Origin of the sequence: Haloferula luteola, from assembly GCF_014201715.1 — a bacterium.
GTDB classification, from domain to species: domain Bacteria; phylum Verrucomicrobiota; class Verrucomicrobiia; order Verrucomicrobiales; family Akkermansiaceae; genus Haloferula; species Haloferula luteola.
Genome location: NZ_JACHFD010000024.1, coordinates 1 through 57,671, shown reverse-complemented (window position 1 = coordinate 57,671; position 57,671 = coordinate 1). Strand labels below are relative to the sequence as shown.

The 57,671-nt window shown below is 58.1% G+C and carries 42 protein-coding genes (1 of these 42 running past the window's edge); 28 read left to right on the top strand and 14 right to left on the bottom strand.

The window, feature by feature from the left end; genetic code table 11:
* The 5 genes from HNR46_RS17425 to HNR46_RS17405 form a co-directional block, all read right to left on the bottom strand.
* Positions 1 to 1,184, bottom strand: partial view of an NAD(P)/FAD-dependent oxidoreductase gene (locus tag HNR46_RS17425; RefSeq protein ID WP_184021157.1) — the 5' portion only. It extends 403 nt beyond the left edge of the window; 1,184 of the gene's 1,587 nt are visible here — the first part of the coding sequence; the start codon lies at positions 1,182 to 1,184; its stop codon lies off the left edge, out of view.
* Between the two features lie 134 nt (positions 1,185 to 1,318).
* Entirely contained in the window at positions 1,319 to 2,608 is a 1,290-nt protein-coding gene (locus HNR46_RS17420) for a DUF4340 domain-containing protein (RefSeq protein ID WP_184021155.1), read from the bottom strand.
* Positions 2,609 to 2,640: 32 nt separating this feature from the next.
* On the bottom strand, positions 2,641 to 4,566 hold the full coding sequence (locus HNR46_RS17415; protein ID WP_184021153.1) for a GldG family protein: 1,926 nt from the start codon (positions 4,564 to 4,566) through the stop codon (positions 2,641 to 2,643).
* Between the two features lie 43 nt (positions 4,567 to 4,609).
* The gene (locus HNR46_RS17410) at positions 4,610 to 5,344 is read right to left on the bottom strand and encodes an ABC transporter permease (protein ID WP_184021151.1); all 735 of its coding nucleotides are present in this window, start codon (positions 5,342 to 5,344) and stop codon (positions 4,610 to 4,612) included.
* A 20-nt stretch (positions 5,345 to 5,364) separates the two neighbouring features.
* Entirely contained in the window at positions 5,365 to 6,096 is a 732-nt protein-coding gene (locus HNR46_RS17405) for an ABC transporter ATP-binding protein (protein WP_184021149.1), read from the bottom strand.
* A gap of 523 nt (positions 6,097 to 6,619) precedes the next feature.
* Between HNR46_RS17405 and HNR46_RS17400 the strand changes: the two genes are divergently transcribed.
* Positions 6,620 to 11,824: an autotransporter-associated beta strand repeat-containing protein gene (locus HNR46_RS17400; RefSeq protein WP_221285247.1), complete on the top strand. Its 5,205-nt coding sequence runs from the start codon at positions 6,620 to 6,622 to the stop codon at positions 11,822 to 11,824.
* Between the two features lie 69 nt (positions 11,825 to 11,893).
* Here HNR46_RS17400 and HNR46_RS17395 read toward each other — a convergent pair whose 3' ends face one another.
* Positions 11,894 to 12,514, bottom strand: coding sequence for an HAD family hydrolase (locus HNR46_RS17395; RefSeq protein ID WP_184021145.1), 621 nt, complete (start codon positions 12,512 to 12,514; stop codon positions 11,894 to 11,896).
* An 87-nt stretch (positions 12,515 to 12,601) separates the two neighbouring features.
* On the opposite strand from HNR46_RS17395, the gene HNR46_RS17390 reads away from it, so the two are divergent.
* The 3 genes from HNR46_RS17390 (at position 12,602) to rpiB (ending at position 17,025) form a co-directional block, all read left to right on the top strand.
* Positions 12,602 to 14,713, top strand: coding sequence for a RecQ family ATP-dependent DNA helicase (locus HNR46_RS17390; RefSeq protein WP_184021142.1), 2,112 nt, complete (start codon positions 12,602 to 12,604; stop codon positions 14,711 to 14,713).
* A gap of 68 nt (positions 14,714 to 14,781) precedes the next feature.
* The gene (locus HNR46_RS21045) at positions 14,782 to 15,255 is read left to right on the top strand and encodes a low molecular weight protein arginine phosphatase (RefSeq protein ID WP_246418177.1); all 474 of its coding nucleotides are present in this window, start codon (positions 14,782 to 14,784) and stop codon (positions 15,253 to 15,255) included.
* Between the two features lie 111 nt (positions 15,256 to 15,366).
* A complete protein-coding gene (gene rpiB, locus HNR46_RS21035; RefSeq protein ID WP_281375607.1) occupies positions 15,367 to 17,025 on the top strand; it encodes a ribose 5-phosphate isomerase B in 1,659 nt (552 codons plus the stop codon).
* A gap of 92 nt (positions 17,026 to 17,117) precedes the next feature.
* On the opposite strand, the gene HNR46_RS17380 is transcribed toward rpiB, so the two are convergent.
* The 3 genes from HNR46_RS17380 to priA form a co-directional block, all read right to left on the bottom strand.
* Positions 17,118 to 18,503, bottom strand: a complete 1,386-nt coding sequence (locus HNR46_RS17380; protein WP_184021140.1) for an apolipoprotein N-acyltransferase — start codon at positions 18,501 to 18,503, stop codon at positions 17,118 to 17,120.
* Between the two features lie 6 nt (positions 18,504 to 18,509).
* The gene (locus HNR46_RS17375) at positions 18,510 to 20,534 is read right to left on the bottom strand and encodes a hypothetical protein (protein ID WP_184021139.1); all 2,025 of its coding nucleotides are present in this window, start codon (positions 20,532 to 20,534) and stop codon (positions 18,510 to 18,512) included.
* Positions 20,535 to 20,784: 250 nt separating this feature from the next.
* Positions 20,785 to 23,037: a replication restart helicase PriA gene (gene priA, locus HNR46_RS17370; RefSeq protein ID WP_184021138.1), complete on the bottom strand. Its 2,253-nt coding sequence runs from the start codon at positions 23,035 to 23,037 to the stop codon at positions 20,785 to 20,787.
* Between the two features lie 106 nt (positions 23,038 to 23,143).
* Here priA and uvrA point away from each other — a divergent pair, with 106 nt between their 5' ends.
* The 4 genes from uvrA to HNR46_RS17350 all read left to right on the top strand — a co-directional run bounded on the left by uvrA (position 23,144) and on the right by HNR46_RS17350 (position 28,422).
* Complete coding sequence (uvrA, locus tag HNR46_RS17365) at positions 23,144 to 26,005, top strand: excinuclease ABC subunit UvrA (protein WP_221285250.1); 2,862 nt, start codon at positions 23,144 to 23,146, stop codon at positions 26,003 to 26,005.
* Between the two features lie 30 nt (positions 26,006 to 26,035).
* Complete coding sequence (locus HNR46_RS17360; RefSeq protein WP_184021135.1) at positions 26,036 to 26,635, top strand: RNA polymerase sigma factor; 600 nt, start codon at positions 26,036 to 26,038, stop codon at positions 26,633 to 26,635.
* Between the two features lie 7 nt (positions 26,636 to 26,642).
* Positions 26,643 to 27,296 (top strand): hypothetical protein, encoded by a 654-nt coding sequence (locus HNR46_RS17355; RefSeq protein WP_184021134.1) that lies wholly within the window; start codon positions 26,643 to 26,645, stop codon positions 27,294 to 27,296.
* A gap of 61 nt (positions 27,297 to 27,357) precedes the next feature.
* Positions 27,358 to 28,422 carry a S1C family serine protease gene (locus tag HNR46_RS17350; RefSeq protein ID WP_184021133.1) on the top strand — a complete coding sequence of 355 codons (1,065 nt, stop codon included), beginning with the start codon at positions 27,358 to 27,360 and terminating at the stop codon, positions 28,420 to 28,422.
* Between the two features lie 291 nt (positions 28,423 to 28,713).
* Here HNR46_RS17350 and HNR46_RS17345 read toward each other — a convergent pair whose 3' ends face one another.
* Entirely contained in the window at positions 28,714 to 30,222 is a 1,509-nt protein-coding gene (locus tag HNR46_RS17345) for an arylsulfatase (RefSeq protein WP_184021132.1), read from the bottom strand.
* Between the two features lie 441 nt (positions 30,223 to 30,663).
* On the opposite strand from HNR46_RS17345, the gene cimA reads away from it, so the two are divergent.
* The 6 genes from cimA (at position 30,664) to HNR46_RS17315 (ending at position 36,406) form a co-directional block, all read left to right on the top strand.
* On the top strand, positions 30,664 to 32,244 hold the full coding sequence (cimA, locus tag HNR46_RS17340) for a citramalate synthase (protein WP_184021130.1): 1,581 nt from the start codon (positions 30,664 to 30,666) through the stop codon (positions 32,242 to 32,244).
* Between the two features lie 32 nt (positions 32,245 to 32,276).
* Positions 32,277 to 32,852: a 3-keto-disaccharide hydrolase gene (locus tag HNR46_RS17335; RefSeq protein WP_184021128.1), complete on the top strand. Its 576-nt coding sequence runs from the start codon at positions 32,277 to 32,279 to the stop codon at positions 32,850 to 32,852.
* Positions 32,853 to 32,911: 59 nt separating this feature from the next.
* Complete coding sequence (locus tag HNR46_RS17330; protein ID WP_184021126.1) at positions 32,912 to 33,136, top strand: hypothetical protein; 225 nt, start codon at positions 32,912 to 32,914, stop codon at positions 33,134 to 33,136.
* A gap of 110 nt (positions 33,137 to 33,246) precedes the next feature.
* Positions 33,247 to 34,209, top strand: coding sequence for a c-type cytochrome domain-containing protein (locus tag HNR46_RS17325; RefSeq protein ID WP_184021123.1), 963 nt, complete (start codon positions 33,247 to 33,249; stop codon positions 34,207 to 34,209).
* A 63-nt stretch (positions 34,210 to 34,272) separates the two neighbouring features.
* On the top strand, positions 34,273 to 35,892 hold the full coding sequence (locus HNR46_RS17320) for a peptide chain release factor 3 (protein WP_184021121.1): 1,620 nt from the start codon (positions 34,273 to 34,275) through the stop codon (positions 35,890 to 35,892).
* 202 nt (positions 35,893 to 36,094) lie between these two features.
* The gene (locus tag HNR46_RS17315) at positions 36,095 to 36,406 is read left to right on the top strand and encodes a DUF3820 family protein (RefSeq protein WP_184021119.1); all 312 of its coding nucleotides are present in this window, start codon (positions 36,095 to 36,097) and stop codon (positions 36,404 to 36,406) included.
* 24 nt (positions 36,407 to 36,430) lie between these two features.
* On the opposite strand, the gene metG is transcribed toward HNR46_RS17315, so the two are convergent.
* The 3 genes from metG to HNR46_RS17300 are packed head-to-tail and all read right to left on the bottom strand — an operon-like array spanning position 36,431 to position 40,028.
* A complete protein-coding gene (gene metG, locus HNR46_RS17310; RefSeq protein ID WP_184021117.1) occupies positions 36,431 to 38,002 on the bottom strand; it encodes a methionine--tRNA ligase in 1,572 nt (523 codons plus the stop codon).
* A 35-nt stretch (positions 38,003 to 38,037) separates the two neighbouring features.
* A complete protein-coding gene (locus HNR46_RS17305; protein ID WP_184021115.1) occupies positions 38,038 to 38,376 on the bottom strand; it encodes a tetratricopeptide repeat protein in 339 nt (112 codons plus the stop codon).
* A gap of 2 nt (positions 38,377 to 38,378) precedes the next feature.
* On the bottom strand, positions 38,379 to 40,028 hold the full coding sequence (locus HNR46_RS17300) for a SurA N-terminal domain-containing protein (RefSeq protein WP_184021112.1): 1,650 nt from the start codon (positions 40,026 to 40,028) through the stop codon (positions 38,379 to 38,381).
* 368 nt (positions 40,029 to 40,396) lie between these two features.
* On the opposite strand from HNR46_RS17300, the gene rsmA reads away from it, so the two are divergent.
* From rsmA to HNR46_RS17255, 9 genes are all read left to right on the top strand, one after another.
* Positions 40,397 to 41,731, top strand: coding sequence for a 16S rRNA (adenine(1518)-N(6)/adenine(1519)-N(6))-dimethyltransferase RsmA (gene rsmA / locus HNR46_RS17295; protein ID WP_184021110.1), 1,335 nt, complete (start codon positions 40,397 to 40,399; stop codon positions 41,729 to 41,731).
* A gap of 75 nt (positions 41,732 to 41,806) precedes the next feature.
* Positions 41,807 to 42,919 carry a hypothetical protein gene (locus HNR46_RS17290; RefSeq protein WP_184021109.1) on the top strand — a complete coding sequence of 371 codons (1,113 nt, stop codon included), beginning with the start codon at positions 41,807 to 41,809 and terminating at the stop codon, positions 42,917 to 42,919.
* Between the two features lie 12 nt (positions 42,920 to 42,931).
* Positions 42,932 to 43,615 (top strand): MotA/TolQ/ExbB proton channel family protein, encoded by a 684-nt coding sequence (locus HNR46_RS17285; protein ID WP_184021106.1) that lies wholly within the window; start codon positions 42,932 to 42,934, stop codon positions 43,613 to 43,615.
* A 6-nt stretch (positions 43,616 to 43,621) separates the two neighbouring features.
* Positions 43,622 to 44,053 carry an ExbD/TolR family protein gene (locus tag HNR46_RS17280; protein ID WP_184021103.1) on the top strand — a complete coding sequence of 144 codons (432 nt, stop codon included), beginning with the start codon at positions 43,622 to 43,624 and terminating at the stop codon, positions 44,051 to 44,053.
* Positions 44,050 to 44,592, top strand: a complete 543-nt coding sequence (gene def / locus HNR46_RS17275) for a peptide deformylase (RefSeq protein WP_184021101.1) — start codon at positions 44,050 to 44,052, stop codon at positions 44,590 to 44,592. The genes HNR46_RS17280 and def overlap by 4 nt, the downstream gene beginning before the upstream one ends.
* A gap of 545 nt (positions 44,593 to 45,137) precedes the next feature.
* A complete protein-coding gene (locus HNR46_RS17270; protein ID WP_184021098.1) occupies positions 45,138 to 45,521 on the top strand; it encodes a hypothetical protein in 384 nt (127 codons plus the stop codon).
* An 11-nt stretch (positions 45,522 to 45,532) separates the two neighbouring features.
* Positions 45,533 to 46,078: a hypothetical protein gene (locus tag HNR46_RS17265; protein ID WP_184021095.1), complete on the top strand. Its 546-nt coding sequence runs from the start codon at positions 45,533 to 45,535 to the stop codon at positions 46,076 to 46,078.
* A 391-nt stretch (positions 46,079 to 46,469) separates the two neighbouring features.
* Positions 46,470 to 47,243, top strand: coding sequence for a hypothetical protein (locus tag HNR46_RS17260; protein ID WP_184021092.1), 774 nt, complete (start codon positions 46,470 to 46,472; stop codon positions 47,241 to 47,243).
* A 345-nt stretch (positions 47,244 to 47,588) separates the two neighbouring features.
* A complete protein-coding gene (locus HNR46_RS17255; RefSeq protein ID WP_184021090.1) occupies positions 47,589 to 48,005 on the top strand; it encodes a hypothetical protein in 417 nt (138 codons plus the stop codon).
* A gap of 997 nt (positions 48,006 to 49,002) precedes the next feature.
* Here the strand turns inward: HNR46_RS17255 and HNR46_RS17250 are convergent.
* On the bottom strand, positions 49,003 to 49,380 hold the full coding sequence (locus tag HNR46_RS17250) for a hypothetical protein (RefSeq protein ID WP_184021087.1): 378 nt from the start codon (positions 49,378 to 49,380) through the stop codon (positions 49,003 to 49,005).
* 75 nt (positions 49,381 to 49,455) lie between these two features.
* On the opposite strand from HNR46_RS17250, the gene HNR46_RS17245 reads away from it, so the two are divergent.
* The 5 genes from HNR46_RS17245 to HNR46_RS17225 all read left to right on the top strand — a co-directional run.
* Complete coding sequence (locus HNR46_RS17245; protein WP_184021084.1) at positions 49,456 to 49,962, top strand: hypothetical protein; 507 nt, start codon at positions 49,456 to 49,458, stop codon at positions 49,960 to 49,962.
* A gap of 42 nt (positions 49,963 to 50,004) precedes the next feature.
* A complete protein-coding gene (locus tag HNR46_RS17240) occupies positions 50,005 to 50,544 on the top strand; it encodes a hypothetical protein (protein ID WP_184021080.1) in 540 nt (179 codons plus the stop codon).
* 64 nt (positions 50,545 to 50,608) lie between these two features.
* Entirely contained in the window at positions 50,609 to 51,412 is an 804-nt protein-coding gene (locus HNR46_RS17235; protein WP_184021077.1) for a thrombospondin type 3 repeat-containing protein, read from the top strand.
* A gap of 29 nt (positions 51,413 to 51,441) precedes the next feature.
* A complete protein-coding gene (locus HNR46_RS17230) occupies positions 51,442 to 53,208 on the top strand; it encodes an alpha-L-fucosidase (protein WP_281375605.1) in 1,767 nt (588 codons plus the stop codon).
* Between the two features lie 1,066 nt (positions 53,209 to 54,274).
* A partial coding sequence (locus HNR46_RS17225) for an RHS repeat domain-containing protein (protein ID WP_184021071.1) occupies positions 54,275 to 57,671 on the top strand: 3,397 nt, incomplete at its 3' end.

Genomic DNA, 57,671 nt, shown 5'->3' with positions numbered 1-57,671 from the left:
AGACGGGCGTCGCCGAGGTATTGGTATTTGTCGAGGTAGAGGGCTCGAAACCACCGGAAGTAAGATTCCTGGTATTGGGCGTAGTGGCTGGCGATGCGGTTTTGCACGCATTGGCCGTCGAGGGAGTCGTGGATCAGCCGGTGGGCAATGGAGATGCTGTGGGCGCAGAAGTCGAGGCCGTGGGAATAGAGGGGATCCATGAAGCCGGCGGCGTCCCCAATGGCAATCCAACCGTCGCCACAGACTTCGGTGGAGCGATAGGGAAGGTGCTTGTAGATGCGGGCGTCGTTTTCCACGGGGATCGCATTCTCGAACATCAGGCGACCGATGGGATGGGTGAGAAGGTGTTGTTTGACGCGCTGGCCGACGGGTCCCTCGGAGGGAGGGGTGCAAAGGCGTTCGTCCCAGGTGACGCCAGCGGAGAATTCGCCGTTGGCGAGGGGGATGATCCACGACCACCAGCCGCGGCCCATCAGGTGATTGGTGGCGGAGCCGCGAGAGACGACGGGTTTGATACTCGTTTTGAGCGGACCAGCATGAGATTCGTGGCAATCGAGGTCGCGGACGTTTTGGAACCGCACCCACATCGAGTGGACGGGGTGCTCGGGAAGGGGGACGAGGGTTCCTCGTTGGCGGGCAATGAGTGCGGCTTTGCCGGAGGCATCGACGACCCACGCTGCAGTGACGGAGTGGGTTTCGCCGTTGGTCTTGTAGGTGACGGTGGAGGGGCCGGGAGTTTGGAGGTCGAAAGATTTGACGGTGGCAGGGCGAACGATGTCGCAGCCAAGTCGCCGTGCTTCCTCAAGAAGGTGGGGATCGAGCTTCGCGCGGTTGAGTTGATAGGTGGGGAAGCGGGCTTGGGAGAAGGGGCCGATCTCGGAGCAGTGGCTGGGGCAGGAGTTTTCGGGGGTCGTGAACCACATGCGTAGCCCGTGCTTTTGGAAGTGATCGCGGGCGAGGTAGTTGGAGAGGCCGAGAACCCGGGTGAGGAAACAGCCTGCGACTTCCGAGGTGGATTCGCCAATTTTGCGGTCAAACTCGGTCGATTTCTCCAGGATGAGAATGCGGGTCTGGGGGCGTTCGCGTTTGAGAAGGATGCCGAGAGCACTGCCGGAGAAGGCACCACCGAGGATGACGACATCGTAGGCGGACGTGGCGGGTAGGGGGTCGGCGGCGGAAACCATGGCGGCAGCATGCTGGACGCGATTCGCGGTGGGGGCAAGCGGACTCGGTGGCGGAGGCAGGGCACGAAAAAAGCCCGCCTTGGATCAGGCGGGCTTGGAGGATTCGGGTGATGAACGGCAGGCGATGCTGTCGATCACTCGCCATTTGCCGGAGGCATGGGCGGGATCTGAATGGGTGGGGTGACCGCCTGAACAGGGCGTCCGGGGCGGCTGAGGTTCGGTGCGCCCGCGGGGGCGGTACCACCTGCGGGGGGCGCGGTTTTGATGAAGGCGGTGCGATCCTTGAGGAGAGGATCGACGGTGTATTTGCTGACCTTGTAGACACGGCCTTCCAAGGTGCGGGCGGTGGCAAGATTCTCTTCGAGGGTCTTTTTGCGCTCGGCGAAAGCTTCGTCGGCCTGTTTGGCGGCGTCTTCGGTCTCGCCTTCCGCCTTTTTGCGTTCTTGAGCGATGTCCCCGGTGACGGTGACGGACATGCCATAGCTAGCGGGTGGAGGCGTGCCGGCTTCGGTTTCCTGGGGTTCTTCGATCAGGGGACCGAAGGTGATGTGGTAGGTGAGTCCCTCGAAGGTTTCGATCACAGCGGTTTGGCGCTGATCTTTATGCCAGGAGGATTCGGCTTTGTTGGCAGGCAACACGTCCTCGAAGCGGGCGTAGGAGAAGAGGTTCTTGAGGGGGTTGAAGGCGGTTTCGTCGAGTTGATCGTTCTCCTGTTTCCCGATGAGGCTGAAGTTGGCGTTTTCCGCATCGCGTGAGACTTTCCATGCGGTGACGTTTTCTTCGCCGGGTTTGCTGACTTCCACTGAGCGGATTTTCTCGATTTTGAGGAAGCTGTCGTCGAGCCAGCGCTCGACCATGACGGTGATGGTCGGGAAAACCTCGCTGGTCACGTAGACGCCGGATTCATCGGCATGATTGAGGACAAAGCGCCCCGAGGAGCCCCCGCCGAAGGGGTTGGAGGGGTCGCTGGCGGCCTCCAGGGTTTTGCCGAAGGTGAGGTGAGCAACTTCTTTGCCTGAGGCATCGGAGAGGAGGAGGTCGGTGCCTTTTTCTTCATCATCATCTGCCTGCGGATCCATTCCGAAGCGGGGAGCGAAGGAGGGATCGGCTTCGATGCCTTGGGTGACTTTGACTTCAGCAAGGGTGCGGAGGAGGTCGTTGATGTTGGTGGTGTTGGCGGGGTAGGCATCGCGCTCGGCGACGGACCAGGTGCCATCTTTTTTCTCGAGGGTGACTTTCTCCTCACCGCGGGTGATGAGGATTTTAGCGACGTTTTCTGCCGGGAAGCTTTCGAGGAGGGTGTCTCCACGGTCGCGGGCGGTGGCGCTTTCGAAGGACTCCTTGTGGGCGGATTTCACCGCCACCAGGGAGACGACGAGAACGGCCGCGAGGATCCAGAGGATGAGGACTTGCTTCTTGCTCATGGTCGATGGGGAAGAGGTTAAGAATGGTGGGTTCAGCGGGCGCGAGTGGCGGTGCGGCGGAAGATCAGGAGGGCGCCGCCCAAGAGGACGATCACGGCGGGAACGCCAGCGATGTTCCAGGCGATGATGCTACCAGCGATGCGATCTTTTTCGCGTCGGAGGTCTTTCTGCAGCTCTCGAACTTGCTTACGGGCATCGACCTCCTGTTGGCGGAGGTTGCGGATTTCCTTCTCCTGTTCGGGAGTGAGGTAGAGCTCACTGCCTTTGGATTTTTGGGATTGGAGTTCGTTGAGGCGTTGTTGGGCCTCTTCCGCTTGGGCTTCGAATTCGGCAATTTTCTCACCGACGCGTTGGTTGGCCTTGGCTTCGAGTTCGCTGAAGACGGTGAAGGGCCGGCTGGTGGCGGAACGGCTGCGAGAGCCGATCAGGTGAGTCGACGAGGCCGCCTGGTCGATGAGGTTGAAGAGGAGGGAAGAGTTGCCGTTGATGGGTTGAGCGATCTGCATGGTTCCGAGACGCTGCACGGCGTAGGAGAATTGGTCGTAGAAGGCATCGACATCGGAGATGAGAAAGACGTTGCCATCGGCCTCTGCCTGGGTGAGGGCGGTCGAGGTTTCGTTCTCCGGGGTTTCTTCCGGTTTTTCTTCGTCTTCTGGCGTTGCGTTTTTGGCCGCGGCCTTGGCTGGGTCTCCCTCCGGGAAGGCAGACTTGAATTTCCCGTGGAGGTGAAGCACGAGGTCGTAGGATTTCCCATCGGGCCGGAATTGGGTGGCCAGTCGGGGGTCGAGCTGAGAAGCGGGCATGTTGTCGACAAGTCCGGCTTCTTTCGATGAATGGATGAGGGTGTCGATGGCAACGCCTGAGCCGCCGGTTGGAGTCATGCCGCCTGCGAGGAAGAAGACGACGCTGTTGAGGTCCTTGGTGACGATGCTGTCTTTTTGCGGCATGCCGTCCTGAGGAACGGAGAGCACAGCGAGGCCGGTGCGATCGCCGCTCATCTTGGTTTTGTAGCTGGCGTCACCCACGGATTGGGTGGTGGTCATGTCGACTCCCCAGGCTTTCATGAGGGTAGGGAGGGTGGAGGTGGTGGGAGCTCCCGGTTGACCCATCATGGGATTGCCACCGCCGATCATTTGGGCGGTGACGGAGTAGGGGTCGACGCAAGCGATGACGGTTCCGCCCTTGAGGACGTATTGGTCGATGGCGAATTCGGCCTCCGGGGTGATTTCGGCCGGGTGCATCATGAGGACGACGCTGTATTTTTCAGGGTCGATCTCGCCGGGTGTCATGGTCAGGTCCTCGATGTTGTAGGACTGGCTGAGTTGATTGTAGATGACCCAGGGTTGTTCGGCTTGTTGGCCGGGCATGGTCGGGGCACCGCCGGCGATGGGCAGTGCGGACATGAAGCCGATGGTGGGTTTGCGAGTGGCACTTACTTCTGCGATGGCGCGGGAGATATTGTACTCCAGCATGGTTTCATCGCGCGGGTCGAGGAAGGGGATCGTGGTGGTGCGATCGAGGCAGGAAACGGCAATTCCGAAGTAGAGGTTGTCGTTGTTGATTTGTTGGCCGCTGATGCCGTCGAGGTTGGCGGCGTCCTCGGCATCGGTGTCGGGCTGAGGGTCGAGGTTTTCGATCTTCAGCTTCCCTTTGGCGAGGTTCTGGTATTCGGCGAGGAGGTCATCGACTCGTCGCATGTGGAGTTTGAGCTCCTCCGGCATGTAGTCGGTGCTACGGGTGGCGTAGTAACGGATGACGACCGGAGCGGCGAGATCGCCGAGGATGGCCTTGGTGCCGTCGGAGAGGGAGTGAATCTTATCCTCGGTGAGGTCGAGGGTTTTGTGCCCAAGGCCGAGGGTGCCGACGAGCATGTTGCCGGCGACGACGATGGTGGCGAGTGCGCCGATGGCGAGTCCTGCCAAGGCACCAGGGTGTAGAGTCTTAGTTTCCTTGCTCATGGGATGGAATGGTGAGCGGAGATGAAAAAGGGGTTGGGGAAGATCAGGCGCGTTTGGCCGAGAGGATGGCGGAAGTGCCGAACAGCGAAGCGAGGATGATCGAGGCGAACCAGACGAAGTCCTGCAGACGGAAGGCCCCTCGGGCGAGCGAGAGGTAGTGGTCCCAGACACCGAGTGAGGTGATAGCATCCTTCACATCGGGGGCGAGGGTCTTCGAATATTGCCGGACGAAGGGGTCGAAGGTGGCAAAGACGAGGCCAATACAAATGGCCGAAGAGACGATCAAGCAGATCACTTGGTCCCGGGTGAAAGCAGAGACGAGCAAGGTGATGGCGAGGAAGGTGCAGGCGAGTAAGGTGGCACCGATGTAACCGGAAAGGATGGCGAGGTTATCGGGCTCGCCTAGCCAATTGACGGTGATCCAGATGGGGAAGGTCAGGGCGATGGCGAGCAGCCAAACGGTCGCGGCGGCTTTGAATTTCCCGACGATGACGGCCCATAGGGAGATGGGGTAGGTGCCGACGAGTTCCAAGGTTCCGGAGCGGAGTTCTTCGCTGATGAGCCGCATGCCGACGGCGGGGACGAGCACCATCAGGATGAAGGGCAGGTAGAGGAAGAAGGAGTAGGTAAGGGAGGCGTCTCCAGCTTCGATAAAGTTCCCGAGGGTGAAGGTGAACACCATCGCGAGGAGCAGGAAGATCACGATGATGGCGTAGGCGATCGGCTGGCTGAAGTAGCTGGCAAGCTCGCGCTTGTAGATGGTCCAAACGTCTTTCATGGGAAAGGGAAGGTGGGGGGTTAGGCGGCGGAAGCGGTATCGCGGGTGGTGACTTGGCGGAACAAATCGGTCAGCGAGCCGGTGCCGGATTTGGCGATCAATTCCTGAGGGGTGCCGTCGACGACGATTTGGCCGCGATCGACGATGACTGCGCGAGAGCAGGCGGCTTCGACTTCTTCGAGAATGTGGGTGGAGAAGAGGATGGCCTTGGTTTTGCCGAGGCGGCGGATGAGTTGCCGGACTTCGTGTTTCTGGTTGGGGTCGAGGCCGTCGGTGGGTTCATCGAGGATCAGAACCTCAGGATCGTGAAGCAGTGCTTGGGCGAGGCAGGTGCGGTGGCGATAGCCTTTCGAAAGGGTATCGATGGATTGGCGTGCGACGTTCTGGAGGAAGCAGGTTTCGATGGCTCGTTCGACGGCCTCTTTTTTGGCGCTGCCGGAAAGGCCGCGGATGGCGGCGCCGAACTTGAGGAAACCGGTGACTGTCATGTCATTGTAGAGGGGCGCGGATTCGGGAAGGTAACCGATGTGCTTTTTGGCCTCCTTGGGATGGTCGATGACCGAAACGCCACAGATTCGGATGGCACCGGAGGTGGGGGGGATGAAGCCGGTGACCATGCGCATGGTGGTGGATTTTCCGGCGCCGTTGGGTCCGAGGAAACCCAGGACTTCGCCCTTTTGGACGGAGAAACTGAGGTGATTGACGGCGGTTTTGGAGCCGAACTGCTTGGTGAGGTTCTCAACTTCGATCATGGCAGAGAATGGATGAAATGTGGGTCCGGAGAAGGGGTCGAATGGGGTCCTCCGGCGTCCCATGTGTGCCACTAGCGGCACGGCCATGGGCGTGCGTCTGAAAAAAATCCGGAGGCTCGGAATGCAAGGGAAAAGGGAGGGATCGGTGGATTCAGTAGGGGAAAAACGTCCCCCCATCGGGGTATTTGGAGGGGGCTAGGAACGGCGGAATCGGGGGCTGGAAAAAATGAGAAATGGAGTGGTGGTGGTGTGTAAGTCGCAGATGGTGAGGGTTTTGATGGGTGGATTTTGGCTTTAAGGAAAGGATTCTTTGGGATGCTTCACGAAGCCCTTGACGGATCTAAGATACGTTTCCTAGAAGTTAAGGTAACGGACTCGGGAGTACCCAGAACTCCTCGTTCCGTTCGTTTCCCAACCCAGAATCGACGGCGAGTCGCCGGTTTCCGCCAACCCAGGAAATCGGCGTGCGGGTGCTTCCTATCCAGCAACCCCGAATCCAAATAAAAACCCTAGAAAACCCTGTATGATGAGTAGGACTTCCCTGCTGAATACGGCGTTCCTCGTTGGCCTCACGGCTGCCGCGACGGCGGCCAACATCGCCTGGGATGGCGGTGGCGACGGAACGACCTTTGACCTTGCGACCAACTGGGCTGGCGATGTGCTTCCCGATGGTACGATTCCCGACACGGCTGTCTTTGATGGGACGGCGGCGGGTGTTTTGAGCCTGATCTATACGGGCGCCAATCCGCTCGGAAATACTCTGGGTCTCGACCTGAGTGTGGCGGCCACCCAGACCAGTGGGATGAGCTTGGATAGCGGAGTGAATGTGACTTCGCTGCGATTGAACCAGCTATCGATTGCGAGCGGTGCCGGAGCCTTTCAGTTGGGGGACGGCGCAGATGCATTCAATATCACGTTGGGCAGCGCGGATGGGCAAATTCATGCCTGGACGAACGAGTCAGCAGCGACGGCCACGATCGCCTCGGATGTGGTCCTAGGGCTCGGTGGGGCCGGGAATCATGCTCTGAGCTTCGGAGGCTCGGGAAACTGGAATGTGGCGAGCCCCATGACGCCCTCGAATGGAGCGCAACTGAGCGTCCACAAGACAGGCACGGGTGAGTTGGAGCTTGCCAGTGGAGGGAGCCTCTCGGGAGGAGTGACCGCATACGGTGGTGCCTTTTGCGCGGTGTTGAAAGAGGGGGTCACCCGGCTCACGGGTGGCGAACTGGCCTGCAACAGCGGCGAACTGGTGGTTGGAGGACTGGACACCGGGACGGGAACGGACACGGAATTGATTGTCGACGGCGGGAGTTTGACGGGATTCAGCTGGCTTTCGGTGGGCCGCGGCAATGGTGCGGGCGGCGTTTCGTCCGATGTGGTGATCAACAATGGCATGTCGGTCAGTGGTGCGAATGCCTCGATCGGTTTCCATGCCGGCGACACGACACGGGCGGCGAAGGGCTCCATCACGCTTCATCAAGCTTCCACGCTGTCGTTGACGGGAACCCTCAATCTGGGCGAGTCAACGGGGGATGGGACGCTGACTTTGAATGATGGCAGTGTCCTCAATGCCAACTTCATCGACGTCGCCACTGGGCAAAACAATACTCAGGCGACTCAGGGAACGCTGAATGTGAACAGCGGTTCGATCGTCAATTGTGAAGGGGATTTCCGGACGGGATATGCCGGCAGTGCCTCGAATCAAGCTGTCGTGAACGTGAACGGAGGGACGGTCAATGTGGCGACCACGACCGAGCGGTGGATGATTGTTGCGCGATACGATTCGACGAATTCAACGATCAACATCGACAATGGCGGGACGCTGAATTTGAACGCGAACACCGATCTTAAGTTCGCTCAGAGCGGCAATGTGGGCACCAACGTGTTCAACTTGAACAGTGGCACGGTGACGGGGTTCAGCGATAACAAGACGACGCCGAACGGAAATTCGAATATCGACCTGCAATTGGCGGGAGGAACGGCCTCAGTCAATACCTTCAACCTGAATGGTGGGGTATTGACGATTCGGGAGATCTACACCTCTCAAAATACGGGGACGGCTTCGTTCAACTTCAACGGAGGCACGTTGAAGGCGAACGCGACCCATGCGGCGTTCCTGAATCTTGGAGGAGCGAACCAGCGGGCCAATGTGCGGGATGGCGGAGCGATCATTCACACGAATGGTTTCGATGTGACGATTCCCGAACCTTTGGTTCACAGTCCTATCGACGGCGATGCGGCGATCGACGGAGGACTCACGAAGTTGGGGACGGGGTCGCTGACTCTGAGTGGCGCGGAAACCTATACCGGTCCGACGTCGATTGAAGCCGGCACGATGACCATGGGGGGAACTCCGACGACCTCGCAGGTGAGCGTGGTGTCGGGGGCGAGCCTCGGGGTGGAGGATCCGATCGATACTCTGGGAGTGCTGGAAGTTCCGGCGCTGAATTTGGCCAGCGGTGCGACGCTACGATTGGAGACGAGTTCCGGGAATTTGAGTGAGGAAGTGGTGGTGACCGGGGCAGGTGGCCTGACCTTGGGAAGTGCTGCGGTTCAATTGACGCTCGACGATAGCACCAACGGAGCGGTGAGCGGCACCTACACGATTCTCGAGTACTCGGGGACGCTGAATGGTTCGGTCACGAATCTTTCGGTGGCCAATCCGCGGCCGGGTTATTCCTACGACTTTGCCGATACGGGAACGGCGGTGACGGTGACCGTGGTGGCATCGGATACCGATGGCGATGGGATGGACGACGATTGGGAAGATGCCAATGGGCTCAACAAGTTGGTGAACGATGCGGACGGCAATGCCGACGGGGACTTCTCGACCAATCTGGAAGAGTACCTGGCGGATACCGATCCTCAAGATGCGGCCGACGATCCCGGAAACCTCGACAACGATGGTTTGCCCGACGCATGGGAAGTCGACAATTTCGGCAGCACGGCAGTGCAAGCGGGGACGGACGATTTCGACGGAGATTACGACACGAATGCGTTCGAGTATGCCAATGGGACCGACCCGAATTTGGCCACGGACTACACCGATTCGGATTCGGATACGATGGGCGACGGCTGGGAGATCGCGCATTTTGGCGATATCACGACTTCGGACGGCACAGCGGACACGGACAGCGACCTGTTCACGGATCTACAGGAGTGGACCCGGCGAACGGATCCGACGGACGCCGCGTTCTCGCCTGCCTTTGCACGGCTTGATCACCGTTGGAATTTCAATGGTGACCTGTTGGATACGGGTACCGTGGGGGGCTCCGACGCCGTGATTCAACCGGGCGATACCGACAGCACCAACGTGGTGACTCAAACGGCAACCACCGTGGATTTCACCGGAGGTGCCAAGGCGAATTCCCAATGGGTGCAGCTCGGTAGCGATTTGTTGCCGGAGACCAATGAGCCGGTCACGTTGGAGTTCTGGGCGACTTACAATGCGGTTCAGAACTGGTCGCGAATCTTCTCGTTCTATGATCCAGCGGAGACGGTGGCGGAAGAGCTCTACATGTCGTGGAGTGTCGGCACGGGAGAGGGATCCGACCGCATCGAGTGGCTGGATAGCACGAAGAACGATGCGACGATGGATAACTCGATTTCGTATTTTACGGGGTCGGAGTACCACATCGTGATGGTGATTGAGCCCCTCGAAGGCAATCCAGAATCGTCGAAAGCGACATGGTATGCGGCGACTTCCGGTGATGCGGAGTTGGGCGTAGCCAAAGGGACATTTACCGTCGCGAACCGGATTGCCGATGTGAGCGATGCGGTGAATGCACTGGGTCGTTCGTGGTGGCCGGACAACGCGCCATCGGCCTCTTACAACGAGGTGCGGATGTTCCGTGGCAAGCTTGCCGAATGGGCTCTGGAGGCGATGCATGGGCAAGGCCCCGATGATCCTGCCCAGAAGGATGTTGATGGCGGTGCAGGTGCGGATGGTCTGCCTGATGCCTGGGAGGAATTTTACTTCTCCGGCGACTTCAGTTATGGTCCAAATGACGACCCGGACAACGACACGGCCACCAATCTGGAAGAGTTGTATGCGGGCAGTGATCCGTCGGACAACACGTCGTTCCCGGGGGACTCGGATGCGGATGGGTTGCCGGATCAGTGGGAACTCGACTATTTCGGATCGCTGGATGAGGACGAGTTTGGCGACCCGGACGGCGATTTCGCCTACAACATCGACGAGTATCTGGCAGGGACGGATCCCAATCAGTATTTCTCGTTCCCGGACAGCGACAACGATGGGATGTCGGATGGTTGGGAAGACTACTGGTTTGGAGATCTCTCGAATGATGGAACCACCGACACGGATGGAGACTCGTTCAATGAGTTGGCGGAGTTCGAGGGCCTTTCCGATCCGGAAGATCCACTGAGTCCCGGTGTGCCCAGTGGAGATGCCGATGGGGATGGTCTGCCGGATCGCTGGGAGGTGAATGCCCTGTTGGCAGTGAGTCTTGCCGATACGGATCCGAATGGTGACGATGACTCTGACACGTTTACGAACTTGGAGGAATACCAAGCGACTTCGGATCCGCTCGATGAACTCTCGACGCCTTCTGATGTGGACGGCGACGGTGAGGCCGATGTGGTGGCATTCTACGATCTGGAATCCACCGGCACGGGTCTCGTGGATATCGACGGTGAGGCCACTCTGTTCACCGATCGATTGGGGGGTTCAGGAACGGCGATTGCTACTCCGGATGATCGCCTTGATCTGGATACGGTCGCAGGGACGTTGACGTTGATCAGTTCGCCTTCGGACATCAATGGTCAGATCAACATGGAGCAGTTGGAAGCGATCGGGATTCGGTTGTCTGACTATGGCTTTACGGGAACCGAAGATTTCCGGATTCGTGCCCACTTTGTGGATCTGCCGGCGATGGATGGTTACGACCAGATTGGTGCTTATGTGGGCACCAGCACTCAGTCGGTGCTACGGGCTGGGACGATCGCTCCGGGGTATTCTGCTTTGGGGGTGAACACCAATGGAACCAACGATTCGGACGCGACGTTCGGGGCCGCCAATTCCGCTGGTGCGGTTGGAACGGACCTTTCGGTGTTGATCGAGCGAATCGGAGGAGTCTGGACGGTCTTCGTTAATGACAACGCCGCGAATCCGGGGGCGCAGCCCGCTTTCCTGGATGGCAATGGCGATTTGGAGGCCGGGGTGTTTGTGCTTCATCAGACGACGGCAAAGGCGGCGACCTTGGAGAGCTTCACGGTGGTGCGCTTTGGTCAGTCGAACCCCGATGGTGATGGCGACGGCATCGATGACGCCTGGGAAATCGCCTATTTCGGTAGCGTGGGCGTGATTGATGGCAGCGGTGACGCCGACGGAGACGGTGTGAGTGACCTCGAAGAGTATGCGTTCCACGGCGATCCCACGGATGGCAGTTCGTTGGGTGAAGGGTCGATCTCCACGGCAGATTCGAATGGCAACAGTCTGCCGGATTTGACCCTGACGATTGCGGTCCGGGCCGGAGCGACGTTTGGTCTGGGCTCCAATCAGGAGCAGACGGCCACGGTCAATGGGGTCGTTTACACGGTGCGAGGATCGCTTGATCTTTCGGACTGGACGGGTGGCGTCAGCCACGTCGGCACCAGTGCATCGACCAGCGAAGACTATGAGTTGCACACCTTCCGGCTGGATTCTTCGGATGGCCTGACTGGCCGAGGATTCCTCGATGCGGAGGTGGAAGGACCCAATCCCTGAAGGGAGAGAGGGGTCGACGAACTGACGGTTCGCGGATTCCTTGCTTCCTGGTTGACCGCGCTCGCTGTTTTAGCGGGCGCGGTTTTTTTGTGGAGGGACTTGGAGGTGTGAGGAAAGCCAGGTCTCGAAGGCGTCGTGCCGGTGGAGGTCGTAGAGGTGGGACTGGAAACCAGCGGCGATGCCGGATTCGATATTGGCTGGCAAGTCGTCGATGTAGAGGGTTTCCGCGGGGGTCAGTCCGTAGGTCTCGATGACATGGCGGTAGATCGCGGGTTCCGGTTTGATGAGCTTTGCGAGATAGGAGCAGGTGCCTCCCTCAAAGTGGCGGAAGACATCGTAATTCTCGAAGATCCACGGCGCGTGGATGGGGTTGATGTTGGAGAAATAGAGCAGGCGGTGGCCTTGGGCTTTGAGGTCTTCGACCACTTGCCACATGGGAACGTTCGGGGTGAAGATGTTACGCCAGGCTGCGATGAAGGTTTCGCGATCGGCGGCCGGGCCGAGTTCCCGTTCGGCTTGGGCGAGGTAGTCGTCGAGCGGGATGTCACCCCGTTCGAAAGCATCCTTGTCGCCCAGGATTTTGCGCAGGCGCTCATCGGGTTGGGGTTCGTCGTCGGGGATCAGCTTCCGCAGCGAGCTTTCAAAGTCGAAGTCGAGAAGCACCTTGCCGATATCAAAGAGGAGGGTCATGGACGCGGGGCGACCATAGGGAAGGTCGTCGTCCGGGCAAGCCAGCCTTGACCGCGGCGGTTGGATTTAATCATTTGAACAGGAGACATGGCCTTCCGCAAATCCCGTAAACTCCTCCTGAAGCCACTCGACGCCCTGAAGAAACACTTCGGTCACGGCGGATTCCTAGACGGCCAGGAAAGGGTGATTGAGCAGATCGTCTCGGGTCGTGACGGGTTGGTGGTGATGCCCACCGGTGGGGGAAAGTCGTTGTGCTATCAGCTCCCTGCGATGTGTTTCACGGGAGTGACGCTGGTGGTATCGCCTTTGATCGCGCTGATGAAGGATCAGGTGGACGCGTTGGTGGCCAAGGGAATTCCAGCGACTTTGATCAATTCGACGGTGCCTTGGGAGGAGCAAAAGCAGCGACTTCAAGGGATGCGAACGGGCCGCTGGAAACTGGTCTACGTGGCCCCGGAACGTTTCCGGGCGGAGTCATTCCTGCGAGCACTGGAGGGGGTGGAAGTGTCGCTTTTTGCGGTGGATGAGGCTCACTGCCTTAGCCAATGGGGACACGATTTTCGGCCCGACTACATGCGTTTGGGCAAGGCGCTGGAGAAGATCGGCCGCCCGCAGTGCGTGGCATTGACGGCGACGGCGACGCCCGTGGTGCGGGAGGATATTCTGCAGGTGTTGGGGTTGCGGGAGCCGTTCGAAGTGGTGAGCGGGTTCTCGCGGCCGAATCTTTCGCTGACCATCACGGCGGTGGACAAAAAGGCCCAGAAGTTGGATCGGGTGCGTGCGGTGGCGAGTGCGCATCGCACAGGGATCGTCTACTGCGCGACCCGCAAGAAGGTGGAGGAAGTCAGCGAAACTCTGGCGTCCTGGGGGATGCGGGTGATTGCCTACCACGGAGGGATGAGTGATGGAGAGCGCGAGAAGGCTCAGGAAATTTTTCTGTCTCGCAAGGCGGATGTGGCGGTGGCGACCAATGCATTCGGGATGGGGATTGATCGACCGGATGTGCGTTTCGTGGTGCACTACGAGATCCCTGGTAGTGTGGAGGCCTATTATCAGGAGGCTGGCCGAGCGGGACGTGATGGTGAGGCGGCGGTATGCGAGCTTTTGTTCAACTATGCGGACACGCGAACGCAGGAGTTTTTCATCGAGGGGGCGAATCCGGGGGGGCAGGCGATTCGGGATGTCTATCGTTACCTGATGCAGACCGCGGACGGGGAGCATGAGGTGCACAAGAGCATTGAGGACATCACGGATGGGGCGGGTTTGAAGAACTCCATGGCAGTGAGCAGTGCGTTGGCGACGCTGGCGCGGTCGGGATACATTGAGCGATTTGATGTGCCGGGGAAGCGAATGCGCGGGACCCGGCTGAGGCGTCCTGAGGTGTATCCGGCGGATTTGGCGATCGATGAGGACGCTCTCAGTGAAAAGGAGCGGCGGGATCGAGATAAGCTGAAGGCAATGGTGGAGATGGCTTACTCCCGGGTTTGTCGGCAGCAATGGATTCTCGAATACTTCGGGGAGGAAGAGGCTGATACTTGTGGCTGTTGCGATGTTTGCCTGGATGGCGGAGGAGAGGATCGTCCGCCGACCGAGGAGGAGCACATGGTGGTGCGCAAGGCCTTGTCCGGGGTAGCGCGGATGTCTCGGCAGACGGGGCAGGGATGGGAGGGGCGATTCGGGCGCGGCAAGATAGTTCTGATGCTCTTGGGCAGTCGATCGCAGGACATTGCCGCGGCGGGTTTGGATCAGCTGAGCACCTATGGATTGTTGGCGGAGAAAGGAAGCGGCTATCTGAACAGCTTGTTTCGAGCGATGACGGAGGGGGGATTGCTGCGGGTGGAGGTGGGAGAATACCCGTTGGTCACGTTGACCGAGCGGGGCGAGCGGGTGATGCGTGGGAGCAAAAGTTACCGGCTGGCTTGGCCATCGGCGAGTGAGGCGGCAGGGGTGGATTCGGCGGTATTGGACGATCACGGCTTCGACCCCGGGCTCTATGAGGAACTGCGAGCGTTGCGGGGAAAAATCGCCAAGGCCCAGCAGGTGCCTCCATACGTGGTGTTTAGTAACAAGACTTTGGAGGCCTTGTGCCGGTATCGCCCGAAATCGATCGATGAGGGTATGGCGGTTCCAGGGGTGGGTGAGATCAAGGCTCAGAAGTTCCTGCGGGGGTTTGTGGATCGGATCAAACGCTGGGGATGAGTTTGTAGGAAGCGGATGGAGGAAGGTCGGCTTGACCCGAGGCGGAGCTGCGCTCACTTTGTCCGCCGATGTCTGCCACCCATAAGGTTCTCTTTGTCTGCACGGGAAATACCTGCCGCAGTCCCATGGCTGAGGCTTTGTTTCGGGATGCTGTGGAGGACCGGGAGGAGTTCGAAGTCGCCTCGGCGGGAGTGGCTGCCTATCCAGGTTCGCCCATCAGTGGGGAGTCGGCGGCGATTTTGATGGAGCGTGGGATCGAATCGGGGGCCTTTCGCAGCCAGCCGGTGACGGAGGAGCTCTTGGATTGGGCCACCCATGTGTTTGCGATGACCGGCGGGCATTTGGCGGCATTGCTTGCGGAGTGGCCGGAGTATGAGGATAAATTTTATTTGATGTGCGAGTTTGTGGAGCTTCCCGGGCGTGGGATTGGCGCTGATGTGCCGGACCCGATCGGCATGGGCAAGCGGGCCTACGAGCAAGTCGCCGGGACCTTTGATCGGGCGATTCCGACGTTGATTGCGTTGATTGATCAAACTTCCTGAGCTTCTGAGGCGGCTTGAGTCCGTGACCTCTGGAGACGGGGGTTGCATTTCCGCGTCGGGTGGGCCATTTCCCTGCCGCCATCCATCCCGTTTCCCATGAGCGTGAAGACCATGAAAATTGCCGTTGGCGCCGATCACGGCGGAGTCGAACTGAAGGAAGCCCTCGTCGCCCACCTGCAAGCGCAAGGTTATGAGGTGACGGATTTTGGGACGCACGGTACCGAGTCGGTGGACTATTCCGATTTTGCCAATCTGGTGGGCCGTGCCGTTTCGGATTTCACCCACGATCGGGGGATTCTGTGCTGCACGTCGGGCGTCGGCGTGTGCATGACGGCGAATCGTTTCGAGCACGTGCAGGCTGCGAATGTTCGCACGGTGGAGGAGACGGTGATCACACGCCAGCACAACGACGCGAACGTGCTTTGCCTTGGTGGCAAGGTGGTGGACGCGGAGACGGGCAAGGCGATGGTGGATGCCTTCCTTTCGACGGAGTTCGAGGGAGGGCGCCATGAGCGTCGAGTTTGCAAGGCATCGGGTTCGCGGCTTGCGGAGAACGATCCGGATCTTTATGCGGCGATCGTGGCGGAGGAGAAGCGTCAGCGCTTCAATATCGAGTTGATTGCATCGGAGAACTTCGCATCGCCAGCGGTGATGGAAGCGCAGGGTTCGGTGCTGACGAACAAGTATGCGGAGGGTTATCCCGGCAAGCGCTGGTACGGCGGCTGCGAGAATGTGGACGTGGTGGAGAGTTTGGCGATTGAGCGGGCCAAGGAGTTGTTCGGTGCAGAGCACGCGAATGTGCAGGCTCACTCAGGTTCCCAAGCGAATACGGCGGTGTATTTCTCGGTGTTGAAGCCGGGCGATAAGATTTTGACGATGGACCTGGCCCACGGGGGCCACCTGACCCACGGGCACAAGGCGAACTTCTCGGGTCGCTTCTACGAGGTGACGCACTATGGGGTCAGCGAGCAAGATGAACGAATTGACTACGATCACTTGGCTGAGTTGGCACGCGAGGTGAAGCCGGCGCTGATCACTTGCGGAGCCTCGGCTTACTCGCGGGTGATTGATTTCGAGCGAATTTCGCAGATCGCTAGGGAGGTGGGCGCGTATTTGTTTGTGGATATGGCGCACATAGCGGGTTTGGTGGCGGCGGGGGTTCATCCGAATCCGGTGCCGCACGCGGATTTCGTGACGTCGACGACTCACAAGTCGCTGCGCGGCCCGCGGGGTGGGATCATTCTGTGCAAGGAGGAGTTCGCTAAGAAGATCGATGCTCAGGTGTTCCCGGGGATTCAGGGCGGCCCGTTGATGCATGTGATTGCGGCCAAGGCGGCATGCTTTGGCGAAGCGCTGAAGCCGGAATTCAAGAGCTACCAAGAGCAGGTGGTGAAGAATTCGCAGGCGATGGCGGCGCGGTTGACGGAGCACGGTTATCGGATTGTGTCCGGAGGATCGGACAACCACGTGATGATGGTGGACCTCAGAGCCAAGGGGCTGAACGGCGCCGAAGCATCGCATGCTCTGGATGAAGCCGGGATCACGGTGAACAAGAATTCGATTCCTTTCGACACGGGAACTCCGATGAAGCCGAGTGGAATTCGGGTAGGAACTCCTGCGGTGACTACTCGGGGAATGAAGGAGGCGGACATCGAGAAGGTGGCCGATTTCATCCACGAAGCGCTTCAAAATGTCGGTGACGAGTCGGCTCTGCATGCGTTGCGTGATCGGGTGCATGATTTCATGCGAGCTTTCCCGATGCCTTGGTAAGTGATTTGGATCCTCCGCCCGGTGGCAGCCATTGGTCTGCGACCGGGGGGTGAGGTTCTAGGAGAGTCCACTTGGAATCTCGGTGGGTCACATCATCCGGTGGGGCCTTCAGCAGGGGCGGTGGGGCTGGAGAGGTTGCGGCGCGATTGGTAGACGGCGAAGACCAAGGTTGCGGCGGTGAAAACGCAGCAGAGAGGGCCGATGAGCCAACCTCCGAGTTGATAGGGGGTGCGACGACGGGATGGCGCGATCTCGGCGACGAGATTGCCCGGTTCGAAAAGCGGGAGCGAGTCGACTCGTCGGCCCCAGGGATCGACGACTTGGGTGAGGCCGGAGGAGGCGGCGACGACCAACCAGCGTGCATTTTCCGCAGCGCGATGGCGGAACAATGCGGCGTGCTGGCGATGTTGACGGGCTGTCCAGCTCTCTGCGTCCATGCTGGGGATCAGAAGGAATTCCGCTCCGTTGGCGACGGCTCTACGCACAACGGCATCTCCGTCATTGTCGAAGCAAATGGGGGTGGCGATTTGGCCGAGAGGAGTGGAAATGGCAGGCGCTTGGGTGCCGGGCTGACCGTCGTCAAAGAAGTGGACGGGGCGGTTTTTGACGTGGGTGCCCAGGAGGGTGTCTCGCCCGAGGGTGAAGGCGGTGTTTTCCCAAGTGCCATTCTCGCGGTCAGCTCGGCCACCGAGCACGAGGACTTGAGCCGATTTCAGGTCGAGGAGTTTTTGGAGTTCGATGCGAAGAGCCGTGTTTTGTCGAAGGTCGGTGGTCGTGGCGTATTCCGGCCAGACGATGGCATCGACCGGGGGCAGGTCCTTGCTGCGATGGAGCAGAGCGAAGGTCGACATTTCCTCACTTTGGATGGCGGCAACTTTGAGGGTGGGGTTGGGAGTGGAGGGTTTGGGCAGCCAGGTGCAGAGCGCGATGGATCCGAGGAGGATCACGCCGAGCAGTCTCTGACGTGGGGAAAAGGCGATCGCTGCGCAGGCAGCGGCGATGAGAAATGTGATCCCATAGACCCCGAGGAGGGGGGTGAGATAGCCGGGTGGCAATCCGGTGCCGGGCGTGATCCAGGCAAAGCGCAGAGGGGACCATTCGCAGCGGTAGTATTCAAAGCCGGTCCAGAGAGTTGCGGCGATCCACGGTGCCCAGGCTCGATTTGGGAGCGCGAGGGTGGCCCAGAGGCCAGTGAACAGCATGGGGAAGAGAGTGAGGACGGCATGGAGAAACAGCGCGAAACCGCCAAAGATGGTGACCATCCAGTTGAGAGTGCCGAGGTAGAGGGAGAAGCCCATCAAGGCCCCGAGTCCGATGGATTGCTGGGGGGATGCGCCCCGAAGGGCGATCAGAAAGGGGAGAAGGAAGATCAGGCTGCAGGCGGACAGTCCGACCGGCGGGAATGAGAGGATCCCGAGCCCGGCGGAAATCGTCACCAGCATGAGACGTACTGGAAATGTCCAGCGGATGGGCTGCATGAGCGTTTAGGATTCGGGGTGGTGGAAGAGGTGGTTTTCGAGGGCCTTCTGAAAGATCCGTGCATCAGGGGTGGAGCCTCTGAGTTGCCTTTGGAACGGGGGAGAGGTGATGTCTTCGATGGAGCTCCTCATCATGTGGTGGCGCTCGATGAGCCCATCGACTCCCGCCCAGGCGGAGAAGATGCCCGCCAGGATGGCGAGATGGAGAATCAAGACCCGGAGAAGGGTCGCGGCGTGCAGTCGACGATGCCCGCTATAGAGCAAGAGCAGAGTCTCGGCGAAGTAGGCCATGAGAAGGAGTCCGAGGAGCCCAAAGAGGTGGAGGCGGAGAGATTTGTCGGGAACGAAAGGCAGGGGGAGACCGCTCAGGTGATCGAGCGCCATGGTGGCTGGCGCTATCAGCAGAGCCATCCATCCGGCCACTCCGTAGAGTCGGGGATGAAGACGGCGGAAGCCGATGGGAGAGGCACGACGAGCGAGGGAGATGGAGATTTCCCGCGTGGTGTGGAAGAGCACGCAGATGATAAGGCCCGAGAAGAGGAGTGTCACGGAAAGGGCATGGCGAGCGGTGTAGGTCGTCTCTCGAGAATAGAGAAATGGGTTTTCAAGGATGCTGGCAACCAAGACGGACGGGACCAAGGCTCCGAAGATCAAGATGCGAAGATGGTCGATGGGACGCAGCGCGTGAGCCAAGCGCCCGGGTAGGCCTAACAATCGGCTGGATGATGAAAGAGAAAGCAAAGACACCACGAGGACGAGAACGAGGCTGAAGGCGGCAGCAAAAATCAGGTCGAGTTTTTCGTAGTAGCGGTGTTCGGCAAGCCGAAGAGAGTCGGTGCCCAAGCTGGAGAACTGCGAGAATGACGAAACAGAGAAATCGTAGGTGGTGATCGAGGGTGGCAACTCGGGGCGAACTGCCGCCATTCCAAGGCGAAAATGATCTTCCCATGAGGTGAGTCTGAGGGAACGACAGGCCGCCTCCATGGCGGGTGCAGAATTCCATGCAAAGGCCACCATGGCTCCCGTGGGGTCCATGGCGGAGAGATGTTTGGCGATGCGAGTCCATTGCTCACAGAGTTGTCGAAGCCCCTCTGGATTTTGTTGAGCCACCATTTCCTCGGCAGAGGGGATGAAAAAGCAAGCGACGGAGTCGCCCGATGCGATGGAGCCAGACGGAAGTTGTCGTAAGTCGAAGTAGACCGCTCGGTTGAGGACGAATGCGCCGAAATCTTCGGCGGGTCGGCAGAGCGAGAGACGAGAGATGAGCCGTTCGTCGCGGCGATCGGCGATGAAATCAGCTGCAATGGCACGATCCAGGAATTTCTCGGCCCGCTGGAAGTTGGCGGGGTTGGAGATGCTGACCTGAGGATAGCCACTGGGTCTTCGACCGCTAGGAGCGGTCGATTCGGTGAGCAGTAGGCATGCGACCGCGAGATCGTAATAGCCATTGCCCGGGTCGAGAGCTTTCAGTTCTGCAACTTTTTCGGGTAGAATGGAGCCATCATCAGTGAGGTCGATGCGGAGGGTCTCGGCTGCGGTGGCAGGGGAGTTGGGTCGAGTTTGCCAAGAGGTTTGCCAGCGATCGATCAACGAAAGTTCGCTGGGATCGCCGAGGACATAGGGACGATGCGATGGGGGAATTCGACTTTCCAATAGGGGATACCAGGAGGCAGGGGACCAACGATTGTCCAAATGGGCGGGATGGATGGAACGGAGGGGCTCGGAAAGGGAGGTCGTATTGGATTTCACGACGTTCAGTTGATCGGCCAAGGCAAAGGTCCGAAGTCGGTCGAGGGCAGGCGGGGAGACGAAGTGGAGGCCGAGAACGGTGAGGAGAATGACGCATGAGGCGAGCAGGGATCGCCAAGCTGCTTTCCAGGGAGGAGATGGCGGGAAGGGATCGGGCTCCTTGGAGGAAAAGGGGATGGCGGTGGCGGCTTCGACAAGGAGATCTAGGCGAGCGGCATTCTGCGGAGCGTCGGCGGGAAACGACTCCACGACGGCGTCCAACCATGGGTTTTCAGGACGCATCGGGAAGGTTGGTCAAAGAGAAGGGCCGATTCACGGGGAGAGCATGGCTTCGGTCCACTCCATGGATGGAAGCTATGGCAAGATAAAGCAAAGTTGAGCCCGTGATGACAAGTTCCATGTGGATGGATAATCTTGTGTCTTCTCCGTTAGTCCTCGGGCGACGAGGTGGGTATGGGCAGATCCCTTCAGTGTGGATGCCGAGGATGTCTGGCACGACCCGAGTCCTGAAAATGGGGAACTGCTGGGGAGGCTAAGTGAAGCTCAGGGCATCCATATCGAACACCGCGGTGACGTCCTCGGGAAGAGGGGTTTTATCAAGGACCTGCTGCACGTGTCGGGTGAGCGCGCGGGCTTTGGGCCCGCGGAGGATGAGTTGGAAGCGGAATTGGCCGTGAGCTTTGACCAAGGGGCTGGGCAGGGGCTCGCCCAATTCGATGCCGGGCGGGAGTGCTTCTTTCAGCCGGCGATGGAGGGTTTGCAGGGTGAACTCGGCGCGACGCTCGTGGGTGGAGCGGACGGTCAGGAGCGCGCAGCGCGCGAACGGAGGGTAGCCGAACTGGCGTCGCATTTCGAGTTCTTGATCGGCGAAGCCATCGAAATCGTGATGGCGAGCAAACTGGATACTCGGGCTGTGAGGCGTGAAGGTCTGGACGATGACTTCGCCTTCGAGGGAGCCACGTCCGGCGCGGCCAGCGACTTGGGTGAGGAGTTGAAAGACGCGCTCGCCTGCTCGAAAATCGGGGACATGGAGGCCAATGTCGGCGTTGAGGATGCCGACGAGGGTGACGTTCGGGAAATGGAGGCCTTTGGCAATCATCTGAGTGCCAATGAGAAGGTCGATTTTTCGAGCGCGGAAGGCGTTGAGAAGATCGCGTAGGGCGTTCTTTTTTCTGAGGGCATCGGCATCGATGCGAGCAATGCGGGCGGAGGGAAAGACTTTGTGGAAGACGTCTTCGACTTTCTGGGTGCCAAAGCCTTGAAGGATGATCGAAGGGTCTTTGCACTCGGGGCATTTTCGCGGGACGACGGCTTGGTGGCCGCAGATGTGGCAAATGAGACGATCGTCGGTGCGGTGGTAGGTGAGAGCAATGGCGCAGTGGGGGCACTGGCAGACATGACCGCAGGCCGGGCATTGGAGGGAACGGGCGAAGCCTCGGCGGTTGAGAAAGAGGATCGTTTGTTCGTTTTTGGCGAGGCGGTCGTCGATGGCGGAGCGCAGGCGATCGGAGAGAAAGGTATCCTTGGATTTTTGTTTTTTGGACTCGAGCCGCATGTCGATGACGCGGATGAGCGGAAGGGATTGGCCATCGGCGCGGTGGGTGAGTCGGAGGAGTTGGTATTTTTGGTCGAGAGCGTTTTGCCAAGACTCAAGGGAGGGAGTAGCGGAGCCGAGGACGACGGTGGCGCCTTCGAGATGGGCGCGGAGGACGGCGACGTCGCGGCCATGGTAGCGGGGGACTTGGTCCTGTTTGTAGGAGTTTTCGTGCTCCTCATCGACGAGAATGAGTCCGAGGTCAGGGAGGGGTGCAAAGACGGCGGAGCGGGCCCCGATGACGATGCGGGCTTTGCCTTTGCGGATGCGGTGCCATTCATCGAAGCGTTCGCCTTGGGAGAGGTTGGAGTGGAGGACGGCGACCTGATCCTGAATATGGGCGAAGCGGGCGCGGAAACGGCGAACGGTTTGGGGGGTGAGGGAGATTTCGGGGACGAGGACGAGGACGGTGCGACCGGCTTCGAGAACATGGCGAGCGGCTTGGAGGTAGACTTCGGTTTTTCCAGAGCCGGTGACCCCGTGAAGAAGAAAGGGACGTGTGGGTGAAGGTGGCGACGCGAGGGAGCCGCCATCGGTTTCCAAGGAGGAGAGAATGGCGTCGAGCGAGGTTTGTTGCTCCTCGCTGAGGGGGAGATCGCGGGTGGGGAGAATCTCGTCGACCCCATCGGCATCGGGATCGCGCCTAACTTGCTGATCGATGAGTTGCACGAAGCCTTTTGCGACGAGGGCTTTGACGCTGGTGCCGGCGGCGTTTCCGAGGTCGGTGAGGGGCATTTGCTGCTCGGGAACGTGACGGAGCAGGGTGAGGATGGTGTGTTGTTTGGGGGCTCGCTTGGCGAGTTGGTCGAGAGTTTCCTCATCGGGCAGCTGGGTGAGGACGACGGCCTTGCGGGTCTTAGCTGCGTTTTCCTCGGTGCGGACGGCCTCGGGCAAGAGGACCCGAACGACACTTTCGATGCTGCATGCGTAGTAGTCGGCAATCCAACGAGCTAGCTCGAGAAGCTTGGGCGTGAGGAGGGGCTCGGGATCGGTGAGGGAGTGAAGAGGGCGGAGGGCAAATCCGAGATCGGCGGGAGCATGATCAGTGACGGCGAGAACGGTGCCCGTGGAGGTTTTATTGCGGAGGGGGACGCGGACTCGGCAGCCGGCAAGGACCGGGAGGCCATCGGGGATGGCGTAGTCGAAGACGAGCTCGGATGGGCCGTCGATGAGGACGCGGGCGGCGGGCACGGGGCGATCATGGGAGGATCGGGGTGCAGAGGTCCACCCTTTGTCAGAACGGGGATGTCGGTGGTTCGAGGTTGGACCTTGGCAGGGGGGCGTCCATGATGGGGCCGTGATCCGGATTCGTGGGGCTAGGCAGCACAATTTGAGGAATCTCGATTTGGAGATTCCGCGGGAAAAGCTGGTGGTGGTGACGGGACCCAGCGGCAGCGGGAAATCGTCGTTGGCATTTCACACATTGTTCGCAGAGGGGCAGAGGAGGTTTGTGGAGTCGTTATCGGCGTATGCGCGGCAGTTTCTGGATCAGTTGGAAAAGCCGGATGTGGATGCCATTGAGGGGTTGAGCCCAGCGATTGCCATCGAGCAGCGAAGCGGTGGATTGAATCCACGGTCCACGGTGGCGACAGCCACAGAGATTTATGAGCATCTGAGGGTGTTGTGGGCCGCTGCAGGGACTCCCCATGATCCAGAGACAGGAGAGCGGCTGGAAAAGATGGCAGCGGGGGACATTGTGGCGGCGTTGGCGGCGGAGCCGGAAGGCTCAAGGGTAGTGGTGCTCGCCCCGGTGCCGAGGGAAGAAGCGCTGGAGGTGGGGCGCTTGGTCGCGGATTTGAAGCGGCAAGGGTTTGTGCGGGTGAGGGTGAATGGGGAGATGTTGGATTTGGACGAGGCGGAGGGGGCTTGGCCGGAGCGAGCGGAGGAAGTGGAGATTGTGGTCGATCGGTTGGTCGTGCGCGAGGGCTCGGAGTCGCGAATGGCGGATTCGGTGGAAACGGCGCTGAGAATTTGCGGCAGTGAGTCGCGCGTTTTGGTGCAGCGGCCGGGAGTGGATGCCTGGGAAGTCAGGTCATTTCAGACCTGCTATCGGAATCCGAAGACGGGCTTTGAGATGGGTGAGCTGAGTCCGCGACATTTTTCGTTCAACTCCCACCTTGGTGCCTGTCCGGCATGCGAAGGGCTTGGCACGGAGCGGTTTTGTGATCCGACCTTGTTGGTCGACGATGGGAAAAAGCCCTTGGGAGCAGCCGTGAAAGGGTGGTGGAAGCCGAAGTCTCAGCGTGAGAAGGCGTTTTTGCGGGAGGCCGCTGCGATGGAGCAAATGTTCGACGTTGAGGGGAGAGCCTTCGATGAGCTTCCGGAGGCCTTGAAGTGGCTCTTATTCCAGGGCGGCATGTTGGAGACGGGCTGGAAGATGGGGGCGGAAAAAAAGCCTCAGGTGAAGAAGTTTGAGGGGCTGTGCTGTGAAGCGGAGCGGAAGTTGCAGGGGGCATCGAGTGAGGCAGTGCGGCGGAGGATTTCCCGGGTGATGGCGGAACGTCCGTGCCGCGTGTGCGGGGGAAAACGCCTGAAGCCCGGGATCTTGGCCGTGAAGATCTCGAGCAAGGTGGCTGGTTCCGCGGAAATGGAGTCGACGCCGGCGTGGGGAATTCAGGATTTTTGTGGGATGCCGGTGGAGGAGGCTCTTGCCTGGTTGGGCGGGGTGCAACTGCCGGCCGATCGGGTGGAAGTCTGCGGGCAATTGGTGCGGGAATTGGAGGAGCGGCTCTCGTTTTTGGAGCGGGTGGGCCTGGGGTATCTGGGGTTGGATCGGGCGAGTGGGACTTTGTCGGGAGGGGAAGCGCAGCGCATTCGTTTGGCCACTCAGTTGGGTAGCGGATTGACAGGGGTTTTGTATGTGTTGGACGAGCCGAGCATCGGTCTTCATGCCGAGGATACAGGCCGATTGGTGGAGGCATTGAAAGAGCTGCGCGACCGCGGCAACACCGTGGTGGTGGTGGAACACGATGAGGCCGTGATTCGCGCCGCGGATTGGCTGGTGGAACTGGGGCCAGGTGCTGGCAGTGAAGGAGGGTATTTGCTGGCCAATGGGCCGTTGGACCAAGTCGCGAACTCTCCGACCAAGGATTGGCTGGGCCGTCCGCCCGCGTCGCCTCGGCGATTGCCAGCCACCATGGGGGGCCTGAATTGGGGCAACGACCTGGTGATCCGCGGTGCGCGAGAACACAACCTGCGAGATGTGCAGGTGAGGATCCCACTGGGGACGATTACCTGTCTGTGCGGGCCCAGTGGCAGTGGAAAATCGACTTTGGCAGATGACATTTTGATGCGTGCGATGCGCCGCCATTTTCATGGGGCGACGGATCGTCCAGGAGCCCACGATGGCATCGAGGGATTCGAGCACATTGGAAAAGCCGTGATTGTCGATCAATCGGCGATCGGTCGCAGCCCGCGGTCGAATCCCGCAACCTTCACGGGAGCCTTCGACATCATCCGCGCCTTGTATGCCAAGCTACCGCTTTCGCGACAGCGTGGGTATGGGCCGGGGCGCTTCAGTTTCAACACGCGCGGGGGGCGGTGCGAACGCTGCGAGGGTGCCGGGCGACTGAAGATCGAAATGCATTTTCTTCCGGATGCATGGGTGCCCTGTGGGGCGTGTGGAGGGAAACGCTTCAATCGAGAGACTTTGGAAGTGGCATTCAAGGGATTGAATATCGCGGAGGTTCTGGAGCGATCGGTCAGCGAAGCCCGACAAGTTTTCGGGGCCGTGCCGAAGCTGGCGACTTTGCTGGAGGTGATCGAGAATCTGGGGTTGGGATATTTGCGGTTGGGACAGGCGGCGGACACTCTCTCGGGAGGAGAAGCGCAGCGATTGAAGTTGGCCGTGGAGCTGGCAAAGCCGGCTGCGCCTCACACCTTTTATTTTTTCGATGAGCCGACGACGGGGCTGCACTTTGGAGACGTCGAACGGTTGTTGACGGCGTTCCGCGGGCTCCGAGATGCGGGTCATACCGTGTTGGTCGTAGAGCATCAGCTGGATGTGATTCGTGCCGCCGACCACGTCATCGATCTGGGGCCAGGTGGAGGCAAGCGAGGCGGGCGGGTCGTTGCGGTGGGATCTCCCGAAGAACTGGCCGCCGATCCGCAATCTCCGACCGGGCGGGCATTGGCGGGAGAGCGAAGACGCGAGAAATAGACAAGGTTGGGGAAAGGCATCGCTTGATTCATGAAACCTTCCGAATTTCAGGTGACGCCTCAACCGACGACTCTTTCCCCAAATGCCACTCCGTCTTCATGGCGGGAGTGGTTGAGCGAGCACGGCCCGCGGCTGCTGCTCTTTGCCCGTCAACAGACCCGGTCCCAAGAAGACGCTGAGGACATTCTCCAGGATGCCCTCGTCAAGTTGGTCGACAAGATCGAAGCTGGTGAGTTCTCGGGCGGTCAGGAAGCGTGGATGCCCTATCTGTATACGGCACTTCGTCGATTGGCGATCGACCTCGGTCGCAAGGACGACCGACGCAAGCGGCGTGAAGACCAGGTCGTGGGGGATTCGATCGTGCAGTCTCAGGATGAGTTCCATCCGTGGTTTGAAAGTGACACCTCGGATGATGAGACCCGCAAGCTTCTCGAAGGTGGACTCAAAGATCTGCCGAAAAAGTTCGCAGAGGTGATCGTGCTCAAGATTTGGGGTGACCGGACCTTCGCACAGATCGGCGAAGCTCTGGATATTTCACCAAACACTGCGGCCTCCCGGTATCGCTACGGACTTGAAGCACTGAGTAAGAAACTCTCAGGGGCCCGCCGGAAGGGTGACCTTTCTATTTGAACCAGCCATGGATTCCGAATTCCAAAGACTTGAAGATCAGTTGAAAGCCTTGGTTCCCGCCAAGCTCGACTCAGCCTTGCTGGATGGCTTGGCCGCCGCATTGGGAGATCCTTCTGCGCTGGCAGGGGATGAGGTCGCCCAACTGGAAGCCCGTTTGGGCCGCATGAACCCGAGGCCACCGAGCGCTGCCTTGTTCGAGAAGCTCGCCGCTCCCTTGGAGCGGACTCCCTTTCTCGATGAAGCCAAGACGGTCCGTTTCCCGGTGCCTGCGGCTGAGGTCGTGGAGCCCTCTCGCGGGTCCCGATTCCCATGGCTTGCGGCCGCCGCGGCCGTCGCCATGGCGGGTGCTTGGACGGCGGTGAAAATGTCTCCTGCTGCCCCGATCCGTCCGGAAAGCTCTGCAGGGGTGCCGGTGGCTCAGAACGCAGTTCCCATCGAGCAAGCCCCAGCGGCAGACGGGCATTTTCAGCCCGCTTCGATCGACAGCGCCGTCAGTCAAACCGAGGACCTCGGGCTTCAATGGAATCGCCAGGCCCAACCGATGAGGGTGGTGCGCGTGACCTACATGGACCGCATGAAGCTCCTCAATGAAAAGGGTGAGGTTATCGAGACCTCGGTGCCCCGGGTGGAATATGTGGTGATCCCAGAACAAGTGGACTGACGGAATCCTGCGTAGACAAGAATACAGAGATACGACGCTTATAGTAGTGAAACAGGCGACGATGAAAACGAACCTATTCCAACTTTTGGCCGTGGCGGCGGTGGTTCCGCCGCTGATGGCGATCGAGCCCTCCCAGGAAGTGGTGCCGACGCCTCCGCGACAGCGACCTGCTCAAGTGAGTCCGGTCGCTCCCATCGCACCCATACCGAGGATCGTGGTGCCGCCCCGAGATGCTGAGGAAGAGCGGGCGCTTGATGAACCTTTTTCCACGGCCCCCGAGGAAGGCCAAGCCTACCTCGGAGTGGTGCTCGACCGGGTCCCGGATTTTCTTGCGGAACATCTGAAGCTGAACTCGGGCGAAGGGGTGATTGTGACCGATTTGATTCCCGATGGGCCAGCGGCTTCCGGTGGATTGAGGAAGGGAGATGTGATCCTCCGTGTCAATGAGCGTCCTGTCGGCGATCGTCAGGATGTGATCGACATCACCGGGAACATGGCCGTGGGCGACAAGGTCAAGGTGGAGGCGATCCAAGAAGGAGAGCGCAAGCCCTTCACGGTGGAGTTGGCGGCTCGTCCCAGCATGCCTGATGTGCAGCCGCTGCAAGGACGGGGAATGTCCGGGGGGGTGTTTCCCGACCGCCATTCCGACGTGCTGCGCGATGCTTTGGAGCGGAACATGCGCCTCCTTGATCAGCTGGATCGTGAAATGCCCGATCTTGGGGAGAACATCACCGGCGGCATGATGGAGCGCCTCAAGCAAGACATGAGCCTGGGAGGGAGCCAGAGCATGCAATTCCGCTCCAGCGGTTCGGGTTCTTCGATTCGGCTCTCGGATGAACGGGGTTGTGTGGAGCTTACCAATGATGGTTCTGGAAAACAGGCCAAGGTTTACGATCGCGAGGGAAAACTTACCTGGCAGGGCCCCTATGAGACCGATGAAGATCGCGCGGCGGCTCCCGATGAAGTTCGCCAACGTCTTGATCGTGTGGATTTTGGGAACACTCTCCCCTCCTTGGGAGGGAAGGGCATCCAACTGAAGCTTCAAGGCAATCGCTATCGGCCTGCGGAGGAGGTCGATGATTCTCAACGACCTCCGGCCGGGCTGGAAGATCCGGTCGGAGAGTAATGATTTCTCAGGGAGGCTAGACAAGGGCCCGTCGTAACTGCAGGTTACGGCGGGCTTTGTGTTTTTTACGGCTGGAGTGAAGGGGAAGGCCGTTTTCAAGGAGAGGCTGACAAAAGTCCCCAGACTGCGGCTTATAGGGGGCCCTTCGTCCGTCTCTCCTCGATCTCCGCAGTTTCCCAGCGGGACGCACCAAATGGACAGGGTGCGGGCTGAATTTTTTACAAAGGAGCCTTCCCCATGGCAGGAGAAGGCATCTCAACAACGTAGGAAACTGACGAGGCGGGACAGGTCTTACTGCGAACTCGTTTGCATCATGGATTTGATGATTTCACTGGTATCGAAATCGAGGCTCGCTTGCCGAGGTGGATACTCTTCAAAGGACTTAAAGAAATTTTGGACAACGCCGAGAGCGGGAACCAAGGCCCAAGAACGATTCTCTTGCCATTCGTCAAATCCCCTTGCGCTGTGGAATCGCTCAAATGGGTCGAGGTCGAGTCGTGTAATCGATGGAGTGACCATCTTGTTTTGGACTCCATTGAACCAGCGATCTTGCTTAGTGAAGAGGAACTTCCATTCGCCAAAGCGGACACCATGAAAAGTCGTCTCTGAGAAAAAGAAGAACTCTTTGCGGTTGCTTGGACCCGTCTTCGTGAGGACGGGGGTTTGATCGTAGCCATCGAGGTGAACCTTGTAAGAGGTGTCGCCGATTTGGTGCCCCGTTAGCAGCTGCTCTTTGAGTTGGGGTTGTCCGAGCTTGGTCATGATGGTGGGAATCCAATCCTCCATGGCCATCAATTCGCCAGTGGTCGAGTGGGGAGGAACGATACCAGGCCACCTAACCATGCAAAGTACCTTGTAGGCACCTTCATACCCTCCGACACCCTTTTCCCCACGAAACGGTTGGTTTCCTCCATCTGGCCAAGAATTGGATGCCGCACCGTTGTCGGTGGAGAACATGACGAGGGTATTGTCGCTAACGCCCAGTTCATCAAGAAGCTTCAGGAGCTCACCAACGTCATCGTCCATTTCTTTCATTCCGTCGGCATAGAGGCCCAGCCCCGTGACCCCGTCGTATTCCTTACTAAGGTTGGTACGATAGTGCATCCGAGTCGTATTGTGCCAAACAAAGAAGGGCTTTTCGGCGGCGACAGCGTCGCGGATGAAGCGTCTTGATTCGGTCAACACCTCCTCATCCATGGTGCGTTGCCGCTCCTGACCAAAATTGCCTAGATCCTCGATTTTCTGGGTTCCGTCCGGTTGTGCCCAAGAATGAATCACACCTCGTTGTTTGATTCCGGCCTTCTCCATGGCTTCCAGCGGATAGTCCTGCTGCTCGAGATACTCTCCAGCATTGAGGTGGTAGAGAATTCCATAAAACTCGTCGAAACCATGGTTCGTTGGGAGATGCTCATCTCGGTCTCCTAGGTGGTTCTTTCCAAATTGACCAGTTGCGTAACCCAGTGGCTTCAGCATTTCGGCAAGCGTGGGGTCTTCTTTTTGAAGGCCCTGGGGAGAACCTGCGACACCTACGGATGCCAATCCGACACGCAATGGTGATTGGCCGGTAATGAATGCTGCACGGCCTGCTGTGCAGGAGGCTTGTGCGTAATGGTCCATGAAGAGCATCCCCTCATCGGCAATTCGGTCGATATTTGGAGTTTCTCCCGACATCATTCCTCGGTGATATGCGCTGATGTTCCACATTCCAACGTCATCTCCCCAAATGATCAGGATATTGGGGCGTTTCTGTTGGCCAGTGACAAATCCTGTCAGGAGGCCCAAGGCCAAGAAAGTGAGCATTGGTCGTCTCATTTTAATAGATGGCTGTGTTTGTGGTAGGAAGATCCTAAATATTCACAAATTCAGATAACTTGATCTACCAAATGAGCGCATTATAGGAATCGTCGGTCTCATTCAAGAGCATTCTGGAGGCTTCTCGGTAATCCATGTTGATGGTTTCGGAGGGCAACCAAGTCCGAACCAAGAAGGGCAAATGATTTCAGCATGTTCATTGTCGAGTCGACCCCCTCGAGGCTGGGGAATCTCGACTGTCAGAATGAAAGCTCGGAAGGCGAGCGCTGCGGCGAGGGCGGGTGATTTGAGGAGGGCAGCGGGGGAGGTGCCGATGGACTGCGCTGGGTGCGCACCCATGGCGTACAAGCGGCAAAGACTCCGAATCAGGTGTTTCGTGGGTTGCGGGATTCGTCTCGGGCTGCTACATCCACGCCCCCCAGCGAACCCATGAAATCGGTCCAACTCTATGATACCACGCTGCGTGATGGCACGCAGGGCGAAGGCTTCCAGCTGTCGATGCTCGATAAGCTGAGGATCGCGCAACGTCTCGACGCCTTTGGTGTCGACTACATTGAAGGCGGTTGGCCGGGCTCGAACCCAAAGGATATCGAGTTTTTCCAGGAAGCTCGCAAGCTGGACCTGAAGCATGCCAAGTTGGCCGCATTTGGGTCGACCCGTCGTGCCGATGTGGCGGTCGAAGAAGATCCCCAAGTGAAGCTGTTGCTGGATGCAGAGACTCCGGTCGTGACGATTTTTGGCAAGAGCTGGGATCTTCATGTGATCGAAGTCCTGCGTACGACCGTGGAAGAGAATCAGGCCATGATCCGGGATACGGTGCGGTATTTGAAAGCAAACGGTCGTGAGGTGGTGTACGATGCCGAGCACTTTTTCGACGGCTACAAGGCGAGCCCGCAGCATGCGTTGGCGACGCTCCAGGCGGCAGCCGAGGGGGGAGCAGATGTTTTGGTTCTGTGTGACACCAATGGCGGCACTCTCCCTTCAGAAGTGATGGTGATTTGCAAGGTGGTGGCTGAGGCCATCCCTGGCACGCCTTTGGGCATTCATACCCACAATGACTGTGAGCTGGCGGTGGCGAACGCGATCGCCGCGGTGAAGGCAGGAGGTGTCCAAGTCCAGGGGACCATCAACGGCTACGGGGAGCGAACCGGGAATTGCAATCTGACTTCGGTGATTCCGATCCTCCAACTGAAGATGGGAATTCCGGTAGTTCCGGATTTGGAGCAGCTTCAGCAGCTTTCTTATTTCGTCGACGATGTTTCGAACAATCCCCACTTCGCGCGGGCTCCCTTTGTGGGCCGTACCGCGTTTGCCCATAAGGGGGGGATGCACGTGAATGCCGTGCAGAAATTGGCGCGGAGCTATGAGCACATCGAACCAGGAGCCGTGGGCAATTCCCAACAGATCCTGGTTTCGGAACTCAGCGGCCAGTCGAACATCTTGTTGAAGGCTGAAGGGCTGGGAGTGCCACTGGAAAAGGGTTCTCCCGAGGCCAAGGCGGTGCTGACCCGGGTCAAGGATCTGGAGCACGATGGATATTCCTTTGAGGCAGCGGGAGGCTCGCTGGAATTGCTGATTCGCAAAGAAGTGGGCGAATATGAAAAGCCGTTTGAACTGAAGGAATTTCACACATCGTTCCGACTTTACCGGGACGGTCACGATCCGGTGTGCGAGGCCACGGTGAAGGTACATGTTGGAGACGAAGCCGAATACACAGTGGCCGAGGGGCACGGTGTGGTGAACGCCTTGGACAAGGCTTTGCGCAAGGCGCTGCTGCCATTTTACCCGGAAATCGGGGACGTTTCGCTATTGGATTACAAGGTCCGGATCATCGATGGCCACGACGCCACTGCGGCTAAAACCCGCGTGCTGGTGGTCAGTGGCGACGGAAAATCAACATGGGGCACGGTCGGCGTTTCCGAGAACATCATCGAGGCTTCTTGGATTGCGATTGTCGATGCGATCGATCTTTTCCTGCAGCGTCGCCGTGAGGCGACGGTGGGAGTTTGACCGATGGAGAAAACCATGAGAGGGGATGCTTCATGATGCGATGGATTTTGACCGCTTGGATGATGGGCATGGCACTTTCGGCGTCTGCCCAGGTGTTTGATGGCAAGTCCCTTGATGGCTGGAAAGTGACGGGAGCTGATTGCTGGAAAGCGGCGGATGGAGTGATTTCCGGGAAAAATGATCCCGACTTGAAAGGATCCATCCTGTGGACCCAGACCGAGTATGAGGATTTCGATGTCGAGCTGGAATTCCGGTTTCAGGGGGCCATCGACTCCGGGGTTTTTCTGCGGGGTGAAAATGATCAAATCCAAATTGGTGTCAGCCGTTCCCTGAAGCGAGACATGACGGGGTCTCCCTATATCGCGTCAAAGGGCGGTTATCCCAAAGAGGCAGCGGGTGTCGCCCCCCTGTTAAAAGAAGGCGCGTGGAATCGCATGAAGATTGAAGTTCGCGGTGCGAAGTATCGCGTCTTTCTCGACGGCAAAGAAGTGCTGGAATATGATTCCGATACGGTCGGCCAAAAGGGACCTGTGGGACTGCAAATGCATCCAGGAGTCGAAATGTCTGTGGATTTCCGCAAAATTGAGATTCGTCCTGTGGAATCCTGAGGACGATTTGGAACGGCAGGTGGATTGATTCAGTGGACGGATGTCGTAAATTCAGGGTCATGAAAAAGTTCTTCGCCTTGTCTGCGGCCTTCCTTTCCGGTGGCTACCTTCTGACCCTGGGGATTCTTCCTGATGCCGTTCCGTTCATCGACGAGGCAACGGCTTTGATCATATTGGTGAAGTCCTTGCAGGTGTTGGGGATTGATCTGAGCCGCTTTGTTCCCTTTTTGCGAAGCGGCAAAAAAGCCGAGAAGAAAGACGGGAGTCCGGTGGTGGACGTGTGAGCTGAGTGCTTGGAAATCCGGGGAAAAGGGGCAGGGTTGGCGGATCTCCTCAAGGTCGGGAATAAGAAACGTGTCCGTCCTCTCGTAGGGTTGCTAGGATGGCTGCACCGATGACTGAGAAATCCCGCTCCCGCTACTCGGCCTTGTTCGCCGCCGTGCTCACCGTGGGGGGGCTCAGCGTGATGAGCGGGTTGGGCGCATTGTTGTGGGTTCCGATTTTTGGTGAAGGGTGGCCAGTGCCCGAATGGTTTCGCTTTTTCGGTCGACTGCACCCCGTCGTGCTCCATTTGCCGATCGGGATGCTGACATTGGTGGTGTTGATGGAGCTGGGACGGATCTTCCGGCGCTCCTCGGCTTCGACCCTATGGCCGATGTTTTTCACCGCGATTTCCGCGGTCGTGGCGGCGGTTTTTGGCTATTTGTTGTGGCAGAGCCAACCCGAGGACTATTCGGGTGAGCTGTTGGAGAGTCATTTGCGCCTCGGCCTCGTGTTTGCCGGATTGACGGTGCTGACGGTGGTGGTGAAATCCTGGGTGGAGGCCGCAGGGGGCAGGGGCGCGCCGTGCTATTGGGTTCTGTTGCTGGCGAGTGGTGGAGCCATGACGGTGGCGAGTCACGACGGCGGTTCGATCACTCATGGAAAGACATTCCTGACGGATGAGGCGCCTGAACCATTGAAAAGCTGGATGACGCCCCCGCCCAAAGCTACCGAGATCCCGGTTTGGAGCGCAGAAGAGCAGCCCCATCCTCCGAAAGAAGCGCAGTCCGTAGTCGATGTGAAGGTGAGTTACCTGAAGCATGTACAGCCGATTTTTGACGCCAAGTGTGTTTCCTGCCACGGTCCTGACAAAGCGAAGGGAAAGCTGCGCATGGACAGCTACGAATGGCTGGTGAAAGGCGGGAAGGAAGGGCCAGCTTTTGAACCGGGAGATGAAGACAGCAACCTGCTATTTCGGGTTCATCTGCCTCTGGACGACGAAGAACACATGCCCCCGGAAGGAAAGAAGCAGATGACCGCCGAGGAAATCGAATGGGTCACGAGCTGGATCCTGGGGGGAGCTGAGAACGACTGAGCGGGAAGGGTAGCCCAATGGGCTTGATGCAAAGCGCGGGACGGAGTAGCCCCTGCGGGCCGCATGTCCGCTTCTACTGAAATCAAACGAGAGGTCGCACGCCGTCGGACCTTCGCGATCATCTCTCACCCGGATGCCGGGAAAACGACGCTCACGGAGAAATTTCTGCTCTACGGGGGGGCGTTGAACCTCGCAGGGAGCGTGACCGCACGGAAAAACCAGCGTGCCACCACTTCGGACTGGATGGAGCTGGAAAAGCAACGGGGCATTTCCATCAGCTCAACGGTGCTCCAATTCGACTACAAGGATTGTGTCGTCAACATTCTGGATACACCGGGCCACAAGGACTTTTCCGAGGATACCTATCGGGTGCTGACCGCTGTGGATGCCGCAGTGATGGTGGTGGATGCTGGTAAGGGGATCGAGAGCCAGACGCGAAAATTGTTCGAGGTGTGCCGGCGTCGGGGGGTGCCGATTTTCACTTTTATGAACAAGCTGGACCGGCCGTCGAAGCCGCCGCTGGAGTTGCTGGATGATTTGGAGAATGTGCTGGGGATCCATGCGTTTCCGTTGAATTGGCCGTTGGGCGATGGCCCGCGCTTCAAGGGGGTGTATGATCGAGAGAAGAAGCAGGTCCATTTGTTCGAGCGGACGCCTGGGGGGGCTTTCCGGGCACCGGTTGCGGTGAGCGATATCAGTGATCCTGCAGTGGCCAACAAGCTGGACACGGGAGTGTATGAGCAGGTGACGGAGGAGTTGGAGTTGTTGGATGGAGCTGGCGCGGATTTTGATTTGGCGGCGGTGGAGGCTGGAGAATTGACTCCGGTTTTCTTCGGAAGTGCGGCGAACAATTTCGGGGTGCAACTTTTGCTGGACCGGTTCATCGAGTTGGCTCCGACGCCCTCAGGAAGGATGGCGGGGGAGGTGGAAATCGAACCGGAATCGGAGGAGTTCTCGGCTTTTGTGTTCAAGATCCAGGCGAACATGAATCCGAAGCACCGGGACCGGGTGAGCTTCATCCGAATCGTCAGCGGGAAGTTTGAGCGGGACATGAATGTCTTCCACACTCGCACAGGCGAGAAGGTGCGGCTTTCGAACTCGATGCGGCTGTTTGCCCAAGACCGGGAAACGGTGGATGATGCTTTTGCTGGCGATGTCGCGGGCCTCGTGGGCAACCACGATTTCCTGATCGGCGACACTCTGAGTTCGAAGAAGAGTCTGAGCTTTGATGAGATTCCGCGGTTTGCGCCGGAGTGTTTTGCGTGGCTGCACAATGCGAGCACGGCGAAGTTCAAGCGCTTCCGGTCGGGCCTGGAGCAGATGCTGAAGGAAGGGGTGGTGAGCGAATTTACGCCGCTGGAGAACGATGGGGTCTACACTCCCCTGTTAGGCGCGGTGGGGCCACTGCAGTTCGAAGTGCTCCAACACCGGTTGCAGGGAGAGTATGATGCGGAAACGCGGATTGAACCGGCCTATTGGCAGCTTTCACGCTGGATGCGTCTGAAGGAAGGAGAGACGACGAAGGAGGATCTCCCTGAGTTGTCGATGGATGTGCGTCTGGTGCGTGATCGGCATGGGCATCTGGTGGCCTTGATTCCGAGCCCGTGGACGCTTGGGACGTTCACGGAGAAGAACGAGAAGTGGGAAATCAGTGAGCAGCCATTCCCGCCGCCATCGGAGTGAAGTCGAGGCCGAGCGGAGGTCGCCGGAGATCCCCCTCCTAAGGTGAAGGATGAAACCCTCCCCGGCGGCAGCGGCAGAGCCGGGTCGGCGAAGGATGGGCTGTGGCTACAATTGCCGCTGCCTTCCACGATCGACGGGAGCCGATCGAGGGAATCTCCAAAGGGAAGCTTGGCGTGGATGGTGCCTTGGGCTTTGATGGAGCATGAACGAGATCGACCGCGAGGATTTCCGCAACCTGCTGAATGAAATCGGCCGGACCCGGATGCCTTTCGGAAAGTACGGCCCCAAGGAGCATCCGCCTCGTGGTTACCCAATTTATGATCTTCCCGTGGAGTATTTGACCTACTTCAAGGAGCGTGGGTTTCCTAAGGGTCGCCTAGGCGAGCTGTTGGAGTGGGTCTGGGAAATGAAGGCGAATGGGATGGATCCGATTTTCCATCCACTGCGGCAGGCCGCAGGTGGGCGGACCCGCTTCAAGCCGAAGCGGACGAAAGAGTGGGATTTCGAAGAGTGACAGGGAGGTCCCAGAGGGTGGGGCTTATTCTTCTTCGAGGACGATGCGCGGGAATACCGGCTTCGGTTTGCCGGTTTCGTGACCCTCTTCAATGAGTCCCCATGTGAGGTCCTCGAATTTGAGTTCGAGGAGCTTCTCGAAGCGAAGTTGGTGGGCGAGCCGGTTGGCTGGTTCAGGAAGCACCGGAGAAAGCAGCACCGTGAGGTGAGCTAGGCTTTCGACCGCGTGGGCGAGCACGATTTCGAGGCGTTGCCTCTGGGATTCGTCTTTGGAGAGTTCCCACGGCTTGTTGCGCTCGAGATAGGCGTTGCAGTGGGAGACGTGAGCGTTGATGGCCTTGAGAGCGGCAGCCGTGTCCCACGCGTCCATCGCCTCGCCATAGGCGGCGGTGGATTCTGTAAGGGACTGGCGAAGGGCGACTTCAGCTTCACCAGGTGCGTGGGAAGTGTGGCAGATGCCTCCGGTGTAGCGGGCAGTCATGTTGAGCGCGCGATTGCAGAGGTTGCCCAACTCGTTGGCTAGCTCCTGGTTGTAGAGCATGATGAGCCGTTCCGGATCGAAATCGGAGTCCTTTCCCGTGACGATGTCGCGGACGAGGTAGTAGCGGACCGCATCCGTGCCGAAACGGTCGGCGAGGGCGTCGGGGTCAACGACATTGCCGAGGGATTTGGACATTTTCTCGCCCTTGATGTTCCACCACCCATGGACGAGAAGCCGGGGCAGTTGCTCGTCGGGGAAGCCCATGGCGTGAAGCATGCAGAGCCAGTAGATGCCGTGGGCGGGGACGAGAATATCTTTGCCGATGATGTGGACTGGGGTGGGGGAACCGTCTGATGGCCAAAGCTGCGCGAAATCGGGCAGGCCTGCCTTTTCATCGGCGAGGTATCCGGCGAAAGAGGCGTAGTTGATGAGGGCGTCGAACCAGACGTAGGTGACGAAGTCGGGATCGAAAGGGATTTCGATGCCCCAGCGAAGGCGCTCTTTGGGCCGGGAGATGCAGAGGTCTTGATCGCCGGTGCGCTCGAGGGCTCCTAGCAGCTCGTTGCGGCGAAACGAGGGAATGACGCAGTCCTCGTGGCTTTGGACGAAGTCCTTCAACCACGCAGCATGATCGGAGAGGCGGAAATACCAGTTTTCTTCCTCGATTTCGACGACTTCACCCCATTCGGGCCCGAATTCTCCTGCTTCGTTGCGGTCTCGATCGGTGAGGAATTGCTCCTGCCGAACTGAGTAGAATCCTTGATAGCCTTTTTTGTAGAGTTGGCCCTTTTCTTTGAGGGAGGTGAGGATTTGTTGGACGCAGGCTTTGTGGCGTTCGTCGGTGGTTTCCGCCCACCCGTCATAGTCGACTCCGAGCTTTTTCCAGAGATTGAGGAAGAGCTTGGTCTTCTTCTTGGCGAAGGTGGCGGGGTGGATGCCTTCTTTCTCGGCCGTTTGCTGAACCTTCTGGCCGTGTTGATCGACCCCGGTGAGGAAATAGCAATCGCCACCGCGGAGGCGGAGATAGCGGGCGAGGACGTCGGCGAGAACCTTTTCGTAGGCGTGGCCAATGTGGGGTGCGCCGTTGGTGTAATCGATGGCGGTGGTGAGAAGCATGGCGAAAGGGCCGGGTCAGCGGTGAAAACAGAGGGTCAGGAGGCGGTGCGGTCGACCTTGCCTCCTAGGGAAAGAATGCGGGCGTTGCCTTTGGCGGCTTCGGCTTCGGCGATGTTCCCATCGCGCACATACATCTGGGAGAGGGCCGTCCAGGCGAGGAGGTCGTTGGGTCGAAGGGTGACGGCTTTGAGGCCGCAGCCAATGGCTTCCTTGACCTCCCCTAGCTTGAGAAGGGCCATTCCGAGGGCATGCCACCCGTCGAAGAAGTCGGGATCGACTTCGAGGCAACGGCGGTAGAGCGAGGCGGCTTCGGCGAGTTCGCCAAGAGCCAGGTGGCCATTGGCGTCGTCGAAGAGGTCGTCTCGATCGCTCATGATTATTGGACGGTGCTTACCTGAGCGTCCTGGATCCGAGCGTCGAGCCAAGCCTGAAAGGCAAAGGTCTCGTTCTGGATTTGGAGGTTCGAAGTGTAGCTGTCGATTTGGGTGCCACGGTTGTCGTCTTTGACGATTTCCCGCTGGGTCACGCGCACGATCAGGGCACGGTCGCCGGTATAAAGAGGCTCGGCAAAGTCGCCGGGTTTGACGGTGGCGGCTTGGGCGAAGAGGGCATGGGAGGCGGTTTCTCCGGGAACCGGTTCGGACTGAGAGAATGGACCGATGGATTGGGGTTCGAGGTCTTGGGCTTCGGCGGCCTCCTTGAAGGTTTTGCCAGCTTCGACATCAGCCTTCATGGCAGCGAGTTTCTCTTCGACCAACTTTTTGGCGGCTTCGTCGGCCTTTTCGTCAATGTAGCTCTTGAGGACCTCTTCGCGGGCTTCCTCGAAGGTCTTTTCGCGAGGTTCTTCGAGGGCATCGAGGCGAGCGACAAACCACTGATTTTTCCCCACGGCGAGAGGTTCGGAGAAGGGTGCGAGCGGGTCGGGGCCAAGAGTCAGGGCAAAGACTTCCGGAGCGACGGATTTCTGTGCGGAAATGCCGCGCGTGGGGAGGTTGAAGTCGGCGGGGAGGGTGGCGGAGGTGATCCAATCGGTCGATTGCAGCTCCCAGCCATTTTCTTTGATGAGGTTTTCAAAGTCCGCGCCTTCGGTGTCGTAGACGTGATCGATGAACTGGCTGACGGCGTCGGCGAGCTTCTTTTCGACGGCTTTGCGGCCATCCTGACGCTGAGTTTCCGCGGTTTCGCGTTGTTGGCGCTGCTCGTCGGTTTCGTCGGCAGCCGGCTTCACCGCTTCTTCCGGGAGGTCGTCGGGATATTGGGGGGCGATGAGGGCGTAGGAAACCTTTACGCGCTCTTCGGTTTGGAAGGATTCCTTGAGCGGCTCCCAATAGGCTTTGAGTTCGTCCTCGGTGGGCTTGATGTCTTCCTTGAGTTTGGCGACGTCCAGAGAGGCGTAGTCGGCAGTGATTTTCTGGGCGTTGACCACAGCCATGGCCTCGGCGGTCTGGCGGCTGCCGGAAAGGCCTCCGCCGACAAGGTCGCGAATTTCGCGGTAGGCGATGACGTCCCGGACGAGGTCGCGGAAGTCCGCTTCGTTCAGGTTGAGGGAGGGCAGTCGCTTTTGGACGAACAGGTTGAAGGTTTCCTGAGAAAATCCGTCGCCCGCTTGTCCGAGGGCGGTGGGATTCTGGAAGGCGCTAAGTTCGCGGATGAAGGCACTGATTTGATCGTCGGAAGGATGGACTCCAAACTCTTCGGCAGCTTGTTGGAGGATGAGGCGCCCGGAAAAGAACTGGAGTTCGGCATTGCGCTCTTCCTGGGCTCCGCCGACCAGGGTGTTGGTGTAGCGCATGATCTCAAGCGCGTTGGCATCGCGACCGAGCATCGAGTAGGCGAGGCGAAGCGGCGCGGAGCCTTTGGTGACGACGTCAGACTGGCTGTAGCCGATGCCGTCAACCGTGACGACGGGGGCTCCTCCACCGATCGAACGGCGGAGATTGCGGGTGTCCATGAAGATGAACCCGAGCAGCAGCAGGACGATGACGACAAAGATCAGTCCGGTGTATTTGCGGATGTTTTCGATCATGCGAAAGGGAGCGCGGCACCGCGCGCGGGCGGCGAGTAAAGGGAGCCCGGGGCTGGGCATCAACTCTTATGTCGACCGGGGAAGGGGGCGGGGAAGGGGGCGGGGGAAAGCAGAGCGCTTGGCGGAAAAAAAATTGCCGCCGGGGAGCACCCACTCCCCGGCGGCGGAGAGTTGTCCGATCATCGGGTCCCGGGGGGGACGGATCAGAGGGACAACTGCTGTTCACCCTTACATGAAAACTGCGCAAGCGCGGTCTTCATGGGGGTGAGACCGCGGGTTGGGGATCTCGTTCAAAAAATCTTCAAGGAATTTTCAGGCGTGGGGACTCACGGCTTGCTCGCGACGCGGGGTGGGCATGGGATGGGGGGGTGACCGGCAAGGAAATCCGTGATGTGCTCGATGAAGCGGGAGTGCGACCCAATCGACAACTGGGCCAGAATTTCCTCTGCGACCCTGAGGTGGCGAAGTGGATTGGAGATCAGCTCGATCCGCAAGCGGAGGACACTGTGGTGGAGGTGGGTCCGGGAACCGGAGCGCTGACCGAATGGTTGGTCGGGCGGGTGAAAAGATTGGTGCTCGTCGAGTTCGATTCTCGCCTGGCGGAGTATTTGAAAGAGCGCTTCGCCGGGGATCCTTCGGTGGAAGTGCACCAAGCCGATGGAGCGCGCTTCGATCCGCGGGTGTTGTGGAAATACCGACCCGCGAAGTTTTTGGGAAACCTGCCGTATTCGTCAGGGGGAGCGATTCTGAAGAATTTCCTGAGTCGACCGCACCCATTTTCACGGGCGGTGGTGATGTTGCAGAAGGAGGTGATCGACCGCCTGGGCGCGGTGCCACGAACCAAGGAATACGGAGTGCTGACCTTGCGAGTTCGCAGCGAGTGGAAGGTGAATTCGATCAAAGTGGTGCCACCGGAGGCCTTTCATCCGCGGCCGCAGATCGATTCATCGGTGGCCCTGCTGGAGCCGGTCGCTGGAGATTTGGGCGCATTCGATGCCCGGCGTTTTGATGAGCTGGTGCGGCGGGGGTTTTCCCAGCGGCGCAAGCAGGTCCGCAAGCACCTTCCGGAGAGCCCGCCCTGGGAAGAGGTGGCAGCACGGCTGGGGGTGGATCCAACGGCGCGGGCGGAGGAGCTGGATTTGGAACAATGGGTGGAACTGACCCGTTGCTATGATGAACACCCGTTGAGCGAGATCCCACAAAAGGAGGATGAAGTGTTCGATGTGGTGAATGAAGCGGATGAGGTCGTGGGGCAGGCGACTCGCAAGGAAGTACACGAGAAAGACCTGCTGCATCGTGCCGTGCACGCCTTCGTGATCAATGGTCGGGGGGAACTGTTGCTTCAACGGCGTTCGCTGCTGAAGGACAAACATCCAGGCGTCTGGGATTCGAGTGTCTCAGGGCACTTGGATGCTGGCGAGGACTACGATCGGGCCGTGGTGCGAGAGTTGGAAGAGGAGATGGGCGTGGTGGATGTCGATCCTCAGGAGGTGGGGAAAATCGCCCCCTGCGCCGAAACGGGCTGGGAGCATGTGACGCTCTATCAGGTTCGCTGGGAAGGGCGCCCGAGTTTCCCCTGTGCGGAGATCGATGCGGTGCTGTGGCTGTCCGCCGGGGAAATCGATGCTTGGGTAGCATCGCGGCCGGAGGATTTCGCCAGTGGGTTTGTGGAGTGCTGGAAATTGGCCCGAGGTCGCCGATAAGGCGGGGAGTTGGAGAGTCCCGTGGGAGATTCATTGCATGTCCGGCCAGTTCGGACGAATCTCCGCGGCAATCCGATGATCCCGGCGTCCTTTTTCCGCGATTCCCGCGACACCCGCCTTTGGGTGGTGGCGGGCGTGGTGGCGATTGGGGTTCACTTGGTGGCGCTTTCCCTGCTTTCGCTGGCCGTTTTGAGGAACTGGATTCAGCAATCTCCCCCGGCACTCGAGCCTGATTCCGTCGCGGCTGCGGCGGAGGCTCCCATGGTCATTTTGCCGCTGCTGCCGAAATCTCCCCCGGCCACGACACCTCCACCCGAACCGGCCCGAGAATTTGCGCGGACCAGCGCGGACCAGCAAGCGGCGACGCCGCCTGAGCGTGCCCCGTTCATCGGAGAACATGACACTCGGGCGGCCGGAGATCTTCCGGCAGAATCCCTGGCCGATCCTCGCTTGGCCAGCCAACAGGGCCGCGAACCAAGGGCAGATGAAATCGAGACGACTCAAAGTTCTTATCAAGACGGAGACTTGGCCCATCGCATGGACGGCGAAGTGAAGCCCATGGTCCCGAACCTGAAACCAGGGGAAGCCATGGAGGAGGCCGAGGCGATGGAAGAAGTTCCCCCACCGCTTGGCGAAAAGCCGACGAAATGGGCGAACGGCCCTGACACCGTGGCGGTGGCAGAGCGCGAGAAGCAGGAGACCGAGGGAAAAGATCGCAGGGAAGTCACCGAAACGCCGAAGGATCCACCCCGTGTCGCCCAAGAGGAGATTCGGAAAAAACCGGCACCTACCGAAGCGTCCCGGGAGCCAGGATTTCGAGGGAATCAAGAGCGCGTACGATTGCGTGGTGCGATCTCCCGCTCTGGGAAACCGGCGCTGGATGTCGAGTCCGGACCCTTGGGACGATACAATGCCGCGCTGAGCCGGGCGATCGAGAAAAGCTGGCAACGAGCCGTCGTCCGCAATCGCGATTTCATCACCCCAGGAGTCCTTAGGATCCAGGTCGTATTGGATCCCAAGGGCCAGGTGCGTTCGATTGCCACCGTCGATGAAGTGGGAGTCACCACGATCCAACGTGGCTTCACCCATTCAGCGATCCGCGATGCGGAGCTTCCGCCCATGCCTGCCGATGTGCAGCAAGAGTTGCAAGGGGAGCCCTTGGAATTGCTCTACAACTTCATCTTTTAGAATCCCATCCCCATGCTGACCCTAACTGCGCTCTTCGCCGAAACCCCGACGTCCGCCTCGTCCGGGCTGGTCGCCTTTTTTCAAGAAGGGGGCACCTTCATGGTGCTTCTCGTGATCACCTCAGCGGTAGCCACCGCGGCCATCTTGTTCAAGTTCTTGTCGCTCTCGAAGAGCCGGATCCTGCCCGATGCTCTCGCGCGAAAAGTCGCTCATTTCGATGAGTCCGCTCGCCGTGGAAACGTGCAGCCGATCCTTGAAGAGTTCGAGAAAGGGCAGAGCACCCTGGCCCGGCTTTGTTCGGAGGTGATTCGCCACCGGGGGCGCTCTCAGTCGGAGATTGCCGAAGCGGTTCAGTCGATGGCCCGGGCAGAAATTGTTCGCCTGCAGTCCGGCATGACCGCCATCGACGTTGTCATCAGTGTGGCTCCATTGCTTGGATTGTTGGGGACGGCTTCAGGCTTGGTGATCGTGTTTTCTGGGTTGAAATCCGATGCCGACTGGCTGGCGATTTCCGCGGGCATCGGTCGTGCGCTCAAAACCACGATCGTGGGCATGGCGATCTCCGTTCCGGCCATCATCGCCCAAGGTTATTTCACCCGAAAAATTGAAACGTATGCCGCCCGGTTGGAGGTTTTGCTCACCCAGCTCGCCCACATTTGCGAGCGCACCCCGCGTCCGGGACAACCTACTGAGTGATTCCGCATGATCTTCGAACGCCCTGCTCCCCGAGCCCGCCAGTTGCCGATCGTCTCCATGATCGACATCTTGTTCATCGTGCTGATTTTCTTCATCGTGTCGTCCGAGTTCAAAACGAAGCGTCCAGTCGTGCAGATTCAGCTGCCGACCAGCCGCGAGGTGCCGGCGGAACTGGTCTCCGGGGAGCGGTCGGTGCTTGCCGTGACAGCGGATGGGAAAGTGCGAATCGATGATCTGGAAGTTCCCGATCTCGGACTGCTGGGAGCCTATCTGCAGTCGTTTGTGAAAAAGAACCCAGACCGCAAGCTGGAACTGGAGGCGGACAAAGGCGTCTCGCTGGAGCAATTGTTCGGCGTCCGCGATGCGTTGACCAAGGCCGGCTTGGACATTAAGGACGTCCCGGTCCGGACGGAACTTCCGGGCGGAATCGAAGAATGATCCTCGAAATCGTACAATACGGACACCCGGTGCTGCGCGACCGTTGCGCCCCGGTCGAAAAAGTGGACGACAAGCTCAAAGAGTTGGTCGCCTCAATGCTGGAGACCATGGTGGACGCCCAAGGGGTGGGCCTGGCGGCACCGCAGATCGGAGTCCCGCTGAGATTGGCGGTCGTCGACGTTTCTCACGACCCGGAGTGCATCAGCTACCTGAGAGTCAATGGGGAAGATGCCCAGCTCGCGGACATCATGCCGCTGATCTTCATCAACCCCGAGCTGGAATTTGGAACCCGCAAGGAAAAGGATACGGAAGGGTGCCTCAGTATCGATGGAATCCGTGCCGAAGTGAACCGGCCGGCCGAGATCAAGGCGCGCCTACCCCAGCTTGACGGCAGTGAACTGGTGATTGAGACCGACGGATTGTTGGCACGGGCGATCCAGCACGAAACCGACCACCTCAATGGGGTACTTTTCATCGATCGCGTCTCTCCCGCCGCAAAAGTGCGGCTTAAAGGGAAGCTGAAACGACTGTTGGACTGAGTCGCTCATTTGAATGCTCGACTTTAGTTAACGATTCATCCAAGTTGGCGCACGGTTCCCAAGCCGCAAACCCCCGCTGAGGTCCCTTTGCAACCCCGGTCATCATGAGTAACAACAAAGGAATTTTTGAACCCCAGGAAGGATTCGCCAATCCTCCCAAGAGCCCGTTCTCCGTGGACGAGGCTCCGTCCAATCCATTCGCAGCGGCACCCGCGACGCCACCCCGTTCGCCATTTGCTCCCGCCGGAGATGCCGGTTCTGCGCAGGCAAGTCCCTTTGCCGCCGCGACGGAGACCAAAACCGCCTCACCTTTCGGAGTCGCGACCCCATCTGTACCCTCGGCATCTCCATTCGGGGGCGCGCCGACACCTTCATCTTCACCCTTTACGGCCGTTTCCGAGCCCAAGGAGAGTGCTTCCCCCTTCGCCAAGGCGCCAGTCGAGGAAGCTCCCAAGCCTGAGGCTGCGAGTCCTTTCGGTCATCCTGTCGTGGAAACGCGCCGCGAACCAGAGCCGGCCCCTGCGCCGGTAACAACACCCGCTGTCGTGCCGTCTCCCACCGTTGCCACCCCGTCGACTTCCTCTTTTTCCGAATCTTCCGGGATCCGGCAGCTCGAATTGCGGGCGATCTTTGGCGTGGACCGCGAATTGAACGAAGGCGAAATCCTCCAGCGTTCGCGCGCCCTCCCCGGGATTCGTCAATTGGCACGCGTGCCGTCCGCCGACATCGGGGCGATTGAGGGAATCAAGCGAGTGCTCTCCGGCATCGGCTTCGGCGATGGTCAAGTGAAGCTCTACTGTGGAAGCAGTCCGGTGGAATTCGTCCGCGAAGGCGAAGTGCTCCTGGCCGTGCAGACCGACGGTGGATTCGCTCCTGGCGTGCGTGAGACGCTGATGATCGTCGCACGCGAGCTTCATCGCATGGGCTGAGACTCAGCCTCATGAATGCAGATCTTACCTCTCTCAGCGGCGGCCCGGTTCGGGTCGCCGTTTTTGGCACCCACTCTCAAGCCGTCGCGGAAGTCTTGGCTGCATTGGCGGCGCGCCGATCCGGAATTCCACCTGAGGTGAGTGAAGTGGGGGATCTCGTTCTCGCGCGAGTTTCTTGGAAAGGCGAAGAGGGTCAGCCCTGCATCGCTCGTGGATTGCTCGAGGACCACCACCCAGCCGCCATCGACCTCGCATTGCGTGAGGTCGACGCAGTTTTGTTCGTCATGGACGTCCAGCCCGACCAGCTACGGGCCGGATGGGAGAAATTGATGACCGTGGGGGAAAGCTCCCGGCGAGAGGGCTTCGAGCTGCTCGATCGCCCTTTCGCTCTCCAGTACCATGGCGATGACCGCCATCCGGGATTCGATCCTGATCAACTCGATGCCTGGCTGGGTTTTCCTCACGATCGCGTCGTCAGAGGAGTGACATCTTCAGCTCAAGCCGACCAAGGTCTCATGGATCAGCTCGTGGGATGGGTTACTAAGCTTCGCCACTAGGTCCTCTCCATTTTTGGCCCCTTGACCGCCCGATGGTTTCTGATGGGATTGTCATATGTCCAGGTCGCTACTGGTGGGTATCCTTTGCTTTGTGGGCGGCGGTCTCGTCGGCTGGTGGATCAAGCCTGAGGCTGATTCACACGAGGCATCGACGGTCGAAATCGCAAGCGTAGGCAAACGCGAGCTTCGGTTAGAACGGTCGAAGCCCGGGAACACTGGAAAGTCAGACAGAGCTAAAACGTCCATTCGGCACGCAGAGAAGAACGACACAAGGGGAGGTTCAGATCAGAAACAGCGCATTGAGAAACTTGGCCAGGAGTGGCGGGAACAAGCCCTCCAGTTAGGGGATGCTGCCTTGAGAAGGCAGGCTTTGGAGGCCATACGCGCGGCCATGAACTCAAGTGACGAAGATGAAGTTGTCGCGGCACTGACGACCCTGAGCAGCCTTGGAGAATTGGATTTTGATAAAGCCTCCTATCGAGAGGCGATACTTCCGCATCTCGAGTCGGATCGCGCCGAGATAAGATTGGCGGCGAGCTTCGCCTTGGCGACCAGCGGACTTCAGGAAGGAGATGCAGAGAAACTTAGGCAGATGGCGCGCGAGGGCATGGGTCCGGAGGCAAGTCGACTCTTGATGCAAATCGACAAGATGGATCTCACCGGCGAATCGGGAGCCATTGTGGCTTCCATGGTTCAACAGGGTGGAGAATTTGCCAAAAAAGCGGTCCAAGGGCTATGGGGAGGAAAATATTCGCCGGAATTGGAGGCCTCGTTGGTTGAGATGAGTCGCGATGCTGACATCGGCTATGAGGTCATGTACTTTGCTCTTAGTACCCAGCGGAACAAAGGACAAGAGACGGTCAGCCGCCTCATTGAGATTCTAGGAGACTCCGACACACAAAATCGAGCGGGTCGTGCGGCTTGGGGTCTCAGTTACGGAGTTGAAAAAGAACAATGGTCGGAAGTCGCGGATGCCGCTCTGATCTTGGTCGACACCCGAGTGTCAGGATATGCTTGGCAACAAGCGTGGGAATTGGTTCGCCAATATGCGGGTGAGGAGCAAGTGGACGATTTGAAAGTACTGGCCGAAAAGCCCAATGTTCCCAGCAAAATGCGGGAGATGTTGCTCAATAAAATCACCGCTCTTGAGTCGCAAAACCCTTGATTTGAAGTGAACCCCTGAAAGGGAGTCAGGGAGTTTGTTGTGATGGGGTAGGATTCAGGTGGCACTCGTCAACCGAAGAACCGTGAAACGAAAGAGAGGAGCGCAGAGCGTTGAGGTCAAGGTTCGGGTCAGGAGCAAACATGCCGCAAAGCCACCCAAGAATGAATCACACCACGACCGACTGCCACCCGTTTGAACGATCTGAGAACCTTCCCGGTTGATGGTAACCTCCCTCAATCGCGACCTTGTCGAGCAACTGACGCGTTGGAAGGAGTTGAGACGTGAACCAAGCAGTCTGACGTGGATCCTCGGGTCGGCATCTTTCCTTCCTTTGACAATAGATTGATGAAAATGATCGCCGCCATTCGGGTCATGACCTCGGGATTGATCATTCCGCTTCTGTCTCAAGAGACAGCAATCAGAATCGACGCAAGATACAAAGGTGTCGACGGAAAGTGGTTGGCGGATCTGTCTTCAAGCACGCGGGCATCGCTCAAAGCCGCAGGGGGAGCATTTCGATTGCCGACAGTGAGTGCGAGAACTGGAGAGGCCGTAGCCATTGAAATCATCCAGGAATTTGATCCAGGAACATCCGGCTCCAGGGATTCGGGGGTTCCGTGCGGTATCGTCATCGAATGGTTCCCGAACTGGTTGACGGAACGATTCGAATATCTGGGAAGAAGGTTCTGCGTCTTTCTACCCATAAGAACGCCGATGGTGATGCAATGCGATTCGAGACTCAAGAAACTTGGATCAATCTGAATGTCGACGACGGGTCAACGCGGCTGGTCGAACTTGAAGACGGAGGTCAATTGATCGTGAAAGCAGCTTTAGTGGGTCCCCTTGGTCGCCCTGCAAAAACTGAAGAGATCGAACAAGGGCTCCCACCCCATGAGGCTAACCATTCTTCGTCGATTTTCGAATGGTCATCACTGGCCTCTTTCTAAAATGTAGGAGAGCCCCCTGTAGCAGTTGCGAGTCGTTAGACGTTTGACCCTATGATGAGAAGATCCGCTGTCCTTGGAATCCTCCTTATGGCTTCGGCTCCAGGATGGCAATGAGGGGTTGCTCTTTATCGATCTCGAGTCCGAGGTAGAGTCTGCAGGTCGTGTCTGAGTTCGTATTCAGTTGTTTTCATCGGTTGATGTTGGATAGGTCCCATTCACGCGGGATCGCCCATGAAAGGAACCCGACACGACACCTCTCTCCCAACCGTCAAACCACTTCGTCGGTGCCCGACTGCTTCAAGTCACAGCGATAGGGTCTCGCCAAGATCCTCGCCGCCGACGAGGGCTGCTTCGCGGTGGGGGAGGTCGGCGGCTTTCAGGCGGAGAGGGTGCGGGAGATCGTGAGGGATTCCCATGCTTTGAAGCGCAAACGGGAGAAGCAGAACGGTAGGGTTCACGGGAGCTCTGGAGGGCCCGCCGGGCGGTGAAGCGCAAGAGCGGCAAGGCACTGCTGCGGAAGCGTGGCGAGGAACTTGGGCGCAGCTAGTGCCACGTTCTCGATCACGGCAGATTGAGACGGGCGACCCTACGTGGGCGGGAGAACCTGACCACGCGCCAGCTCGGTGCGGAGCTTGCGCTCCATCTCTCGCTGTTGAACTACTTCATCGGCCACGGGACCCCCAAGCTGTGGCTGGCGGCGGCTCATGATGCCTCTTTCGGACCGGTCAAACGATCGTCGCATCTTCTGGCCCGTCTCGTCGCCGCGATGCAGGCGAGACATCCCCCTTCAGGGCTTCAGGACGATCACCGCCTCATTCGGTGGCAAATTGCGATCGGCCGTTTGTCAACAGGTTGCTAGATGATCTCGAATCTGCCACACAAAGTGCTTGCATAGCTCTCAATGAACGAGTTACCACTCGATCATGCTCAATAAGCGGATTCTGCTTTTCATCGGCTTCGCCGGTCTTGCGATTGGTGCCGAGCTGCTCCATTCGGTCAATGCCGTGGAGCCAGCCGAAGATCTGACTTCCGCAGAGCAGCCCCGGGATCCGGTCTTTATCCGCTTCGAGCTCGATGTCGCCCGAAAGCAACTTGAGCTGATAAAGGGAGAGGCAAATCTTGATCAGCGTCGGGACGCACTGGCAGAAATCGAACGCCACCATCGCGCTGCAATGGATGCCCATATCCAAGCGGAACTCGCAGCCATTCCCGAGCCGGAGTATCCCGCTGAGCTCCTGCTACCCCTCCGTGAGGATTCCTCCGATTTGGAATTTCTGGAGAAAGGGGAGCAGTTCCTTGGTGAACTTGCTTTCGCCTGCAATCGTGGAGCGACGACCCCGGAAGAGCTGGATGACGCGCGGGAAGCCTTGGCGGAGCTGATGGAGTCCGATGCCGTGATCGGATTGTGTGAAGAAATGCAGCTTGCCTGGGAAACGGTCGAGGCAGAGGCAAAGGAGCAACAGCTCCTGACCACGTCATCTTCAGATCTGCAGGAGAACTTGCCAAATGTTCAGGCCCAGATTCTAGATCCTCTGGTTGCCAATTCATTAGAGAAGCTTGAAAAGGCGAGAAAAGCTGCCACAGCCTCATGGGAGGGTAGAAAAGAAGAGCCTTCCTTGGAGGAGAAAAGAAACTCTCTTGCGGAATTGGACCCGATTCTTGCCGAACTTCACCGGAATCAGGCGAAAGTAGAAGCAAAAGGGAGACTCAAGGATGCCCAAACCCGCATCACGGAGTTGGAAGTGGAATTGAATAAAGCAGTATCTCAATAATTTGAAGATTGTTGTTTTTCGAAAAATCAAAGCATTAAAAAAGTGAAAGCCTTTCCTCGGTGGTCCAAGCATATTCTGATGGGTATGGCGGTTGTGAGTGTTCCGGTGACAGTATTTGCAGGGTATTATGCTGATAATGAATTTAGAATTAGCGGTTATGGTGTGATTGGGGATTATTCATATAGTTCTTCAAGTTCTTCTTCTTCGTATTATTCCTACCTTGGTTTGCTTGCGGTGGGTAATTATCACAATTATAATCTTTCAAATGCCAATGGTTCCTTGTTGGTGGGGAGCTATTGTAATTTGTATGATCCGTATTCCGTTGTGATAGGTTCATGGAACAAAGACACTACCAATGATGAACGTTTTGTGATCGGTAACGGCGTGAGTTCGAACACGAAACGGAACGTCATGGAGATCTACAAGAATGGAACGGTGAAGATTGGCTATCCGAGTCCAGGGACTTCGAGTTCTCCTGGGTCGTCTCCTGCAAACCATGCCATTGAGATCTCGAGCGATGGGAAAACCATTCGAATCAATCGGCAAGGCGACATTAGCATGGGCAACTATGAGGGATCCTGAGGAAATAGAGGGTTTAGTCAGAAGTCACGAGAGATAAAACCGGATGAAAAGCCGCTTCAGGTCGATGAGAGGGAAGCATGGTGCCTTCTGCACCGTCATCGGTATGTTGTTGACCGCTCAGGGGCAGGATCCTGAATGGTGGACGAACTGGGAAATGCCGGTTTTGACGGGAGACTCCACGAATCACCATGGTCCCGCCAACCTCGGCCAAGCCAAGTTAATGGTGGCCGCCGCTCTGGAAGCATTGCGAATCGAAAGACCGGATCTAGCAACTCAGGTCGAAGCTGAATTGATCGGCGCCAATAAGCCGATACCCACTTTGGATCCTCCGACCACTCAGGCAGCTATTGAGGCAAATTATAGTCCGTTGAACCTTGGCCAGCTTAAGTCGATTTCGACTCCATTCTACGATGTCTTGCACAATGAGACAACCACTTCGAGTTGGCTGGATTCGGAACTCATTCACGCTCAGACGAAGGATCCGAATGATTCCTCAAACCACTATCCGTGGACAAGTAGCACGGCGGATGATGCCAATTATGGTATCGCCAATCTGGGGCAGTTGAAAGCCGTCTTTTCGCTCCGCTTGGAAAAGACTCCCAGTGGCATGAGCCAATCGTGGGTGGATGCCCAGCTTGCCCGACTCGCTGCCTGGGGCATTCCTCTGACAAAATTGCGTCGGGAAGAGGATTACGACGGGGATGGATTGACCAATTATTTTGAATTCTTGATGGGCACGGACCCCTTCGATGTCGATTCTGATGGTGACGGCCTCGTCGATTCAGAGGATTTGGACCCGTCGAATCCAGAGGTAAATGCAGTCACGATTGTGGGTACCCTGCGGATCCTCACGCCAGATCGGCGTTGATGCGAGAGTGATTCCCTAAGGAAAATTGCATGAACTTCAATCGGACATTTGCAATCGCTTTATTAGGTTTCTGGTCGGTGTTACCCGTGTGGGCAGACCTTGCAGGAGATCAACGTGATCAGGCACAGGTAGCGAGAATGGCGAATTGGCGAGCGCAACGCTTTGGAGTATTTGTTCATTGGGGTCCGTATTCGTTGCTGGGAGGGAGCTACAAGGACGAAGTGTACCCAGGCAATACTGAGTGGATCATGCGGACTGCCAAAATCTCACGTGACGATTATCGCAATGCAGCAACCCAGTTCGATCCCTCGAGCTTTGATGCTGAGAAGTTAGTGAATGAGGTGAAGGGGGCGGGAGCCCGGTATTTGATCTTCACTGCCAAACACTACGATGGGTATGCTTTGTTCGATTCTAAAGCCTCGGACTTCGATTCGGTGGACGTAATGCCCTCAAAACGGGACATCATTGCCGAAGTCAGTAAGGCCTGCCGAAGTGAAGGTGTGCCACTTGGCTTCAGCTACGCATTGGACCGGGATTGGTATCATCCAGGGGGGAATACTTTAGGGCCGCCGTGGGATCCGAGTCAATCGGGAGGAAGAGATCGCTATTTGTCGGAAGTGGCCTTGCCGCAAATTCAGGAGCTTTGTTCCAATTATGGAGCAGTCTTCGCTTTGCATGCACATGCGGGCGATGGATTTCATCCGAATCTGCGGAGTTCATTTTCCAGCGTGGTGGATGCGAACACCGTGATGCCTTGGGCATTCACCGGACGAGATGATTACTCATATTCGGATTCCGCAATGCGCGGACATCAGTATTCCGGGGGCGACTGGGAAAAATGCCGAACCTTGGGGAATAGCTGGGGCTACCGTCAGGGGCGAGTGAAGTGGGAGACTCCGGGAGAAATTCTCAAAGAATTGATTTCCACAGCTTCCATGGGCGGGAACTATCTCCTTAATGTAGGTCTGGATGGAGAGGGTAGAATCCCGCCTGAGGCGCAAGCCATCCTTGATGAAACCGGCCAGTGGTTAAGCCAATACGGAGAGTCAATTTACGGCACCTCCCGCTCCCCATTTCTTCGGCATCCCTGGAATGGCGTGGCCACCCTGAAGAGGCAGGGGGAGGATGGTTGCTTCGTCTATCTGCATCTCTTCTCGAATCCCGGCGATCAGCTTTCTCTTGAAGGATTACTGCCGGAACCGTCCGAAGCCCAGCTCCTGGGGTCGGAACAAATGCTGTCGATCAGCGGGCACGTCGGTGCGTGGACGTTGGACACGGGTTCGCTGAATTTCGGTGATGACCTGAAAGTCATCCGACTCAAGTTGAACAAGGCCCCAGAGATGGGACGAGGACCAGTGGTGGAACGATCCGATAGGTCATTTCTGCTAGAGCTTGGCAGAGGAAGCTATTCTGATGCCCGGACCCAGTTGGGGCGTTCGGAATCTTCAGCGGAACTTCGCCTGACGTCCTTTCGCGATGAGAAGGAAACGGGAACCTGGCAAATTTTTTCCAAAGGCACGAAGCGCGTGAGGCTAAAGATCACTGCTTCTAGCGATGCAAGTTTCGATGGTTCGCATCGGCTCATCGTGAAAGTTGGAGGGGAGGCACCGGTGGAATGGGAACTTTTTCGCTCTTCAGACTCGCGAGCCACCCAAGCTGGGGCATTGCTTTCACCGGAGTTGCTTCTTCCCAGTGGCTTGTCAACTCTCGACATCTGTGGCCCCACCACCCAAGAGGGTGAGTCTGCTCAGAGCCCTATTACTCTTACGAGTCTTCAATTGATCCCCCTGCGCTAACATGAACAAAAGTGATTCCTTGCCGACGTGGTCCGGTAGATCATGCGTGCTTGCATTATCAACCTGGCTTTTGCTTTTGCCTTCTGTAAGGGCTCAATGCAACTGCGAGGACGGCGTCACAATTGTGGCAATGAGCGATAATATTGAAGGATTTGGAGTAGCGGGTGACGGTAAAGGTCCGGCGCGAAAAATCGATATTAAGCTAAAGGAGGGGCAGGTTAAGGCATTCACTCTTTCAGCGAACGAAGATGAAGGATGCAGGACAGGGACAGTTTCTTTCTGTGGAAGTGATCTTGAGTATAAGCTGATAACAGATCCCGCTTCCAATTGGGTGAAGGGAAGTTCATTTGACGTATACACGTGGGCTCTTGATTTGGAGATTTATCCGACTTCTCAGTTTCTTCTCCGTCGATCGAAGGGTCCTCAGGATGATGGCGGAGGAGAATCTCCGGGAGGAGGAGATTCTCCAGGGGACGGGCCTCCCCCTGGAGGTGGCAATCCACCGACAGTGGATGATTCGGGAACATTCGTTCCAGCCGGCGGGCGGGTGGTCATTTCAGCCGGCATGGTGGGACTGGGCCCGAACGGAGCCGCACCTTTTCGAGAAGCTGGCTATCTTTCCTGGTCGGGCCCACTGACTTCCATTACGGCTGGTCCTGCGGCAGCCACCTTCACGATGCTTGAAGAAGTGACCTCGTCTGGAAAGGTCAGTTACTCGACAGATTCTGCGTATCCTCAGGAAAAGCACATCGTGACTCCCACCCGGGTGTTTCGAGTGAATGGATATGTTTCGAATCCGACCTCAGTTTCCTCCTTCGCCAGTTCAGTCCGCACTTATGTGAGGGAGTACATCCGAAGCAGTGCAAGCGAGGCAAAATCAGTCACCTTTTCAGGCACTCCAGTTTCTTGGTGGAAGATCACGCCGATGACAGGAGGGATTTCCGTTCAGCGGTCGAAAGAGGGAGTATTGACGGATCAAACGATATGCTCCCCTTTTAATGAACAACTCGTGATGACGCTTAATGGTCAAAGCGAAACGGTGACAGTGACTCCCCCCACATCAACCGTGCCTCGTGTATACAGCACGGAAAAGGTGGTGCAGGATGGTTCGACGGTGGTTTCGAGAACGCTTGAGACATTCCTTGAGACGGGTGCAGGGTTTCAGCGGGTCACCAGTGAGAGCTTTCCTGATCCCTCTGCATCTCAGGGATTGGTGACGGAATACCGCTATTATCCGTCCACAGCGGGAGATCAAGCTGACAAATTGTGGTGGACCTCCCGCCCTGATGGAAGTTGGACAGTTCATCAGTATGGAACCACCGGGAATTCAGTAACGTTCACTCCTTTTCAGTCTGAAGTTCTTCTCAATCCCCAGCATTCCGATCCGAATACACTCCCGCTGCTTGCCAATGCTGGTTTTTCAAGCGCTAGGATAAAAGTGCGATTTGAGAATGGCGAAGAAGTGCTTCGGCCGCTTTCAGCGTCGGGCAATAGCCAAGACATCGTCTTCCATGAAGCTTTCTCAGGAGCAAGTAGCAATGAGTTCCCGGTGGAGAATACGGCTGGTGATGATATCCCCAGCGGCATCGATCTCATGGGAACAAACGGTCGAATCTACTATGCCAATCAGCAGGATCCAGCGAATCAATGGCTCGCGGGACGGACTTTGCTTGAATATGACGATGAAGGGAGAGGCACCCGATTCCAATATAGCCGGAACGCCTACAGCCACATCGTGACGAAGAGGACCACGGGAGCGGTGACGATGGGAACCGGAACGATTCCTCCTCCCCCGGGATTAGCGGATTTTCACGAAGTCGATGGTTTGAGTGAACGAACGGTGATCGTTCATGCCCCCGAAGGGGTGATGAGCCGTGAAACTCTTTATAAAGTGGCGGGTGCCGGCTTTGTGAGCGCGCAAACTGAATCTTATGAGTACTTCAACGGTCATTATCATCGGACCTTGATCGAAGGAATCGAAGTCCACCGGATCGACCGTCCTGATCCCTACACCTTAGTCGAGACAGACGCCCAAGGTAATGTAACGACCTCGTTCTACAATACAAAGGGCCAGCTTCTGTGGTCTGAGAAATCAGCAGGCGGAGGAGTTCCGGCAGTCCGCACCACATCCACCCGTGTGGGCCTTACGACCACGGTGGATGTCAATGGCATCATGACCAGCGAGACCGTCGTGGATGGCTTGGGACGCGTGATCTCACGCAAGGATGCAACAGGGGCGGTCACCACGGTCTCCTATCCGAACGGAGGGCGCGATACCCTCACCACCCTACCTGGGGGCGTCCAACAATATGAAGAACGCTACCTTGATGGCAGCCTCCGCAGTCACTCAGGCACCGGTTGGGTGAATGCGTTCTATTCTACGAGCACCATTGGGGATGAATCCAATCCTCTCTATGTCGAATGGGGACATCAGGAAGTTGAAAGCACAGGCTCTGCCAGCGCCCACACGCTTCGTTCCACCACAAGAGTGTATGGAACAGATGGTAAGCTCACCGCGACGCTGAAACCTTCACCAGCGAATGCAGCCAGGAAGGTTCGTGAAAATTCTCTCTATCAGGGTGAGTTCCGCTACGGAAGTATGCTGGAAGAGATCGACGCAAGTGGCAATTCGACCGGCATCTATGCCCAACGCTATTTTTATGAAAGTTCTTCTCCTTTCGGAGATGATGTTCGGCTGCTCGGTGGCCTTTCCTACTCTGGACTCGATTTGGATGCGACGGAGGGACTTCAGGAAGGAAGCACGGACCGAATCACCAAGATAGAAATGGCTTACGTCAGTGAAAGTGGTGTCGTTTACCGTCGGACTCGCAGCTACACCTACCCTGACCCAAGTGGGGCCGATCCCAATATGCCCGATTCGTTGATGTCAGAAAGCAAGGTGTCCGTTAGCTTTATCCCGGCGGGTGCTGGCAAATATGCCACGATCAACATCACCACCGATCCAGCGGGGCGCACCGTGACCACTACCACCACCATCCATCCTGAGGCTCGCAGAGTGGAAGTCGTGGTGAATGATTCGGCTACCACTCCGGCCGCGGATTCCATCACGACTTCGGTGAACGGCTACGTGGTATCCGTCCAGCAGGCAGGCGCGGCAAATGCTACAGCTTACCAGTACGACGCTTTGGGTCGTGTTTCACGTTATATAGATGGTCGGAATGCATCGACCTATTCCTTCTACTATTCCCACGCTCAGTTGGATCGTGTCACAGATCACTTGGGGGGCACCACGAGTTACAGCTACTACCAGGCTAATGAGAAGAATGCAGGAAAGGTGAAAACCATCACTCGCCCCGGCGGGCTCACGGAAACAACCAGCTACAATGACCGTGGTCAAACCACTCTGGTTGAAGGGTCGGGTGTCTACGAACGGCTCTATGGTTACGATGCTTATGGAGACATGATCAGCATGGAGACTTATGGTAGTCAGGCTGCGACGACCTATTGGGTCTATCAAGCAAGAACCGGACTGCTTGAAAAGAAACGTTATCACGGGACTGAGGTCTCCAGCTATGATTTGTCCTACCTCTATGAGCCGGATGGAAAGCTCAAGCAGCGCATCACCAAAGGAGGCGTCGTCACTGAATATGTGTATGCTCCTCTTACGCGGGATCTTACCAACATCAATTATTCGGGAGAGGGTAACCTGACCCCGGATGTGACCTTCTCTAACTTTGACGGTTTCGGTCGACCGAGGCAGGTGTCGGAATCTCGGATCGGGGGCACAGGTGCGGTGGGCACCGGCAGTGGGGCAGGTACCGCCGCCTATACCACCACACAGACCCTTTCCTATCAGCCTTACAGTGGAGCAGTCTCGACGACCTACGCGTCAAATCACCGCTGGCTGCCAGATGTGAAAGTTGCCCACGATCCCGACCAGAATGGTCGCCCCATGGGTTGGGACCTTTGGGTGGGAACCACCACCGTCGCCACCCAGAGCTACGGCTATGATTCCTTGAGCCGGCTGCAGACGATCTCTTCGCCAGACCTCTCGGCCGCCCTCGTGCCACTGGCGGGTACCGACACTCTTCAGCAAGTTTCCGTGACTCTTGGGGGGAACCTGATCCACCAGCGCTCACTCACCGTGGACCTCCTCGGCCGCACCGAAGGCGTCACCAACAAGGCGGGAGCCTCGGTCAATCAGCTTCTTACCGTGGCATCCATGGGTCACGACTACGATGCCGCAGGTCGTCGCGAACTCACCCGCCGCGAAGACGGCACCTGGTGGACCTACGGCTACAACGCCCGTTCTGAAGTCACCGCCGCCGCCAAACATTTCACGACCAGCGCCCTTGTGCCCGGGCTTGAATTCAGCTACAGTTACGATGGCATGGGAAATCGAACCAGCTCCAGCGCGGGTAGTGGCAGCGGCATGGCCATTCGTGGGTTCACACCCAATGCCCTCAACCAGTATTCTACCCTGACCAACAACGCCAAGTTGA

Excerpts from the sequence above, each read along its gene's own strand:
- HNR46_RS17420 (WP_184021155.1), bottom strand. The coding sequence starts at position 2,608 with ATGAGCAAGAAGCAAGTCCTCATCCTCTGGATCCTCGCGGCCGTTCTC.
- HNR46_RS17415 (WP_184021153.1), bottom strand. The coding sequence starts at position 4,566 with ATGAGCAAGGAAACTAAGACTCTACACCCTGGTGCCTTGGCAGGACTC.
- HNR46_RS17410 (WP_184021151.1), bottom strand. The coding sequence starts at position 5,344 with ATGAAAGACGTTTGGACCATCTACAAGCGCGAGCTTGCCAGCTACTTC.
- HNR46_RS17405 (WP_184021149.1), bottom strand. The coding sequence starts at position 6,096 with ATGATCGAAGTTGAGAACCTCACCAAGCAGTTCGGCTCCAAAACCGCC.
- HNR46_RS17400 (WP_221285247.1), top strand. The coding sequence starts at position 6,620 with ATGATGAGTAGGACTTCCCTGCTGAATACGGCGTTCCTCGTTGGCCTC.
- HNR46_RS17395 (WP_184021145.1), bottom strand. The coding sequence starts at position 12,514 with ATGACCCTCCTCTTTGATATCGGCAAGGTGCTTCTCGACTTCGACTTT.
- HNR46_RS17390 (WP_184021142.1), top strand. The coding sequence starts at position 12,602 with ATGGCCTTCCGCAAATCCCGTAAACTCCTCCTGAAGCCACTCGACGCC.
- HNR46_RS21045 (WP_246418177.1), top strand. The coding sequence starts at position 14,782 with ATGTCTGCCACCCATAAGGTTCTCTTTGTCTGCACGGGAAATACCTGC.
- rpiB (WP_281375607.1), top strand. The coding sequence starts at position 15,367 with ATGAAAATTGCCGTTGGCGCCGATCACGGCGGAGTCGAACTGAAGGAA.
- HNR46_RS17380 (WP_184021140.1), bottom strand. The coding sequence starts at position 18,503 with ATGCAGCCCATCCGCTGGACATTTCCAGTACGTCTCATGCTGGTGACG.
- HNR46_RS17375 (WP_184021139.1), bottom strand. The coding sequence starts at position 20,534 with ATGCGTCCTGAAAACCCATGGTTGGACGCCGTCGTGGAGTCGTTTCCC.
- HNR46_RS17360 (WP_184021135.1), top strand. The coding sequence starts at position 26,036 with ATGAAACCTTCCGAATTTCAGGTGACGCCTCAACCGACGACTCTTTCC.
- HNR46_RS17355 (WP_184021134.1), top strand. The coding sequence starts at position 26,643 with ATGGATTCCGAATTCCAAAGACTTGAAGATCAGTTGAAAGCCTTGGTT.
- HNR46_RS17350 (WP_184021133.1), top strand. The coding sequence starts at position 27,358 with ATGAAAACGAACCTATTCCAACTTTTGGCCGTGGCGGCGGTGGTTCCG.
- HNR46_RS17345 (WP_184021132.1), bottom strand. The coding sequence starts at position 30,222 with ATGCTCACTTTCTTGGCCTTGGGCCTCCTGACAGGATTTGTCACTGGC.
- cimA (WP_184021130.1), top strand. The coding sequence starts at position 30,664 with ATGAAATCGGTCCAACTCTATGATACCACGCTGCGTGATGGCACGCAG.
- HNR46_RS17335 (WP_184021128.1), top strand. The coding sequence starts at position 32,277 with ATGATGCGATGGATTTTGACCGCTTGGATGATGGGCATGGCACTTTCG.
- HNR46_RS17330 (WP_184021126.1), top strand. The coding sequence starts at position 32,912 with ATGAAAAAGTTCTTCGCCTTGTCTGCGGCCTTCCTTTCCGGTGGCTAC.
- HNR46_RS17325 (WP_184021123.1), top strand. The coding sequence starts at position 33,247 with ATGACTGAGAAATCCCGCTCCCGCTACTCGGCCTTGTTCGCCGCCGTG.
- HNR46_RS17320 (WP_184021121.1), top strand. The coding sequence starts at position 34,273 with ATGTCCGCTTCTACTGAAATCAAACGAGAGGTCGCACGCCGTCGGACC.
- HNR46_RS17315 (WP_184021119.1), top strand. The coding sequence starts at position 36,095 with ATGAACGAGATCGACCGCGAGGATTTCCGCAACCTGCTGAATGAAATC.
- metG (WP_184021117.1), bottom strand. The coding sequence starts at position 38,002 with ATGCTTCTCACCACCGCCATCGATTACACCAACGGCGCACCCCACATT.
- HNR46_RS17305 (WP_184021115.1), bottom strand. The coding sequence starts at position 38,376 with ATGAGCGATCGAGACGACCTCTTCGACGACGCCAATGGCCACCTGGCT.
- HNR46_RS17300 (WP_184021112.1), bottom strand. The coding sequence starts at position 40,028 with ATGATCGAAAACATCCGCAAATACACCGGACTGATCTTTGTCGTCATC.
- HNR46_RS17290 (WP_184021109.1), top strand. The coding sequence starts at position 41,807 with ATGATCCCGGCGTCCTTTTTCCGCGATTCCCGCGACACCCGCCTTTGG.
- HNR46_RS17285 (WP_184021106.1), top strand. The coding sequence starts at position 42,932 with ATGCTGACCCTAACTGCGCTCTTCGCCGAAACCCCGACGTCCGCCTCG.
- HNR46_RS17280 (WP_184021103.1), top strand. The coding sequence starts at position 43,622 with ATGATCTTCGAACGCCCTGCTCCCCGAGCCCGCCAGTTGCCGATCGTC.
- def (WP_184021101.1), top strand. The coding sequence starts at position 44,050 with ATGATCCTCGAAATCGTACAATACGGACACCCGGTGCTGCGCGACCGT.
- HNR46_RS17265 (WP_184021095.1), top strand. The coding sequence starts at position 45,533 with ATGAATGCAGATCTTACCTCTCTCAGCGGCGGCCCGGTTCGGGTCGCC.
- HNR46_RS17260 (WP_184021092.1), top strand. The coding sequence starts at position 46,470 with ATGAACTCAAGTGACGAAGATGAAGTTGTCGCGGCACTGACGACCCTG.
- HNR46_RS17255 (WP_184021090.1), top strand. The coding sequence starts at position 47,589 with ATGAAAATGATCGCCGCCATTCGGGTCATGACCTCGGGATTGATCATT.
- HNR46_RS17235 (WP_184021077.1), top strand. The coding sequence starts at position 50,609 with ATGAGAGGGAAGCATGGTGCCTTCTGCACCGTCATCGGTATGTTGTTG.
- HNR46_RS17230 (WP_281375605.1), top strand. The coding sequence starts at position 51,442 with ATGAACTTCAATCGGACATTTGCAATCGCTTTATTAGGTTTCTGGTCG.